At 41.4% G+C, this 57,671-nt stretch carries 56 protein-coding genes, 1 tRNA gene and 2 pseudogenes (1 of these 59 running past the window's edge); 11 read left to right on the top strand and 48 right to left on the bottom strand.

What is annotated here, in order from left to right; all coding sequences use genetic code 11:
* The 10 genes from HMPREF2904_RS02170 to rsmH all read right to left on the bottom strand — a co-directional run.
* Nucleotides 1-188 carry the 5' end (the start) of a nicotinate phosphoribosyltransferase gene (locus HMPREF2904_RS02170; protein ID WP_009732324.1) on the bottom strand. It extends 1,273 nt beyond the left edge of the window, so only the first 188 of its 1,461 coding nucleotides appear in the window; it begins with the start codon at nucleotides 186-188; its stop codon lies beyond the left edge, outside the window.
* 138 nt (nucleotides 189-326) lie between these two features.
* Complete coding sequence (gene trxB, locus HMPREF2904_RS02165; RefSeq protein ID WP_049474369.1) at nucleotides 327-1,238, bottom strand: thioredoxin-disulfide reductase; 912 nt, start codon at nucleotides 1,236-1,238, stop codon at nucleotides 327-329.
* Nucleotides 1,239-1,296: 58 nt separating this feature from the next.
* On the bottom strand, nucleotides 1,297-1,524 hold the full coding sequence (locus HMPREF2904_RS02160; protein WP_003003995.1) for a DUF4059 family protein: 228 nt from the start codon (nucleotides 1,522-1,524) through the stop codon (nucleotides 1,297-1,299).
* 81 nt (nucleotides 1,525-1,605) lie between these two features.
* Nucleotides 1,606-2,349, bottom strand: a complete 744-nt coding sequence (locus HMPREF2904_RS02155; RefSeq protein ID WP_003003991.1) for an amino acid ABC transporter ATP-binding protein — start codon at nucleotides 2,347-2,349, stop codon at nucleotides 1,606-1,608.
* Nucleotides 2,349-3,149: an amino acid ABC transporter permease gene (locus HMPREF2904_RS02150; RefSeq protein ID WP_070506166.1), complete on the bottom strand. Its 801-nt coding sequence runs from the start codon at nucleotides 3,147-3,149 to the stop codon at nucleotides 2,349-2,351. The genes HMPREF2904_RS02155 and HMPREF2904_RS02150 overlap by 1 nt, the downstream gene beginning before the upstream one ends.
* Nucleotides 3,150-3,345: 196 nt before the next feature.
* Complete coding sequence (locus tag HMPREF2904_RS02145) at nucleotides 3,346-4,689, bottom strand: DEAD/DEAH box helicase (protein WP_070659694.1); 1,344 nt, start codon at nucleotides 4,687-4,689, stop codon at nucleotides 3,346-3,348.
* A gap of 134 nt (nucleotides 4,690-4,823) precedes the next feature.
* Nucleotides 4,824-5,816 (bottom strand): phospho-N-acetylmuramoyl-pentapeptide-transferase, encoded by a 993-nt coding sequence (gene mraY / locus HMPREF2904_RS02140; RefSeq protein ID WP_070659662.1) that lies wholly within the window; start codon nucleotides 5,814-5,816, stop codon nucleotides 4,824-4,826.
* 1 nt (nucleotide 5,817) lies between these two features.
* The gene (gene pbp2X / locus HMPREF2904_RS02135) at nucleotides 5,818-8,100 is read right to left on the bottom strand and encodes a penicillin-binding protein PBP2X (protein WP_070659660.1); all 2,283 of its coding nucleotides are present in this window, start codon (nucleotides 8,098-8,100) and stop codon (nucleotides 5,818-5,820) included.
* Nucleotides 8,093-8,428: a cell division protein FtsL gene (ftsL, locus tag HMPREF2904_RS02130; RefSeq protein ID WP_003003929.1), complete on the bottom strand. Its 336-nt coding sequence runs from the start codon at nucleotides 8,426-8,428 to the stop codon at nucleotides 8,093-8,095. The genes pbp2X and ftsL overlap by 8 nt, the downstream gene beginning before the upstream one ends.
* An 11-nt stretch (nucleotides 8,429-8,439) precedes the next feature.
* Nucleotides 8,440-9,390 (bottom strand): 16S rRNA (cytosine(1402)-N(4))-methyltransferase RsmH, encoded by a 951-nt coding sequence (rsmH, locus tag HMPREF2904_RS02125; protein WP_024054758.1) that lies wholly within the window; start codon nucleotides 9,388-9,390, stop codon nucleotides 8,440-8,442.
* Nucleotides 9,391-9,540: 150 nt separating this feature from the next.
* Between rsmH and HMPREF2904_RS02120 the strand changes: the two genes are divergently transcribed.
* Entirely contained in the window at nucleotides 9,541-9,720 is a 180-nt protein-coding gene (locus tag HMPREF2904_RS02120) for a hypothetical protein (RefSeq protein WP_070659659.1), read from the top strand.
* A gap of 257 nt (nucleotides 9,721-9,977) precedes the next feature.
* On the opposite strand, the gene HMPREF2904_RS02115 is transcribed toward HMPREF2904_RS02120, so the two are convergent.
* From HMPREF2904_RS02115 to HMPREF2904_RS02025, 20 genes and pseudogenes are all read right to left on the bottom strand, one after another.
* Nucleotides 9,978-11,360, bottom strand: coding sequence for an amino acid permease (locus tag HMPREF2904_RS02115; RefSeq protein ID WP_070659657.1), 1,383 nt, complete (start codon nucleotides 11,358-11,360; stop codon nucleotides 9,978-9,980).
* 163 nt (nucleotides 11,361-11,523) lie between these two features.
* A complete protein-coding gene (locus HMPREF2904_RS02110; protein ID WP_003012632.1) occupies nucleotides 11,524-11,781 on the bottom strand; it encodes a DUF896 family protein in 258 nt (85 codons plus the stop codon).
* A 33-nt stretch (nucleotides 11,782-11,814) separates the two neighbouring features.
* Complete coding sequence (gene glyS, locus HMPREF2904_RS02105) at nucleotides 11,815-13,851, bottom strand: glycine--tRNA ligase subunit beta (RefSeq protein ID WP_070659655.1); 2,037 nt, start codon at nucleotides 13,849-13,851, stop codon at nucleotides 11,815-11,817.
* A 281-nt stretch (nucleotides 13,852-14,132) separates the two neighbouring features.
* Entirely contained in the window at nucleotides 14,133-15,050 is a 918-nt protein-coding gene (gene glyQ, locus HMPREF2904_RS02100) for a glycine--tRNA ligase subunit alpha (RefSeq protein ID WP_002886077.1), read from the bottom strand.
* 508 nt (nucleotides 15,051-15,558) lie between these two features.
* A complete protein-coding gene (locus tag HMPREF2904_RS02095) occupies nucleotides 15,559-19,977 on the bottom strand; it encodes a S8 family serine peptidase (RefSeq protein WP_070659653.1) in 4,419 nt (1,472 codons plus the stop codon).
* A 269-nt stretch (nucleotides 19,978-20,246) separates the two neighbouring features.
* Nucleotides 20,247-21,089, bottom strand: a complete 843-nt coding sequence (locus tag HMPREF2904_RS02090; RefSeq protein WP_070659651.1) for an aldo/keto reductase — start codon at nucleotides 21,087-21,089, stop codon at nucleotides 20,247-20,249.
* A complete protein-coding gene (locus HMPREF2904_RS02085) occupies nucleotides 21,086-21,304 on the bottom strand; it encodes a hypothetical protein (protein WP_003018530.1) in 219 nt (72 codons plus the stop codon). Before HMPREF2904_RS02085 ends, HMPREF2904_RS02090 begins: the two co-directional genes overlap by 4 nt.
* 131 nt (nucleotides 21,305-21,435) lie before the next feature.
* The gene (gene nagA, locus HMPREF2904_RS02080) at nucleotides 21,436-22,593 is read right to left on the bottom strand and encodes an N-acetylglucosamine-6-phosphate deacetylase (protein ID WP_070659692.1); all 1,158 of its coding nucleotides are present in this window, start codon (nucleotides 22,591-22,593) and stop codon (nucleotides 21,436-21,438) included.
* Between the two features lie 153 nt (nucleotides 22,594-22,746).
* Nucleotides 22,747-24,378, bottom strand: coding sequence for a Na/Pi cotransporter family protein (locus tag HMPREF2904_RS02075; protein WP_070659649.1), 1,632 nt, complete (start codon nucleotides 24,376-24,378; stop codon nucleotides 22,747-22,749).
* 185 nt (nucleotides 24,379-24,563) lie between these two features.
* Nucleotides 24,564-24,914, bottom strand: coding sequence for a 30S ribosome-binding factor RbfA (gene rbfA, locus HMPREF2904_RS02070; RefSeq protein WP_003003976.1), 351 nt, complete (start codon nucleotides 24,912-24,914; stop codon nucleotides 24,564-24,566).
* Nucleotides 24,915-24,988: 74 nt separating this feature from the next.
* A pseudogene (infB, locus tag HMPREF2904_RS02065) lies at nucleotides 24,989-27,484 on the bottom strand (translation initiation factor IF-2); the annotation flags it as partial.
* Nucleotides 27,485-27,579: 95 nt separating this feature from the next.
* Nucleotides 27,580-27,703 (bottom strand): annotated as a pseudogene (locus HMPREF2904_RS12120) (translation initiation factor IF-2 N-terminal domain-containing protein); the annotation flags it as partial.
* A gap of 16 nt (nucleotides 27,704-27,719) precedes the next feature.
* On the bottom strand, nucleotides 27,720-28,019 hold the full coding sequence (locus HMPREF2904_RS02060) for a YlxQ-related RNA-binding protein (protein WP_070659646.1): 300 nt from the start codon (nucleotides 28,017-28,019) through the stop codon (nucleotides 27,720-27,722).
* Complete coding sequence (gene rnpM, locus HMPREF2904_RS02055; RefSeq protein ID WP_003010401.1) at nucleotides 28,012-28,308, bottom strand: RNase P modulator RnpM; 297 nt, start codon at nucleotides 28,306-28,308, stop codon at nucleotides 28,012-28,014. Before rnpM ends, HMPREF2904_RS02060 begins: the two co-directional genes overlap by 8 nt.
* Nucleotides 28,309-28,322: 14 nt before the next feature.
* Complete coding sequence (nusA, locus tag HMPREF2904_RS02050) at nucleotides 28,323-29,465, bottom strand: transcription termination factor NusA (protein WP_003010402.1); 1,143 nt, start codon at nucleotides 29,463-29,465, stop codon at nucleotides 28,323-28,325.
* A gap of 44 nt (nucleotides 29,466-29,509) precedes the next feature.
* Complete coding sequence (gene rimP, locus HMPREF2904_RS02045; protein WP_021154518.1) at nucleotides 29,510-29,989, bottom strand: ribosome maturation factor RimP; 480 nt, start codon at nucleotides 29,987-29,989, stop codon at nucleotides 29,510-29,512.
* A 97-nt stretch (nucleotides 29,990-30,086) separates the two neighbouring features.
* Nucleotides 30,087-30,722, bottom strand: a complete 636-nt coding sequence (gene trmB, locus HMPREF2904_RS02040; protein WP_024056398.1) for a tRNA (guanosine(46)-N7)-methyltransferase TrmB — start codon at nucleotides 30,720-30,722, stop codon at nucleotides 30,087-30,089.
* Nucleotides 30,719-31,513 (bottom strand): cell cycle regulator CcrZ, encoded by a 795-nt coding sequence (gene ccrZ / locus HMPREF2904_RS02035; protein ID WP_003003852.1) that lies wholly within the window; start codon nucleotides 31,511-31,513, stop codon nucleotides 30,719-30,721. Before ccrZ ends, trmB begins: the two co-directional genes overlap by 4 nt.
* 40 nt (nucleotides 31,514-31,553) lie before the next feature.
* On the bottom strand, nucleotides 31,554-32,609 hold the full coding sequence (locus HMPREF2904_RS02030; protein ID WP_070659643.1) for an ABC transporter permease: 1,056 nt from the start codon (nucleotides 32,607-32,609) through the stop codon (nucleotides 31,554-31,556).
* On the bottom strand, nucleotides 32,606-33,337 hold the full coding sequence (locus HMPREF2904_RS02025; RefSeq protein ID WP_021154515.1) for an ABC transporter ATP-binding protein: 732 nt from the start codon (nucleotides 33,335-33,337) through the stop codon (nucleotides 32,606-32,608). Before HMPREF2904_RS02025 ends, HMPREF2904_RS02030 begins: the two co-directional genes overlap by 4 nt.
* A 67-nt stretch (nucleotides 33,338-33,404) precedes the next feature.
* Here HMPREF2904_RS02025 and HMPREF2904_RS02020 point away from each other — a divergent pair, with 67 nt between their 5' ends.
* Together HMPREF2904_RS02020 and HMPREF2904_RS02015 are read left to right on the top strand one after the other, a co-directional pair.
* The gene (locus HMPREF2904_RS02020; RefSeq protein WP_070659641.1) at nucleotides 33,405-33,818 is read left to right on the top strand and encodes an HIT family protein; all 414 of its coding nucleotides are present in this window, start codon (nucleotides 33,405-33,407) and stop codon (nucleotides 33,816-33,818) included.
* 12 nt (nucleotides 33,819-33,830) lie between these two features.
* The gene (locus tag HMPREF2904_RS02015; protein WP_070659639.1) at nucleotides 33,831-34,121 is read left to right on the top strand and encodes a hypothetical protein; all 291 of its coding nucleotides are present in this window, start codon (nucleotides 33,831-33,833) and stop codon (nucleotides 34,119-34,121) included.
* Between the two features lie 21 nt (nucleotides 34,122-34,142).
* Here the strand turns inward: HMPREF2904_RS02015 and HMPREF2904_RS02010 are convergent, their stop codons facing one another.
* The 4 genes from HMPREF2904_RS02010 to HMPREF2904_RS01995 form a co-directional block, all read right to left on the bottom strand.
* On the bottom strand, nucleotides 34,143-35,336 hold the full coding sequence (locus HMPREF2904_RS02010) for a glycopolymer--peptidoglycan transferase LytR (protein ID WP_070659637.1): 1,194 nt from the start codon (nucleotides 35,334-35,336) through the stop codon (nucleotides 34,143-34,145).
* Between the two features lie 13 nt (nucleotides 35,337-35,349).
* Nucleotides 35,350-35,880 (bottom strand): GNAT family N-acetyltransferase, encoded by a 531-nt coding sequence (locus tag HMPREF2904_RS02005; protein WP_070659635.1) that lies wholly within the window; start codon nucleotides 35,878-35,880, stop codon nucleotides 35,350-35,352.
* Nucleotides 35,873-36,328 carry a tRNA (adenosine(37)-N6)-threonylcarbamoyltransferase complex ATPase subunit type 1 TsaE gene (gene tsaE / locus HMPREF2904_RS02000; protein WP_070659633.1) on the bottom strand — a complete coding sequence of 152 codons (456 nt, stop codon included), beginning with the start codon at nucleotides 36,326-36,328 and terminating at the stop codon, nucleotides 35,873-35,875. The genes HMPREF2904_RS02005 and tsaE overlap by 8 nt, the downstream gene beginning before the upstream one ends.
* 176 nt (nucleotides 36,329-36,504) lie before the next feature.
* Nucleotides 36,505-37,926, bottom strand: coding sequence for an NCS2 family permease (locus HMPREF2904_RS01995; RefSeq protein ID WP_070659631.1), 1,422 nt, complete (start codon nucleotides 37,924-37,926; stop codon nucleotides 36,505-36,507).
* Between the two features lie 175 nt (nucleotides 37,927-38,101).
* Between HMPREF2904_RS01995 and HMPREF2904_RS01990 the strand changes: the two genes are divergently transcribed.
* From HMPREF2904_RS01990 to serS, 7 genes are all read left to right on the top strand, one after another.
* Complete coding sequence (locus HMPREF2904_RS01990; RefSeq protein ID WP_070659629.1) at nucleotides 38,102-38,914, top strand: Cof-type HAD-IIB family hydrolase; 813 nt, start codon at nucleotides 38,102-38,104, stop codon at nucleotides 38,912-38,914.
* A 190-nt stretch (nucleotides 38,915-39,104) separates the two neighbouring features.
* The gene (gene adhP, locus HMPREF2904_RS01985) at nucleotides 39,105-40,127 is read left to right on the top strand and encodes an alcohol dehydrogenase AdhP (RefSeq protein WP_070659627.1); all 1,023 of its coding nucleotides are present in this window, start codon (nucleotides 39,105-39,107) and stop codon (nucleotides 40,125-40,127) included.
* A gap of 374 nt (nucleotides 40,128-40,501) precedes the next feature.
* Nucleotides 40,502-41,491: a PTS sugar transporter subunit IIB gene (locus HMPREF2904_RS01980; RefSeq protein WP_003010431.1), complete on the top strand. Its 990-nt coding sequence runs from the start codon at nucleotides 40,502-40,504 to the stop codon at nucleotides 41,489-41,491.
* Between the two features lie 27 nt (nucleotides 41,492-41,518).
* Complete coding sequence (locus HMPREF2904_RS01975) at nucleotides 41,519-42,322, top strand: PTS mannose/fructose/sorbose transporter subunit IIC (RefSeq protein WP_048789380.1); 804 nt, start codon at nucleotides 41,519-41,521, stop codon at nucleotides 42,320-42,322.
* An 18-nt stretch (nucleotides 42,323-42,340) separates the two neighbouring features.
* Nucleotides 42,341-43,252 carry a PTS system mannose/fructose/sorbose family transporter subunit IID gene (locus HMPREF2904_RS01970; protein ID WP_061604608.1) on the top strand — a complete coding sequence of 304 codons (912 nt, stop codon included), beginning with the start codon at nucleotides 42,341-42,343 and terminating at the stop codon, nucleotides 43,250-43,252.
* An 80-nt stretch (nucleotides 43,253-43,332) separates the two neighbouring features.
* Entirely contained in the window at nucleotides 43,333-43,701 is a 369-nt protein-coding gene (locus tag HMPREF2904_RS01965; RefSeq protein ID WP_003012627.1) for a DUF956 family protein, read from the top strand.
* A gap of 217 nt (nucleotides 43,702-43,918) precedes the next feature.
* Nucleotides 43,919-45,196: a serine--tRNA ligase gene (serS, locus tag HMPREF2904_RS01960; RefSeq protein ID WP_003018473.1), complete on the top strand. Its 1,278-nt coding sequence runs from the start codon at nucleotides 43,919-43,921 to the stop codon at nucleotides 45,194-45,196.
* A 42-nt stretch (nucleotides 45,197-45,238) separates the two neighbouring features.
* Here serS and HMPREF2904_RS01955 read toward each other — a convergent pair whose 3' ends face one another.
* From HMPREF2904_RS01955 to HMPREF2904_RS01895, 13 genes are all read right to left on the bottom strand, one after another.
* Nucleotides 45,239-46,009, bottom strand: a complete 771-nt coding sequence (locus HMPREF2904_RS01955) for an acetyl-CoA carboxylase carboxyl transferase subunit alpha (RefSeq protein WP_070659625.1) — start codon at nucleotides 46,007-46,009, stop codon at nucleotides 45,239-45,241.
* A complete protein-coding gene (accD, locus tag HMPREF2904_RS01950) occupies nucleotides 46,002-46,868 on the bottom strand; it encodes an acetyl-CoA carboxylase, carboxyltransferase subunit beta (RefSeq protein WP_070659622.1) in 867 nt (288 codons plus the stop codon). Before accD ends, HMPREF2904_RS01955 begins: the two co-directional genes overlap by 8 nt.
* A 103-nt stretch (nucleotides 46,869-46,971) precedes the next feature.
* The gene (locus tag HMPREF2904_RS01945) at nucleotides 46,972-48,336 is read right to left on the bottom strand and encodes an acetyl-CoA carboxylase biotin carboxylase subunit (protein ID WP_045760281.1); all 1,365 of its coding nucleotides are present in this window, start codon (nucleotides 48,334-48,336) and stop codon (nucleotides 46,972-46,974) included.
* A 13-nt stretch (nucleotides 48,337-48,349) separates the two neighbouring features.
* Nucleotides 48,350-48,775 (bottom strand): 3-hydroxyacyl-ACP dehydratase FabZ, encoded by a 426-nt coding sequence (gene fabZ, locus HMPREF2904_RS01940; protein WP_003004019.1) that lies wholly within the window; start codon nucleotides 48,773-48,775, stop codon nucleotides 48,350-48,352.
* Nucleotides 48,772-49,260 (bottom strand): acetyl-CoA carboxylase biotin carboxyl carrier protein, encoded by a 489-nt coding sequence (gene accB / locus HMPREF2904_RS01935; RefSeq protein ID WP_070659621.1) that lies wholly within the window; start codon nucleotides 49,258-49,260, stop codon nucleotides 48,772-48,774. Before accB ends, fabZ begins: the two co-directional genes overlap by 4 nt.
* 3 nt (nucleotides 49,261-49,263) lie before the next feature.
* Nucleotides 49,264-50,496, bottom strand: a complete 1,233-nt coding sequence (fabF, locus tag HMPREF2904_RS01930) for a beta-ketoacyl-ACP synthase II (RefSeq protein ID WP_003010454.1) — start codon at nucleotides 50,494-50,496, stop codon at nucleotides 49,264-49,266.
* Between the two features lie 61 nt (nucleotides 50,497-50,557).
* Nucleotides 50,558-51,292, bottom strand: coding sequence for a 3-oxoacyl-[acyl-carrier-protein] reductase (gene fabG / locus HMPREF2904_RS01925; RefSeq protein WP_003010456.1), 735 nt, complete (start codon nucleotides 51,290-51,292; stop codon nucleotides 50,558-50,560).
* Nucleotides 51,293-51,304: 12 nt separating this feature from the next.
* Nucleotides 51,305-52,225, bottom strand: a complete 921-nt coding sequence (fabD, locus tag HMPREF2904_RS01920; RefSeq protein ID WP_070659619.1) for an ACP S-malonyltransferase — start codon at nucleotides 52,223-52,225, stop codon at nucleotides 51,305-51,307.
* A 22-nt stretch (nucleotides 52,226-52,247) separates the two neighbouring features.
* Nucleotides 52,248-53,213: an enoyl-[acyl-carrier-protein] reductase FabK gene (fabK, locus tag HMPREF2904_RS01915; protein ID WP_070659617.1), complete on the bottom strand. Its 966-nt coding sequence runs from the start codon at nucleotides 53,211-53,213 to the stop codon at nucleotides 52,248-52,250.
* A 114-nt stretch (nucleotides 53,214-53,327) separates the two neighbouring features.
* Nucleotides 53,328-53,552 carry an acyl carrier protein gene (locus HMPREF2904_RS01910; protein WP_003003892.1) on the bottom strand — a complete coding sequence of 75 codons (225 nt, stop codon included), beginning with the start codon at nucleotides 53,550-53,552 and terminating at the stop codon, nucleotides 53,328-53,330.
* A 57-nt stretch (nucleotides 53,553-53,609) separates the two neighbouring features.
* Nucleotides 53,610-54,584 (bottom strand): beta-ketoacyl-ACP synthase III, encoded by a 975-nt coding sequence (locus HMPREF2904_RS01905; RefSeq protein WP_070659615.1) that lies wholly within the window; start codon nucleotides 54,582-54,584, stop codon nucleotides 53,610-53,612.
* Nucleotides 54,584-55,018, bottom strand: coding sequence for a fatty acid biosynthesis transcriptional regulator FabT (locus tag HMPREF2904_RS01900; protein ID WP_009732277.1), 435 nt, complete (start codon nucleotides 55,016-55,018; stop codon nucleotides 54,584-54,586). The genes HMPREF2904_RS01905 and HMPREF2904_RS01900 overlap by 1 nt, the downstream gene beginning before the upstream one ends.
* A gap of 96 nt (nucleotides 55,019-55,114) precedes the next feature.
* Nucleotides 55,115-55,906, bottom strand: a complete 792-nt coding sequence (locus HMPREF2904_RS01895) for an enoyl-CoA hydratase (protein WP_070659612.1) — start codon at nucleotides 55,904-55,906, stop codon at nucleotides 55,115-55,117.
* 239 nt (nucleotides 55,907-56,145) lie between these two features.
* Here HMPREF2904_RS01895 and HMPREF2904_RS01890 point away from each other — a divergent pair, with 239 nt between their 5' ends.
* Nucleotides 56,146-57,501 (top strand): aspartate kinase, encoded by a 1,356-nt coding sequence (locus HMPREF2904_RS01890; protein ID WP_070659610.1) that lies wholly within the window; start codon nucleotides 56,146-56,148, stop codon nucleotides 57,499-57,501.
* A 94-nt stretch (nucleotides 57,502-57,595) separates the two neighbouring features.
* Here HMPREF2904_RS01890 and HMPREF2904_RS01885 read toward each other — a convergent pair.
* Nucleotides 57,596-57,669, bottom strand: a tRNA-Asn gene (locus HMPREF2904_RS01885).
* Nucleotides 57,670-57,671 lie beyond the last annotated feature (2 nt).

Genomic DNA, 57,671 nt, shown 5'->3' with positions numbered 1-57,671 from the left:
AAGTTTTCCAAGTATTTCACAATTCTCTCTAAGCCAGCAAATACTGCGTAGCCGTTTTTAAAAGGCTGTTGACGAAAATAGACTTCAAATACGGCATGTTTATTGTGGATACCTTGATTAAAATAGACCTGCATCATATTGATTTGGTATAAATCAGTATGCAAGGTTAAACTGTCATCTGGATACATATGTATACCTCTTTTTTATAGATTTGTTCTATGAATTCCTACCATAAAATTAGTACCATTATAGCACATTTCAGTCCTATTGAATACTGAAAGGAAAGAATGAAAAAAATCTGAGACAGGAAGCTCAGATTTTTTGGATTAAAAGTTTTCTGTGATATATTTATAAACTTCTTGGCCAGCAATCGCACCGTCTCCGACTGCTGTCGTCACTTGACGCAAATCTTTTTGACGAACATCGCCAACCGCAAAAATACCTGGGACTGTGGTTCTCATATGATCATCCGTGACCACCCAGCCATTTTCATCTAAAATACCAAGTTCTGTCGCAAAATCACTGACAGGATCTAAACCGACATAGATAAAGACACCACCGAAGGCTTGCTCTCTAACCTCTCCTGTCTTCACATCTTTTAAAAGGACAGACGTTACTTTTTGTTCACCCTTAATTTCTTCAACAACCGTATTCCAAGCAAAGTGAATTTTATCATTGGCAAAGGCACGATCTTGAAGAACTTTTTGAGCACGCAATTGATCACGACGATGGGCAATGGTCACTGTTTTTGCAAACTGAGTCAAAAAGACAGCTTCTTCTACCGCAGAATCACCACCACCAACGACCAAGAGATCCTCATCTCTAAAGAAAGCTCCATCACAAACAGCACAGTAGGAAACCCCTCTACTATTTAGCTCCTCTTCACCAGGGACATTCAATGAACGGTGGTTAGACCCTGTTGCAATCACCACGGTTTTAGCTTCAAATTCCCCATCATCTGTGACAATCTTTTTGGTTGCTCCGTGGTCTTCGATGCGCTCTACCTGTCCAAACAAATGTTCCACACCAAGATTCTCTAAAGGCTCGAACATTTTTTCAGCCAAGTCTGGGCCACTAATATTCGCATAGCCAGGATAGTTTTCAATGTCAGACGTATTGTTCATTTGACCGCCTGGAATCCCTCTCTCAATTAATGCGACTTTTAAATTGCTTCGTGCTGCATAAAGGGCAGCAGTCATCCCTGCAGGACCTGCTCCAATAATCACTGTATCAAACATACACAACCTCTTTCTGTTTTGTTGTAACCATTATAATTCTAACACGGTCTTTTTGCAATTATCGTGCTTGAAAGATAAACAAAATCCCTATGACCGCAAAGGTTAAAATAGGAATCGTCATGATATCAATTAAGAGGATATCATACAAATGGGCTTGTCGTTGCTTGGCTGTTTTATCTTTCTTCTTAAGGGCACGGTAGCCAATCCAAATACAAGAAGCGATCCCAACTAAAATCGTTGTCGTCACTAAACTTTGTAAATATAAGGACAATAATTTATTTAACATCACGACTCCAAATATTTTTACATTTTCAGAAAACAAACCCAGCTAGCATCGCCAGCTGAGTCTTACCTCTCCTCTATTATATCAAACATAGGTCCGTTTGTAACTAGCAAAGAATTCTTTTGTCCGTTCTTCTTTTGGATGTTGCATGATTTCCTCTGGTGTTCCAGATTCAATAATCCGTCCTTTATCCAAAAATAATACCTTATCTGCTACTTGCGCTACAAAAGACATATCATGGCTGACCAGTACCATGGTTTGTCCTGATTTTGCCGCATTGGCAATGGATTTTTCAACTTCTCCAACCAATTCTGGATCCAAGGCTGAAGTCGGTTCATCCAACAAAAGAACCTCTGGTTTCATGGCCAAGGCACGGGCCAAAGCCACCCGTTGTTTTTGTCCACCTGAGAGGTGACGAGGATAGTGATTTTCACGATCCGATAAACCGACTTTTGCCAGTTCTTCTCGAGCAATTTTCGTTGCTTCTTGATCGGATAACCCCTTCACAACAATGAGCCCTTCTTTCACATTTTCAAGGGCTGTTTTTCTACCAAACAAATTAAACTGTTGGAACACCATGGCCAATTTTCTTCTTAAGGTTAAGATTTGATCTTGAGTAATGTGCTCAAAATCAACTTCGAAATCATCAATCTTAATTCTACCACTATCTGGTGCTTCCAAATAGTTTAAACTGCGTAAGAAGGTTGATTTACCAGCTCCCGAAGACCCGATTAGGGCCACGACTTCCCCTTTTTGAATTTCCAAACTTAGATTATTTAAAACCTTTTGACCTGAAAATGTCTTTGATAATTCTGAAATATAAATCATTAGATCCGGACCTCCTGATCTGGTAAATCAATTGCTACGGGAGTCTCAATATCCAGTCGACGTTCAATGTGACGGCCTAGTATTTCAATGAGAATGTTCACAATCCAGTAAACAATCGATACCGTGATAAAGCGTTCAAAGTACTTCAAATCGCTCCCCCCAATAATCCGTGCTTGAGCAAAAATTTCAACCACACTGGCACTAAAGGCGAGCGAGGTCCCCTTGGTCAAGCCAATGAGAGAGTTGATTAAAGTAGGAGTTGCAACGACTGCTGCATTGGGAATAATAATCCGGCGATAAACTTGACGGTTGGTCATCCCAAGACTACGCGCTGCCTCAATTTCACCAGGATCCACTGATAAAATGGCTGCCCGGATGGTTTCACTCGCATAAGCTGCCTCATTAAAGGCAAGAGCCACAATTGCAAATAACTCAGCTGGAATAGCATTAATATTAAAAGCTGTTCCATAAGACTGATTGATTGCTTTTAAAATAAGAGGAATCCCATAATAGGTCAACATCAACTGAACCAACAAAGGAGTCCCCCGTAAAAAACTGACAAAAACAGCTTGAATCGGGTATAGAATTCGTACACGATTAATTTTGACCAGAGCAAAAATCATGGCAAAAATAATCCCAAAAAATGCGCCTCCTAGGGCTAGTAAAATCGTCACAGGCAATTTTCCTATGACAGACGGAAATGCATCCAATACGGCTCTCAAACTAAACAGCTTGCTATCTGGAACGTGTTTTAAAAAGTCAGCATACCAGTTGGCAGCTAAAAGATTAGTTGTAAACATTTTTGTTACTTCCTTTCTCGAACATAAACATTCTATCACATTCACTATCGGAATTCCAAAAATTGCTACAGAAATAGAAAAATGATAGACTACTCAAATTTAGTCTATCATAATTTTAGACAAGTTCCTAATAGTTTTTCTTTATGGAGTTCATAAAGAAAATCTATGTTTTCTTCTGAACATTTGAAAGAAGGGGTTAGAAAGTTTGGCGTTTGGCCTTACGTTCCGCCCGACCACGCGCACGGTTTTCAGCTCGCTTAGCTTTTCTCCGCTTTTCATCAACTGCCCATTTGATTTTTTTCTTGTAGCCTGGTTTGATTTTTTTCTTTTTCTTCTTCACCAGACCAATCATTTCGATGTCGAGTTTCTCTTGCTTTTTCTCACGATTCGCCCGTCTGTCCCGATCATAAGTATCTTCAATAACCCCATTTTTCAACACTTTCGGTACGAAACGAATGCCCATTTTTTCTAGTTCACGGATATCTGAATCATCACTCGGTTGATAAAGAGTAATAGCGACACCTGGTAGACCATTGCGTCCTGTCCGACCGACACGGTGGACAAAGAAAGAAAGATCTTGTGGAATAGCATCGTTGATGACATGACTCACCCCTTCGATATCAATTCCACGAGCCGCTAAATCTGTGGCCACAATATACTCAAAATCAAGATTTTTAACCTGATTCATGATCCGTTTCCGTTCACGTGGTGGGATATCTCCGTGAATCTTTGCCACTTTCAATCCCTGAGCCACCAAATAGGCATGGAGATCATCTGCTCTCGTTTTGGTATTAACGAAAATCATGGCCAAATAAGGTTGCAAGGTCTTGGTCAATTGGTAAATTTGCTCATTTTTATCCCGACCCTTGGTGGAAACCAGCCAATTATCGATGGTATCTGAAATCACCGTCTTAGTCTTAATTTGCTCCATGACTGGGTTTGAGAGATATTTTTTCAAGAAAGGCTGCAATTTTTGCGGAATGGTGGCTGAAAAAACTAAAAATTGCAGTTGTTGCGGAAGCCTTGAAGCAATCTTATCCACAGTAGACAAGAATCCCATGTCCAGTGTCATATCTGCCTCATCTACCACAAAAGTATGGGCCTTATGAATAGCCAGATCACCCGATGCAACCAGATCATAGATCCGGCCTGGAGTTCCAATAACGATATGTGGTTGTTTGACCTGCAATTTTTCAATCTGACGGCTTTTATCCGTTCCTCCAACATAATTCACAATCCGAATCTCTTTGTCAGAATGACTAGCGATTTGACGAGCAGCTTGGTAAATTTGCGTCGCCAACTCCCGACTAGGAGCCGTGATGACCGCTTCAACTTGCTCACTATCTTCATTTAAGGTTTGAAAAATCGGCAAGAGGAAAGTATGGGTCTTCCCAGAACCTGTCTTTGACTCTCCAACCAAATCATTTCCAGCTAGGACAATCGGAATTAGTTTTTCCTGTACTTCGGTTGCTTCTCTAAAATTGATTTCTTTCAGTGCCTCTTGAATATAGGGCTTAAAATTAAACTCTGTAAATTTCATTTTCTCAGTTCCTTTCATGATCTCTATTATTATATCAGAAAAGCTGTCTTCTTGCCTCTCTTATGGGTCATTTTTCCTAACCAGCGAAGTCTCTCTGAGTCAGCAAAAAAACGATGGGCAAGCCCACCGTCGTTTTATAGGTAGAGAAGGACTAGAGTCACGACACTTGTCACTAAGGCAATGCTCCACATAAAGGCATCCACTTTCCATTCTGACCAGTTTCGGCCAATGCCAGAAAGGCCACCCAATTCTAAATGATGGTGGAAAGGAGTCATTCGGAAAATCCGACGTCCTTCCCCGTAACGTTTCTTGGTCCATTTGAAATAGGTCACTTGTAGCATTACTGAACCCGTTTCAATGACATAGACCAGACCAATTAAGAGCAACGTCCACTCGACATGCAAAGCCATTGACAAAGCTGCAAGCATCCCTCCAAGAGCTAGACTACCGACATCTCCCATAAAGATTTTAGCCGGCTTGTGGTTGAAGACAAAGAATCCTAGCAAGGCCCCAATCATACTCAAGGTGACAAAGAGAATGTCCCATTTCCCTTGCATATAGGCAATAAAGGAATAGGCACTCAGGCTAATGGCAACGGAGATGCTGGCTAATCCATCAATCCCATCTGTCAAATTGACCGCATTTGAAAAACCAACCAACCAAAATAAAGCAAAGAGAATGTAGAAATAGCCCAAGTAAAGTTCATATCCGAAAACATTCAAAAGGCTTCCTGCACCGTGGCGTTCAGAAAAAATATAGAAGATGATTCCACCAACAAGTTGAAGGGCCAATTTTTGTTTTGGGTTAAGACCTTCATTAATCTTACGAAAAACTTTTAAAAAGTCATCCAAAAATCCAACAATTCCATAAAGAATCAAGATAAATAGAATCAGTTGAACAGGGCGCGTGAAATTTCCAGTCAATACGGTAACGACAAAACTAACTAGAACGGCTGTAATGAGAAATACAACTCCCCCCATTGTCGGAGTGCCAGCTTTCGCTTTGTGTTGTTTCACATCTTCGTGCATTTGTTGCCCGGAAATATGAGCACGATGGTAAAATCGAATAAAGGCTGGAATAGCAGCCACTGTTAATAGAAACGATACAAGGATCGTAGCAATATACATCTTAGTCTCCTAATGTTAAGGTAATCTTTTTAGTTTTATTGAGTGAGGTGTTCATTTTGACACTTTGTTTGGTTACTTTCTTTCCACTACCTTTATAGGTAATCTCAATTCCAGTCCATTCTCCAAAGATATCAGCATTTTTCTTTGTCCAACCATACATATCTGGAACCGCATCAAAGTCTTCTGTTAATAACAATACTTGCTGATTGGCTTTGACTTTAGAGCCTACATCCACAGACATTTTGCGGATATTTTCCCCGGTTCCTAGGACAATTGGCTGCACCAAATTGCGACGCAATTCCTCTGAATAAGCACCTGGGCTCAGATTTTGTTTCAGATTCAACTCCTTAGAGAGAGTTTCTACTGAAGGGATTTTGTAGGTCGTTTCTTTGGTCACACCATCCAAAGTTGGTGCCTCTGATGTCAAATGCAATTCGTCTTTTAAAGCAACTGCATCTTCCAAAATAGGATTGACCAACTCTTCCCAGCTGGTGGCTGAGAATTTCACTTCTGGTTGTTGGACCGTCACATACATAATGAATTCAGGATCTTCTGCAGGTGTCATGGCTACAACCGAGTTGATATAATCATTTTCTCCTTGCAAGTATCCTTGATCTGTCGCCATTTGGGCAGTCCCTGATTTCACCGCAACGTTTTGACCGGGTACCTGAATGATGGGTCCATCACTGTACAAGGTTCCATACTCTGGATCTGTTCCGACGGTGATCATATAGTTCCGTGTCTGTTGCGCAGCTGATCCTGAAACTGGTTTTCCAACAACTTCTTTTTTTGATTTGCGGGCTGTGTCTGATTTTTTATCGTAAATAGCACTAATAAACTTCGGCTCCAACATTTGTCCATCATTAGCGATGGCACTAAAGGCCCGTAACATTTGGGTTTGACTGACGGAAATCCCTTGACCAAAGGCAGATTGTGCCTGACTGACATAGTTATCCCCTGGAAGACCCCCGTAAGCTTCATTTCCCATTCCAAAACGGGTCGGAAGACCGAATTTAAAGCGGGTTAGATAGTCCATCCAGACAGCATTTCCCATTTTTTGCTCTAAGCGGGTCATCCCCACGTTACTTGAGTAAGCAAATCCCTGTGCGATATTCATATAGCGACCTTCAGACAGCCCCATATTGACATCCCAGTCACGGATGGTCGCATCTTTTACTTGTAGTTCGTTATTGTAGTATCCCTCATTATAAGCTGGGAAGGTTCCATGATCAATCGCCGAAGCTAATAACATGACCTTCATCGTTGAACCCGGTTCATATTGATCTTGATAAAGGATGGTATTCCAGGTTTTCAAGTTTTTCAGATCCAACCCTTGTTTGGTATCCGCATTATAGGATGGACGTTGCGTTGTCGCTAGGATCTCTCCAGTTTTTGCACTCACAAGAGTCGCACTAACATACTTTCCTTTTACTTTTTCTTGGAAAACATCCATTCGCGTCTCAAGGTAGGTCTGCAACTCTGCTGAAATAGTCGTATAGACATCTTTTCCATCTTCTGTTTTGACAGAAACCTTATCTGAACCAGGAACGATATTGCCGTTTCGGTCTTTGTCATAGGTGATAACCCCATTTTGACCAGCGAGAATACGATCGAGGGATTTCTCCATCCCTGATTGCCCCTTCAGGGTTTTATTCCCCTCTTTATCTTCTTGAAGAGAGGCCTGACCTATAAATTGAGAGGCAAAAACTCCATTTTTATAGCTCCGATTTGGACTAGTTGTAAAGGCAACTCCTTCAATTTTCGCCGCTTCCATGGCCTCACGGATGGCCGTCATATTGCTATAAGTTATGCCGTTTCCGTTCGAGCCAAAAGAAACTTGTTTCAATTTCTTTTGCGACAACTGTTGAATGACGTAATCCTCATCCATCCCTAAGTACTGCTTAAAGATTTCTGCTACTTTTTTAAATTGGCTCTCTTCTACATAGAGGACTTTCCCAGTTGCTGATTTGTACTTTTTATCAATAACCGCATAAACGTTATAGGTCGTCGCATCTTCAGCAATTACTGCTCCATTTCGGTCGTAGATCGTTCCACGTTTTGCAGGAACAATGACCGTCTGCTCATGGACTTTTTTGGCTTGATCCGATAAGGTCACACCAAATTTTTTGTCAGTCCCAATGATCATTGCAAAATTAATCAGAAAGAGAAAAAAGAGGAAAATCGCCAGTACACTGAGATTTTTCCCAACTTGTTTTCGATTCTGATCCGGCAAGCGACGTTTCTTTATCGAATACCCGATCAAAAATTTTTTGAATTTATTCATCACTACTTGCACTCACTGTTTTTCGATTTTCTTTTTGCAGCTTCATTCCTTGGGAGCTAGCCAACTGTGATAAGCGGTCATAACGTGTTAATTCATTGACCTCTTGACGAACATCTGCCAACTCTGTCTTTTTGGCTTCTAGTTCCGTATTCAAATCAGTCAATTCACTTTGAACTTGTAAAATCCGTGTCTGCATAAAGACGATACTAATGGCTAAAATAACAGCTGTTAGGACAATCGACCCATAAAAAGCCTTTTCTACTCTTGAGAAACGGCGAAAGCGGTCTTGAAGTACCTGTGTTCTTGTTCTCTCATCTCTTGCTGCCATATCAATTCCTCTTACTTGTGTATTTTTCGAGCAACCCGTAGTTTTGCTGAATGGGATCGATTATTATCCTCAAGCTCTTCATCACTTGGCAAAATAGGTTTCCGGTTGACCAACTCCATCTTTGGTTTCAAATCATCTGGAATAAAGGGAAGTCCCTTTGGAACCTCAACCGTCGAAGCTTCTTTAAACAATTGTTTGGTCAATCGATCCTCTAACGAATGAAAGGTAATCACAGAAATACGACCATCGAGGGCCAACAAATCCATGGCTTGCTGAATCGATTCATCTGCAGCTCCCAGTTCATCATTGACTTCGATACGAATGGCTTGGAAAATCTGTTTAGCAGGATGGCCCTTTTTCTTGAGCTCCTTAGCTGGTTTAGCAGATTTAATAATCTCTGCTAATTCAGTCGTTGTTTCAATCGGTTTAATTGCTCGTGCTTGCTCAATTTTCCGCGCAATTTGCTTGGAAAATTTGTCCTCTCCATATTTGAAAAAAATACGGACTAGATCATGGTAATCGTAGCTATTAACGACCTCATAGGCTGTCAAGGAAGCTTCTTGATTCATCCGCATGTCCAGTGGCGCATCTTTCTTGTAAGAAAATCCGCGTTCCCGTTCATCTAACTGAGGACTAGACACACCTAGGTCATAACAGATTCCATCAATTTCAGTCACACCCAATTCGTTTAGACGTTCCTTCAAATGACGAAAGTTATCCTTAATGAAGGTCACCATACCTTTCTCGATGAATGGAGCCAAACGAATCTTTGCATTCTCAATTGCATGCTGATCTTGGTCAAAGGCATAAAGATGGCCCGATTCATTTAATTTTGTTAACAAATATTCGCTGTGGCCTGCCCCACCCAATGTGGCGTCTACATAGATCCCATCTGGCTTAACATCCAGCATATCGATCGTTTCATGAAGCAAAACCGTTACATGATGAAATTCTTTACTCATATCTTTACTATTTTACCACAAATGGGACCAAGATGCACTCCTGAAAGAAAATTCACTAACTAATCTTATCGGACCTTTTCGGATCCTACAAAATACCTAGAAAGGCTTGATTTCACTTGTTTCCTCTAGGATTTATGATACAATATTCTTATGAAAATAAGAAAACAGATTCTCATCCCACTTTTATTGGTCGATGCTATCGCTCTCTACTTTTTTCTAACCACTATTGAGGCTTGGATTTTTTGGCTTGCTGCCCTGATCCTAGTCGGCTCACTTTGGTGGCTCAAAAAAGCTATTCAAGGACAAAAAACAGAGATGGAAGAAAACTAATTTCCTCCGTCCCTGTTTTTTTCTAATCCCCCAAGAAATTTCTTACAAAAAGGAAACTAGCTCTGAAATAATAAAGAGGCTGGGACAAAAGTCCTAGCCTCTCAATTATTTTTGGATTGTCGAGCAAGACGCAGTGGTTGAGTGGGCTCTACTACGCTGATTTCATCAGCTTTTACAGTCCTACTCAACTGTGCGGAGGTGGGACGACGAAATCGAATTCTAACGAATTACCGATTTCTGTCCCACTCTCTTGCGGTTTATTGATTATGTTTCCAATTGCTGTAAATCCCAAAAAGAATGATCCAGATGGTTGCTCCAATCGCTCCAATGTATGTTGATTCTTGCAAGAAGAGACAAACGAATACAAAGAGGAAGAAAACAATGGTTAATGGATTCAACACTTTATAGGCTGGCATGACAAACCCATCTGGCATAAATTCTTTCGATTTACGGTACTTAAGATGGGCAAGCATAGTCAAAATGTAAATAGCAATGTAGACACCAGAAGAAGATGCCGTAATCAAGGCAAAGGCATCTGAGACACCTGGCAAGACATTGATAAAGGCTGAAACAGCAACCACAATCGCAGAAAAAATAATCGCCCGACTTGGAATCCCCATACGAGATAAGCTATTCAGTTTCAAACGATTCATCACTTTACTGTTTGGTGTTTCTTTTGCAATCTGGTACAAGTGACGCCCTGTTGAATAGAGGGTGGAATTCAAGGAAGATGCCGCAGCTGTCAGTACAACAAAATTAATCAATCCTGCTGCCCACTTGATTCCTACCATCTGAAAGACCGTTACAAACGGTGACTTATTGACAGGAAGCTGTTGCCAAGGGAAAATAGCCATAATCGCCAACAAAGCTCCTACATAAAAGATTACAATCCGGATTGGAATTTCTTTAATAGCTTTTGGCAATACTTGTCGGGGATTAGCTGTTTCAGAAGTAGTAATTCCAACAAATTCGATTGCTTGGTAAGCAAAGAAGACCATTTGGAAGGCCATGACGAACTTGACCCAACCATTTGGAAACATTTGAAAACCATTGGTAATGTTACTTAAGCTAGCGTGTCCAGCTGGTGTTTCAAAATTCGTCGTCACCATAAAGATTCCTGTTGCGATCAAGGCTAAAATAGTGACAATCTTGATCATTCCAAACCAGAATTCAACCTCTCCAAAAACCTTCACAGCGATCAAGTTTACACAACTTAAGAGCGCTAAAAAGATAATTTGAATCTGCCAGGCTGGCCAATTTGGAAACCAAAGCTGGACATAGTTGGAAACAGCGGTGATCTCTGCCATTCCCAAAAATACCAAGGAGACCCAATAGGACCATCCTGAAAAATAACCCCAACCTTTTCCTATATACTTGGTGATAAAGTTGATAAAGGTGTGTTGATCAGGGTCCATATATAGCATTTCTCCGATTGCCCGCATCATCAAGTACATGAAGGCGCCAGTCAGCATATAGACTAAAATAATAGAGGGCCCTGTCAAAGAAAGGGAACGACCGGCTCCAAGAAAGAGTCCTGTCCCGATGGTTCCTGCAATAGCGATCAGCTGAACATGCCGATTTTGCAGACCACGAACCATCCCATTTTCGGTTTCTTCACCAGGATGATGTTTTTTTGACATATAATTACTCCAATTCTTTTTCTGTATATTTTCAGAAAAGTATACTTCAAATTTTCATACAATCTACTATACCATGTTTTTAAAAATTGGTCAATCCAGTCCAGAATATTCTGAATTTTATAGATTAAAAAGAGTGCTGAAATCTCTTCCAGCACTCTTTTGCTTATGAATTAGGGTCATCGAGACTACGGCCATGCAAACCTTTTTCCCGTTGCACTTGGCGTAGTTTCTCAGGTGTTACATCGTTACCTTCTTCATCCACAATTTTGATCCCTTCGATGTGGTGACGAACCGAACGACGATAACCTTCAATGTATTCTTCACGAAGTTTTGCTTGTTCCACTGCTTCTTCAGGAGTCAAACCTTCTGTTTTTTTCTTTTTAGCAAGCTCATTGATACGAGCGATTTTTTCAGGTGTCATAATAAAACCTACTTTCTACCTGTCATCAGGTACTTATTTTGTGTTCAATTGGTTGAAGGCTGCAACAGCGTTAGCTTTCGCTACAAGGCCTGCAAGAAGGGCCAAACGGTTGTTTTTAACCGCCTCATCTTCTGCCATTACCATAGTATTGTCAAAGAAAGCATCAATGACTGGGCTAAGAGCAAAGAGTTGAGCCAATTTGTCACTAGCTGAACCAGTCAATTCAAGCTCTTCAATCGCTTTAGAAAGGGCTTTTTCTTGATCGTTTTCAAAGAGACTAGCGTCGACTGCTACTGAAGCATCTGCTTTTTCTGCCAAGTTAAAGGCACGAGAGAGGGACTCAACAGCCGCCTTATAACCATCGGTCTTCGCAGCTTCTGAAAGAGCTTCAGCTGCTTCCAGCATATCAGCCACGACAAAGTTTGAACCAGCAAGAACAGCATCTTTGATGTCTTTTGGTGTGCGTCCCATCATCTTGTCCACACGCGCCTTGATGAAGTTGAGCACTTCTGCTTGATTGTCATAAGAAAGGCTATCAAATGAAAGGGCGTAAAGGCTGTCGATCAACTCATCCATAGGGATATGCCAACCAAAGGCATCCAAGATACGAACAATCCCTTGTGTTGCACGACGAAGCGCATAAGGGTCATTGGAACCTGATGGAATCAAGCCTACTGAGAAGAAGGAAAGGAGGGTATCCAATTTATCTGCAAGGGCAAGAATGGCACCAACCTTAGTCTCTGGAAGAGCTCCGTCTGCTGAATCAGGAAGGTAGTGCTCACGGATAGCTGTCGCAACCGCAGCATCTTCACCAGCGAGGAGGGCGTATTTTTCACCCATGATTCCTTGCAATTCATCGAACTCTCCGACCATACCCGTCAAGAGGTCAAATTTGTAGATTTCAGCTGCACGAGCAACAGCTGCCGTTTCTTCAGCAGTCAAACCAGCTTGCTCAGCTAGTGACGCTGCAATGACACCCGCACGCGCCATGTGTTCAGAAAGAGAACCAATTTTTTCATGGAAGGTTACGTTAGCCAATTTAGCAACGAGGTCTTCAATCTTAAGTTTTTGGTCTTCACGCCAGAAGAATTCACCATCTTCAAGACGTGCCACCAATACTTTTTCATTTCCTCGGATAACATTTTCCAAGTGCTCAGCATTCCCATTACGGACGGAGATGAAGTTTGGTTTAAGCTGGCCATCAAGGTCACGTACAACAAAGTAACGTTGGTGCGTTTCCATTGAGGTCACCAAGACTTCTTCTGGAACGTCCAAATATTTAGTGTCAAAACTTCCCATAAAGGCAGTTGGGTATTCGACCAAGTTCAAGACTTCATTCAAAAGTCCTTCTTCGATTTGGACTTGAACACCTTGTTCTGCTTCGATGGCTTTGATTTGCTCACGAATCATGTTTTCACGTTCTTTGCTATCCGCAATCACGTAAACAGTACGAAGGTCTTCTTCATAAGAATCCGCATTAGTAATTTCTACTTCATGTCCAAGAAAACGGTGTCCACGGCTCACACGACCTGATTGGATATCCAAGAAATCAAGGTCGAGCGCTTCGTCGCCCAAAAGAACGATCAAGGTGTGAACTGGGCGAATGTATTCAAATGTGTTGTTAGCCCAGTGCATGCTTACAGGGAAGGTCAATGAAGCAAGCACTTCTGGAAGGCCAGCCAAGACTTCTTTGGCAGGTTTACCAGCTTCGTGTTTCGTGACATAAACGTACTCTTCACCTTTGACTTCACGGAATTCGATATCATCAACCGTCAAGCCTTTCCCACGGACGAATCCTTGAGCCGCTTTTGAGAAGTTTCCATCTGCATCCAAGGCGATTTTCTTAGAAGGTCCTTTAAAATCTTCAGTTAAATCAGATTGTTGATCCGCTAAACCAATCACACGGACGGCCAAACGACGTGGTGTTGAGAAGGTTTGAATGCTTTCGTATGAAAGTCGGTTTTCATCCAAGAAGGCTGCCATTTTCTCACCGAGTTGTTTTTCACTTGGTGTGACAACGTAGGCTGGCAACTCTTCAAGTCCAAGTTCTACTAATAAGTTTTTTGTCATGTTTCTTCCTTTACAAAATTCTTTTTCTGATAGGCACCTTAGGTACTGGGGACGTTGCTAACTAACTTTGTGAGGCTGTGAGGAAATCTTCTGTTTTCTTGACATCGATTTCCAACAGTCTCATCAAAGTGGATTTAGCCAACTGATTTTTGAACCTCACGTTTCAAAAATCCCCATATACCAGTACAGCGGTGCCTATCCCTTTAGCAAGTCTTCGACTTGCCTCTGGGTAGCCATGTGGGCTCACTTTGTTTGCCCACTTTCCATTCTTGTAACTCTTTTTATTCTTCCTCTTCTGCTAGGAGTTTGGCGCGTGTGGCTTCGTCGAGAAGTGGGTAACCAAGTTTTTTACGTTCTGCGACGAAAGTTTTGGCTACGACACGAGCCAAGTTACGGATGCGGGCAATGTAGCCGGCACGTTCTGTAACGGATACTGCTCCACGAGCATCTAGCAAATTGAAGGTATGTGAACATTTCAAAACGTAGTCATAGGCTGGGTGAACAAGGCCCAATTCCAAAGCACGTCCTGCTTCTTTTTCAAATTTTTCGAAGTTTTCAAGAAGCATATCTTGGTCAGAAACTTCAAAGCTGTATTTTGAGTGTTCATATTCTGGTTGAAGGAAGATTTCTCCGTATTTAACGCCTGGAGCCCACTCAATATCGTAAACAGAATCGACTTCTTGGATGTAAGAAGCCAAACGTTCCAATCCGTAAGTGACCTCAGAAGTTACCGGACCAGTTGCCAATCCACCAACTTGTTGGAAGTAGGTGAACTGAGTGATTTCCATACCGTCAAGCCAAACTTCCCAACCTAGACCAGCTGAACCTGTTGATGGGTTTTCCCAGTTATCTTCAACGAAACGGATATCGTGTTCCAAAGGATTGATCCCCAATTTTTCCAATGATTCAAGGTAGAGCTCTTGGATGTTTGATGGTGATGGTTTCATCACCACTTGGAATTGGTGGTGTTGGTAAAGACGGTTTGGGTTTTCCCCGTAACGACCGTCCGCTGGACGACGAGATGGCTCTACATAAGCTGCATTCCACGGTTCAGGACCAATGGCACGGAGGAAAGTATACGGACTCATGGTTCCCGCACCTTTTTCATTATCATAAGCCTGCATGAGCATACAACCCTGGTCATTCCAGTATTGTTGCAAAGTCAAAATAATTTCTTGGAAGGTTAGTTTTTTTGACATCTTCTTCTCCTTTTTATAAATTCTTGCTACACGAGTCTGTCTCGTTGATCATACGAGGCAAGACGAGTTAGTACTGCGTCTAGCTCAGGCACCCTAGTGCTGAGCGTGTGGCAGTCCGACTGTAAGGAGATCTCTGCCACTAACGCAGTGAAAGGTTAGTTTTTTTGACATTGAATACTCCTTATTCATAAAGTTTCTTGTGACTTAGGATACAAAAAGAACCGTGTCTCTGCTCCTAAGTCCTTTGACCTAGGGGCGTCAGAAACGCGGTTCCACCCTAATTTATTACTTCATTTTATTTTACTTTACTCAGCTTTTTACTGAGAGAAAGCGCCACTTGCTTACTTTGCTCTACTTGGCTCTCACTATCCCAAGCTCGCTAGAAAAACGCCGTAAGCCCTTCTTTCTTGACTAGTATTATAGCAGATTTTTAGTGACTTGTAAATTAAAATCCGCATGAAACAATCGTTTCATACGGATTTTAGGCTAACAAACAATGTTGTTTTTCTTATGGACGTCTTGCAGCTTTTGGTTTTTTACCATGAAGTTTTTTCTTGGCATTCTTCAAGGCTGTCAAAGCATCTTTCACATCTTGTTGGCTTGCTCCTGGATTTGAAAGGATAGTTTGTGCATCCTTGAAGGCTGCTAGGTAAGCTTCTTTTTCTTCATTTCCAGCATAGATAAATTTAGCATTCTTTTCTTGGAACTTCAATTCTTCCTTGATGTATTTTTCAAGGCTTGAAAAATCTGTTGCTTTCCCGTTTAATTTTCCTTCCGCACGGCTAAGCTCAGCAAGTGCTTGATTGATTTGTTCTTGTTTCACAGTTGGATCAACTGCAAGCAAGGCAACTGTTTGGAAAGCACGATCGTAGTCGCGACGTACTTTTTCTTTGGCATTGGCATAACGACCAGTTTTAGTCGTAGCATCGTAAGCCTGCATCGCTTCTTTCAAGGCCGCAACGTTTGAATCTTTCCCATCCAAAGCTTGGCTGGCAGCTTCAAGACTAGCTAAAGCTTGGTTGACTTGCTCTTGACTAACCTTGTTGGTCAAGGCTGCTTGGGCAGCTTGTAAGGCTTGATCATAGGCTTCCTTCTTATCCGCACTGGCATTGAAGTATTGCGCTGTCTTTGTAACATCTGCTTGGTTGTTCAAAGCAGCTAAGAGATCCACTTTTGAGATCACTCCAATACGATAATTGTTGTTACGCCCTGCGACAACTGAGATCACTGGTGCTTCCTCAGCTAGTTCATAGCCTGTAGGAAGAGTTGCAACCAAAGTATATTGACCAGTTGCTACAGATTTACCAAAGCCATTTTTACCATATTTTTCAGCAGGCAAGACAAAGTTTTCACCATCTGCCCCTTTTAATACGATCGTAGCTGCTTTTGAAACCGGTTGATCAAAGCTGATGCTAACTGGTGCATATTCTAAAGTATTGGCAAGAAAAGCAATCGTTTGGAAACTATTATCCTCTGTCAAATCAAATTCTTGCGTCAAGCTGCTGACAAATTTCACTTCTGTACGATCATACGTAAAGATTTCAGCAGTATAATGACCAAAGTTCAAGAAGTTAATATCTTTTGTCTTATCAACTGACACGTATTGGCCGTTGCTATCTTTGATTCGGTAAACATACATAGTATCCAAATCTTTGTTCGTTTTAGCGTCACGAACTGCAATTTGAACCCGACCACTATTTTGATCCCGAACTAAATCTGCTAGTGAAACATAGTCTACGTTCCCCGCAAAGTCTTCTACATAGTAGTAGATATTCTTCTTATCGATGTTTTCAGGAAGATCGAAGCTACCATCTGCATTGGCCTTGATCACATGGTAATTTTCAAGCGCACGTGTACCATTCTTATCTTCACTGGTTTGGACCATTGTCCCCTGATCATCGAATGGAGTCACGTAGACGAGTTTTTCAGTTAAGATACCACCATCGCCAACATCTTTTGCTTTACGTGCTACAAACTGTTGAGCCCCATCTTTGAAACGGATATATCCAGATGTGATCACTGGTTTTTGAGTATCGACTTGAACCTTGAAGGTTGTTGATTGCTCCTCAGCTCCAGGAACCATTGGTGTGTAACGAATGACATAATCATATACACCATCTGCTACTGCTTTCCCATTTGCATCGGTACCATTCCAAGCAGTATTATCTAGTGTGTAGCTGCGTGGGTTCTTTTGGTCTCCGTTGAAGAAGTTCTTACGATGGTCAGATGGAGTTCCTTCCCACAATGGATTTTTATGTTCCGTATCACTTGCTGCATAAACAGTTGCACGAAGGTTTTCAATGTTTCTAAGGGCAACTGTCTTGTATTCAACGAGGTCTTTATTCCCATCTTCATTTGGCGAAATAGCGATGCGAACATTTCCTTTTTCATCTAGTTGAAGAGAGTGAGTTCCTTCCGCATTTTCTTCAATACCAAGAAATGTAATCCGACGACCATCTCGTTTTCCTTGTGTGAGGAGAAGGTCATTTTGAAGAGTAACAAGCGCAGAAACATTGGCACTAGAGGAGATATTCAAATCTTTTGGAACATGATAGTAGAAGCCATCTTTTCCTTCACGAACCAAATCATAGATTGGTTTTTCAACAGCTGGAAGGTTTTGGAATTCTCCCTTGAATCCCATAAATGGCAGGCTAACTACATCCCCATCATCTGCCGGATCAACAAAACGAACAAATCCTTCAAGGAAATAGCCATTTGGCATTTCTTTGCTCAATTCTTCTGTGAATTTACTTGTATCAACTTTAACCGTAACCGTTTCAGAGCTATGAGCTTTCACAGTTACTTCAGGCCAAGCAGTTTCTGTTAATTTGCGTGGACGGAGGGTAAATTTACCATCTTTTACTTCATCTGTATCAGTATTCACCAACATTTTCAAGGTACGATCGGTATCTGAAATATTGTGAACCGTCACATCAAATGTAAAGCTATCTCCAACATTACCAAGAGTGACACTTGGATAGTTGTTTTCACCAGTCACATACAAGTCTGTTGAAACCGCTGCTGCTGTATCGACAACCCCTGCACCTTGTTGACGTGGAGAAGTATAGACACCAGTTTCTTTGTCAACATGTGGTTTAGCTGTAGACATAATCAAGGCTTTCACAGTTGCAGAAACTTGTTCTGGAGTCAATTCTGGATGGTTCTTCACAAGGTATTCTTTGACCAAAGCTGCCACACCTGCTACGTGAGGAGAGGCCATACTTGTACCACTCATATCCCCGTAGGTATTGTCATTTAAAGAAGAAAAGATATTCCCACCAGGTGCTGTGACATCTGGTTTCAACTGACCATCGGTTGTCACTCCCCAGCTTGAGAAATCAGACAATTGGTCTGCTTCTGGAGATGGACGGTTAGCCATGGTATTGTTAAAGACAACTTTGTAAGATCCAGCTTTAAGAGCTTCCCCATAGCGTTTTGAAATGAAGACAGATGGAATTTTCTTAGCATCTCCATCAATTGCCATTCCAAGATTAGATCCTTCCACATTATTGTAGACCAAAGCTCCTGCTGCACCATGATGGAAGGCATTGGCAATCTTTTCTGAGAATGGAATTTCCCCACGTTGGATTAAGGCCAATTTACCGGTAAGGTCTAGATCTTTAAAATCATCTTCTTTCCCAAGACCAACTGATACATATTCGTACTCTTTGCCTTTTTCAAAATCAGCATCTGCAGCAGATTTACTGTAATCAAATTTTCCGTTATCCGCTTCTGCATTGCCTTCCAAACCTTTGACTTCAAAAACTTCTGTTGTAATGATGTTGTTATTGATAGAAGCAACAGAGATAGAGTCCTCTACCGTTGATGGATTTCCAACCAAACCGTAATCTGGATTTTCTGCTGCTGGTCTAGAATAACCATTCCCAAAAGTATTGCTATTTCCTGCAGAGATTAGGACAGATACCCCTTTAGCACGCGCTCGTTTAATGGCATCCACAATATCTGAATCAGCATTGACCATAGAACCAGTAGTAGATCCAAGACTCATATTGATGGTATCTGCACCAAGGGCTACAGCATCATCAATTGCTTTTACATAAAGGGCAGAACCCGTTGTTTTTTGACGATCTGAAAAGACACGCATAAACATAACTTGCGCTTCTGGTGCTACACCATAGATCTTTTCACCGTTTCCTGCTTCTTTATCAGGATTCCCTGTTGCAATCCCTGTAACGTGCATCCCATGGGAATCTCTTTCAGCCTCTTTGATATTGTCGGTCCCATCAAAGTAGTCATAAGCGTAGACAACCTTGTCGTTGTACCATTTACCATAATCAATTCCTGCCGCTTTCTTAGCAGCTTCGATTTCTTCTTGGTTTTTAAACTTAGCTTTTGAAGGATCGGTAATCCGAAGAACCTCGTGGTTCACATCCAAGCCAGAGTCGATGACGGCGACAACCATCCCTTCCCCTTTATAACCTTGCTTCCAGGTTTGGGGAACAGTAATAATTTCGTCACTTTCGATGCTTTGAGGTTTTTCAGCTGCCTCATGGCGATTCGTTGTTTCTGAACTTGTCGCAGTAGCCACTGCTGTTGCTTTTTCTACAGGTTTTTCCGCTACTTCCGGTTTTGTTTCTGGAACAGTAGCTGCCTCTTTCGGAGCTTCTGTTTTTTCAACAAGAGCTGCTTCTGTTGCATTCGTTGTCTTTTCAGCAACTGTTGCTTCTTTTGCAACTTCTACTTTCTCACTAGTAACTGCTGTATTTGCTTCTGTTGCTTGTGAATGCTCTTCTTCAGCAGGTGCCTGTTGAGTAGTGGCTACAAGCTGTGTTCCAGCACTTGTTTGGCTGGCTGCTTGTTCTTCAGCACTCGCTTGTGCAGATCCAAATACCAAAACAGCCCCTAATAAAACTGAGGCTACACCAAATTTGTATTTTCTTAATGAAAAACGTTCTTGTCTATTCATAGAAACTCCCCTTATATTTTAATAGTAACTATTATAACGCAAAATTGTCTGAAAATTCATTCAAAAAACAAAATGTAACACAAATGTAACATTCACGAATATTACTAACTATTAATTTATTTTCGTTCGGAAAAATGTAAATTAGTATGGGAAGGTATTATAGAACATCTGTTTTTATTGGAGTTTTAAAATTATTTAATCATTGAAAGGATTTTAAAAACCGAGAACGAAACTGTCCTCGGTTTTCATTAATGAATAGAAATTCTCTCTTAAAAATCTTTGGTGTCTGGATCTGGTGCACCTGCTTCAACCGGAAGATGGCGAAGGAGTTCCATATCATCTGCCGTCAATTCAAAATCAAAGCAATTTAGATTACTTGCAATCCGCTCAGGTGTAACCGATTTTGGCAGTGGAAGGAAACCTTCTTGTAAACTCCAAGCCAGGGCTAGTTGAGCGACGGTCTTTCCATATTTAGTAGCCATTTCTTTTACTTGTTCATTTTGGAACAATTCTCCTTGGCCAAAAGGTCCCCAAGCTTCTAGTAAAATGCCATGCTTGCGACTCGCTGCGATGGCTTCGCTTTGGTACACCCCAGGTGCTAGACGAATTTGGTTCACAGCCGGAATGACCCGAGCTGTTTCAAGGAGGGCTTCCAAATGATGAGGCAGAAAATTGCTAATACCAATAGCCCGAACCTTGCCAGCAGCTAACATATCTTCCATTGCCCGCCAAACCTCAGCATTTCGTTTTTTCCAAGCATCATTTTCTCGAAGGGGTTTTGGATTTGGCCAATGAATCAAGTAAAGATCCACATAGTCCAAGCCTAGTTTTTCAAGAGACTCTTCCAAAGCAGCTTGAGCATCTTCATAGGTGTGATGAGTATTCCAAAGTTTGGTGGTAATAAACAGGTCTTCGCGCGCAAGACCACTGTCTTTAATGGCCCGACCCACACTCTCTTCATTCTGGTAGATCGCAGCTGTATCGATATGGCGATAACCTGCTTTTAAAGCAGCTAAGACAGCTTGATAGGCTTCTTCTCCATCCGCTGCTTTCCACGTCCCAAATCCCAATACAGGAATCTCCACCCCATTATTTAAACGATAATGATTCATTTCTTCTTTCCTTTCTTCGATTTCGGTTTCTTAGGCCCTCGAAGCTTGAGCTCTGGCTTAAAAATATTCTTCTTGGTTGGCTCCATCTTCTTGCTATAAAAACTATAGAGTAAAAATGCCCCACCAACGATCACAATAAAGATATTTTTTCTTACAATCCCATAGAGCAAGAAAAAAATCCCCATCAATAAAAAACGTATATCAATTGCCTTCATAAGCTACCTCACATTTCAATTCCCATTATAGCATGAAAAGACAGCATTCACAAAATTGCACTACCATCGGTAAACAAAAACCTCTCTAGGTATGACCTAGAGAGGAAGTATTCTATCTTCGTTTCTTGAATCTAGTTAGTCGCCTGGTAACGTTTGACCCCATCGAGATAGGTCGCAACCAGATCCAAATTTTGATCAAGCACGATGAAGTCCGCATCATACCCTTCTCGAATTTGACCACAAACATCATCAATATGGACTGATTTTGCCGGATTGAGGCTGGCCATCATCACTGCTTCGTGAGGGTTAGCAATCCCCCACTCTACAACATTTTTTAATCCATCTTTCAATTTCAAGATTGAGCCAGCTAGATTACCAGTTGATTTCAAGCGAGCTGTCCCTTCAGCGACCACAACTGGGAATTCCCCAAGCATGTAGTCCCCGTCTTCTAAGCCCCCAGCTGTCATACAGTCCGTAATCAAGGCAACATTTTCTTTCCCTTTTTGTTTCATCAGGATATCACAAGCTAGCGGATCAACGTGATGGCCATCACAGATCAACTCTGCTGTAGTATGAGGCAACTCATACATGGCACCAACCATACCGAGTTCACGGTGCGTCAAACCACGCATACCATTGTAGGCATGCACCCAGACACTTGCACCTGCATCAACCGCTTTTTTAGCTTCTTCAAAAGTAGCATTGGAGTGTCCCAAAGCGACAGTCACCCCTTCTCCTGTAATAGTCCGAACAAATTCTTCTACCCCTTCACGCTCGGGAGCAAGGGCAATCTTATTCAACAGACCATTGGCAGCTTTTTGCCAAGCCCTGAATTCTTCCATACTTGGATCCTTCATATAAGCTGGGTTTTGTGCTCCCTTGTATTTTTCTGTAAAATAAGGTCCTTCAAAATAAATCCCGCGAATCTTGGCTCCTGTTGCTTCTTTGTATCGTGCACCGATATTTTCAGTTACTGCCAAAAGTTGTTCATAAGAGGAAGTCAAGGTCGTAGGCAAAAAGCTCGTAACCCCTGTACTCAAGAGCCCATCACTCATGGTATGGAGAGTGCCTTCGATATTGTTATCCATCACATCTACCCCACCAAATCCGTGAATATGGGTATCTACGAGGCCAGGCGCAATACTGTACCCTGAATAATCCAACACATCCGCACCTTCTGGTAAGCTTTCCACATGTTTTCCAAACTTGCCATCAACAAGCTCCAAATAGCCTCCGCGGCGAACCCCATGTGGATAATAAAATTGATCTGCTTTAATATATGTAGACATAAAATCGTCCTTTCCATTGTAGGAACTGTGTTCCATTTATATTCATACATATTATAACGCTTTCACTTCCATTTGTAAATGGTCTAGACCTATTTTTGAATAGAATCCAACAAAAAACAGAGTAAGCTTTCTACTTACTCTGTTTGGTGTTCATTAAATTTGCTCGATTTGTACTTTTTCAGCGAGATTCATAGCATGGTCTGCAACACGTGTATAGTGAGAAATGATATCAATAAAGTTCACTCCGGCTTGAGGTGTACATTCACCGTGGTTCAAACGACGAATATGGGTTTTCCGAAGTTTTTTCTCCAACTTTTCAATTGCCTCGTGACGTGCTACCAATTGGTTTGCAAGACTCACATCATTGTTCTCAACGGCTTTCAAAGCATCCTCTACAAATTGATGGGTTTGGTTGTAAATATCTTCCAATTCAGCCAAGGCCGCTTCTGAAAAGACCACTTTCTTACGAATTAAATAATCGGTCAGATTGATCAAGGCTTCCGCGTGATCCCCAATCCGCTCCAAATCCCGCGAGGAGTCTAAGATATTGGTGAGAACTTCACTTTCTCTAGGACTCAAGGCTTCACTAGACAAACGAATCAAGTATCGAGTCAAATCATCATCAATGGTATTAATGGCTTCTTCTGTCTTATGACCTTTTTCAGCTGTTTTTTCATTTTGGTGAACAATATAATCATAAGAAAGATTAAAAGCTTTGTCTGCATATCCACCTAAATGAAGCAACTCTTTTTTCGCATTTCCAAGAGCAATCGAAGGCGCTTGAGTGATCAAGTTTTCATCCAAGTAGAGCGGTTCATATTTGACAACCTCATCCTCACCAGGAATCAGTTTGGTTACAAAGTATGCCAAAGCTCCAATGAATGGGAATTGAATGATGGTGTTGGTCACGTTGAAAGCTCCATGAGAAAAAGCAATGGTCATTTCTGGTGACAAGTGCAAGAGCCCTTGGAAGTATTCAATCATGGCTGTAAAAGGTGTTAACAAGATCAAACAAAGGATTGTACCGATCAAGTTAAAGAGCACGTGGGTTGCTGCAACACGCTTAGCAGAAACATTGGCCCCCATCGCTGCAATAATAACTGTCAAGGTTGTTCCGATGTTGTCCCCAAAAAGAATAGGTAAAGAACCGCGAAGATCTAGGAAACCACCTGAATACAAACCTTGTAAAATCCCAATGGTAGCTGAAGAAGCTTGAATCAAAACGGTGATGATGGCTCCTGCTAACACGCCCAGAATTGGATTTTTTCCAAGGGTGATCATGTACTGACTAAATTCTGGCAATTCTTTCAAAGGACTCATTCCCGCACTAATCAGGTTTAAAGCGTAGAAAATTCCTCCAACCCCAAAGAGAATCCGACCAATATTATTGGCCATTCGATTCTTGGTAAAGAAAAGTAAGACCGTTCCAAGAAACATAATTGGAAGGGCATAAGTCCCCAATTTAAACCCAATAATGAATGAGGTGACCGTGGTCCCAATATTAGCCCCCATGATGATCCCAATGGCTTGACGCAGGGTCAAGAGACCCGCACTGACCAGACCAACGGTAATCACCGTTACCCCAGTACTAGACTGAATAAGGGCTGTCACAACAATCCCTACTAAAACTCCAAGGAAGGGATTGCTGGTATATTTATCAATATAGTAGCGAAGACGGTCCCCTGCAGCTTGTTGCAGTCCTTCTCCCATAGTTTTAATACTATAGAGAAAAAGACCCAACCCTCCCAAAAAGTTAAATAAAATTTCCTGCCAGTTAATGGACATGATCATTCCTCCAAATATGAGATCAGAAATAAAACTCCTCTCCTATTGTAAAGGATAATTTCCAATCACACAAGAGATTTCTATAAATTTCTATTATTTTTTGAAACCGTTTTTTTTTCTTTCTGTTTTATTTTCCTCATTTTATGAGCCAAAAAAGAGATTGGACACTATTGGTCCCAACCTCTCTAGTCTTTGTTCAAATTGCGCAACATCTCATCGATCTTGTTACCGTATTCGATGGATTCGTCTTTCACAAAAGTAAGATCCGGAATCTTGTATAATTTCAGATTCCGACCTAATTCACGCTTGATGGTTCCTGTTGCTTTTTCAAGGCCTGTCTGAGCCTTTTGATTGTCTGAAGCCAAATCACTCATAATTGAATAATACACTTTGGCCATCGACAAATCACCTAGCATTTGAACATCCGTAATGGTAACTCCTTGAACACGCGGGTCACGGACTTTCTTTTGTAAAATCTCGTTGACTTCACGCTTGATTTCCATCCCTACTCGGTCTGTCCGAAAATGACTTGCCATAGGAACTCCTTTCTGCTCTGTGTTTAAAAACTAGGAAATCAGAGGGGAACCCTCTTTTTTCCTAGTCAGCTTGCTTATTTTTTAATTTCTTCCATGATGTAGGCTTCGATAGTATCATCTGTCTTGATATCATTGTAGCCTTCAATCATCAATCCACCTTCACGACCATTTGTGATCTCTTTGACATCATCTTTGAAGTGTTTCAAACTTGCAAGAGCTCCGTCATAGATCACGACACCGTCACGAATGACACGTACTTTGGAATCACGTGTAACCTTACCGCTAAGGACCATAAATCCACCGATGGTACCCACTTTAGAGACCTTAAAGGTTTCACGAATAACTGCTTCCCCGATGACTTTCTCTTCGAACTCAGGATCCAACATACCCTTCATGGCATCTTCCATTTCTTCAATCACTTTGTAGATAATTGAGTGAAGACGGATTTCCACCTCGTCAGCTTCAGCTTGTTGACGTGCTTGTGGAGTAGGACGGACGTTAAATCCGATGATGAAGGCATTTGAAGCTTCTGCAAGGGTCACGTCTGATTCGTTGATGGCACCAACTGCTGAGTGAACGATGGTCACTTTCACACCTTCCACTTCAATCTTTTGAAGGGAAGCAGCAAGAGCTTCAACCGAACCTTGTACATCGGCCTTGATGATGACATTAACGGATTTCACTTCTCCAGCCTTCAAGGTATCAAAGAGATTTTCAAGGCTGACACGGTTGGTTGCTTGACGTTGTTTCATCAGAGCACGTTTGGCACGTTCTTCACCAGCTGCACGCGCAGATTTTTCATCTTCGTAAACCGCGAAGTGGTCACCCGCCATTGGCGCTTCGTTCAAACCAGTGATAGAAACCGGAGTAGATGGTCCTGCCACCTTCACACGACGTCCAAGGTCATTGGTCATGGCACGGACACGTCCAAAGGTATTCCCGACAACGATTGGGTCTTGGACATTCAAGGTACCTTGTTGAACAAGGAGGGTTGCCACCGCACCTTTTCCTTTATCCAAACGCGCTTCGATAACGGTACCGATGGCACGAACAGTTGGATCTGCCTTGAGTTCTTGGATTTCAGCCACAAGAAGGACCGTTTCCAAGAGTTCATCGATATTTTGGTTGAACTTGGCTGAGATTTCTACAAACTCAGAATCTCCACCCCAGGCAGTTGACATAACCCCATGTTCCGCCAATTCACCGATGACACGTTCTGGGTTGGCACCTGGTTTATCAATCTTGTTAATAGCCACAATGATTGGGACATTGGCAGCTTTTGAGTGGTTAATAGCTTCGATAGTCTGAGGCATCACCCCGTCATCTGCCGCTACGACCAAGATGGTAATATCCGTAACAGATGCACCACGCGCCCGCATAGATGTAAAGGCCGCGTGTCCAGGTGTATCCAAGAAGGTAATCTTCTTGCCATTTTCCACGATTTGGTAGGCACCAATGTGCTGAGTGATTCCTCCTGCTTCACCTGTTGCTACACGTGAATTACGAAGGGTATCCAAAAGGGTTGTTTTACCATGGTCAACGTGTCCCATGATGGTGACAACTGGTGGACGCTCTACCAACTCATCTGGATTCAAATAACCATCTTCAACGAAGAAGCGTTCGATATCGGCATTGTCCACTTCAACCTTTTTCTTGGCTTCAATTCCATAATCCACCATCAAGAGTTCAATCGTATCTCCATCCAGCGATTGGTTTTGAGTCGCCATGACTCCCATCATAAAGAGTTTCTTGACGATTTCAGCCGGTTCACGCTTGATGCGTTTTGCGATTTCTGCAACCGTCATTCCATCCGTATACTCAAATTCACTTGGTAATTCATGGAATTTACGCTCTGTTACTGGTTTTGGAGCATCATTACGGTTGTTCTTTCCTTTTTTATTTTTCTTATTGTTATTCCAGTTACTATTTCTCTGATTTCTCACTTGATTTTGACTATTTCGATTCCTTTGTTGTTTTCTTGGACCATCTTCTTCACGATCAAAATCATCGCGTTTCTTATCTGGTCGCGCTTGTTTCTTCCGACGTGTATCGACTTGAGCTGGAGCAGCAGCAACAGCTGGTTTTGTATGGTTCTCAACAGCTGGCTCCTGTACCGGTGCTTTCACTTCTGGCGCTTCTACCCGTTTCCGGCGCTGTTGACGTTCTTGTTCTGCTTTTGCAGCTTGTTGTTTGTAGCGATCTTCACTTCCACGTGCGTACTCAGCATTTTGTTCAGCTTTCAGTGCTGCTGCACGCGCTTTGAAATCAACTTTTGGTGCCACTTGGGGTTGTTCACCACGTCTTTGATCTGGTCGGTTATTGCGACGATCAGAACCTTGGTTTCGTTGTTCATTTCTCTCTTGTGGTCGTTGATTTCGGTTGTCACCATGACGCTGATTGTCCTTGCGATCGCGTTTTGGACGATTGTCTTGTTGTTTCCTACGTTCAGCCTGCTCTTTTGCACGCGCTTCTCGTTCCGCTTTAAAGTTACGACTCTTTGGTTTAGCAGCTGGCGTTACTGATTTTGTCTCAGTTGCTCCTTCTTTTTTGACGGGCGCTGCTTCTTTTTTCTCTGCGACAGCCGTTGTCTTGGCAGCCACTTCTGCTACTTTCTTTTCGACTGTTTCTTTTTTCGCTGCAAAGCTCTTGATCAACTTTTCAGCAACATCAGTATCGACACTAGATGCATGACTCTTGACGTCAAAACCTAATTCTTTCGCACGAGTGACGACTTCCTTACTTTCCTTGCCCAATTCTTTGGCAATTTCGTATAATCTTTTCTTAGACAATTGCTGTCCTCCTCTTCTATTCCATAAGAGACCTCATTTTCTTTGAAAATCCAGCATCTACAACAGCAACGACCTTACGGGCACGTCCAATTGCAGTGCTTAATTCTAGTGTTGAAAACACGGTAGATACTTGAACCTCATAATAGTGACCCTTATCCGTCACCTTTTTTGTCAGGTTACTAGCTGCATCATTTGCCAGAAAAACTAATTTTGCTTTTTCTTCCTGGATGGCTTTGATCACGAGTTCTTCTCCAGAAATGAGTTTTCCCGCTCTTTGCGCCAAGCCCAACAAATTACCTATCTTTTGCTTATTCAAGGCCTAACTCTCTTCTCTTCACCTTATGATCTACATAAGCGATCAATTCATCATAGAAAGCTTCTTCCACTTCCATATTAAAGCTACGATTAAAAACTTTCTTTTTCTTAGCCAGTGCCGCTTCTTCATTGTCTAGCTTGATGTAAGCACCTCGACCATTGGCTTTGCCAGTTGGATCGATAAAGACTTGTCCTTCTTTATTTTTGACAATGCGGAGCAAATCGCGCTTATCAATAATTTCATTTGAAACGACAGATTTTCTTAAAGGGATTTTTCTTGTTTTTACCATGTTCCCTCCCTCTCTTAATCGACTTGCTCTTCGCCACTTTCTACTTGGTCTTCAAAAGTTTCTTGAGCTGCTTCCATTTCTTCGAACTCACTAGCAGATTTGATATCGATGCGGTAACCAGTCAAATGAGCTGCCAAACGAACGTTTTGACCACGACGACCAATGGCAAGAGATAATTTGTTGTCTGGAACCACAACGAGAGCATGTTTGCTATCTTCATCATCAAAAATAACTTGGTCCACTTCTGCAGGAGCGATCGCATTGTAGATAAATTCAGCTGGATCTGGAACCCACTCGATGACATCGATATTTTCTTCTGTCGGAACCATACGGTCTAATTTTTGATCGTATCGAGCTGGGTGGAACTTGCTGGTAATCTTTTTAATATTCGATCCACCACGACCAACGATAGTCCCAATCGCATCTACGTTTGGATTATGGCTACGAACCGCAACTTTTGTACGATCTCCAGCTTCACGCGCTACACTCATAATCTCAACAGTTCCATCATAGACTTCAGGAATTTCTTGTTCCATCAAACGTTTGATCATTTCAGGATGGCTTCGGCTAACAAAGACATTGACACCACGTGGATTATCTTCTACCTTGTAGACAAATACTTCAATTCGATCATGAGATTGGAACACTTCTCCTGGAATTTGGTCTTGCTTAGACAATTGTGCTTCGATCGAACCAAGATTGACATAGATAAATCGATTGTCAAAGCGTTCCACCGTTCCACTCATGATTTCATTTTCATGTTCTTTATAAGTGTTATAGGTGATGGTGCGCGTTTGCTTACGCATTTTTTCCATGATCGTTTGTTTAGCAGATTGAGCTGCTACACGACCAAATTCAGCTGGTGCTTCTTCAAACTTGATCTTGTCCCCCAACTCATAAGCAGAGCTAATGGCTAAGGCATCCTTCAAGCTGATTTCTAAACGACTATCAAAGACTTCATCCACCACTTCACGAACCGTATAAACACGGAAATCTCCAGTTTTTTCATTGAATTCAATCGCTGCACTTTCTGATTGTCCATAACGACGGCGATAAGCTGAACGCAATGATTCTGTGACGGCTTCGATGATATCTTCTTTTTTGATCCCTTTGTCTTCTTCCAAAATGCGGAAGGCTTCTAGCATTTCTTTACTCATGTTTTTCTTGCCTCTACTATAAAGGCATCCTTTCTTTCATTCTGTTACAATTTTACAGCCAACCTTGCTTTGGACACAAGGTTATAAGGAATTTCTACAGTTTTCTTTCGTGTTTTATCCATATACTCAATGGTCAAAACATCCTCTTCAAAACCTACCAAGTTTCCCTCAAAGACCTTTTGCTTTTCAACAGCCTTATACAAGCTGATATTGACATACTTGCCAACAGCTCCCTCGAGTGCTTCCTTGGTTTTCAAAGGTCTCTCCAAGCCAGGACTGGTAACTTCTAAAAAGTACTGTTCTGGAAATGGATCTGGTTTGATTTGATCCAATAGCGGGCTAATGATTTCTGTCAAATCCGCTGTATCATTCAGTGTGATCCCTTCTGGTTTGTCTACGAAAATGCTTAAGACGTAGTCACCACCCATTTTGCCATATTCAACATCGACCAATTCAAATGGTTCTTTTATAGCTGGCTGAATCACTTCTGTTACTAAGTCAACAATCGTTGCGATGGTTGCCACCTCCTCATAGATAAGAGGCGAAGATATTTCCCCGCCTCTCCTTTTCTATTCATTTAAGGTATTATAACACGATTCCCCAATGATTGCAAGGAATATGCTAAAACTGTGCTTCTACACGGTAAATGACCTGGCCTTTACTGGAGAACTTCTTCTCATATTCCGTCATGACATTCCCCTCAAAATCACTAGCATGAAGGTCTAGCCAGACTCCCTTCAAAGTCATACCATACTGTGAAAAGCTCACCAAACTGTATTCAAACAGACCTCGATTATCTGTTTTAAAGTGAATCTCCCCATGTTCTGGAAGAATTTGCTTGAAGGTATCCAAGAAAGTCTTGTAAGTCAAGCGACGCTTCTCATGACGTTTCTTAGGCCAAGGATCTGAAAAATTCAGATAGAGTTGATCAATTTCCCCATCTTCAAAATAGTTGGTCAAGCTATCTCCGTCTACCCAAAGCAATTTAATGTTAGGAACATCAGCTTCTAAGACCTTATCTAAAGCATAACTCAAGACCGATTTTTGAATATCAATTCCGATGTAGTTGATCTCTGGATTGGCCTTGGCCATCCCCGTAATAAAAGCCCCTTTTCCGCTACCCACTTCGATATGAATAGGATGGTCATTTCCGAAAATCTCATGCCACTTTCCCTTGGCATCTTCTGGATTTAGGACCACATATTGCGGGTTCGCTTCTAATAATTCAGTCGCTCCCTTGCGATTTCTAACTCTCATATTTCCTTTCCATATTTCAACCGGAAATTGCGCAGAGCATAGATCTCGCGATTGACATTTTCTAAATCATTATTTTCATAGTATTTAGCAATTTGACACAAGAAAGAGTATTGACCAAACCAATAAAGTTTATCAAATACTTTTTGATTGTACTTGTAGCCATAATAGCCTAACCAATCGCGCCAATTAGAATCTGGGATATAGTGACTCAAGATATGCGCCACATCCAACATCCGGTCTGTCAAACGAACAGAGTCCCAATCGACTAGATAAATCAAGCCGCTCTCTGTCTCAATCCAGTTACTATGACGAACATCCCCGTGAACGATCGTCGCATAATCCTCCCGAAAGGCAGGCACTGTCTTACGTAAATTCTTTACGACTGATTGGATATAGTGGTTCTGACGTAAAGCAATTGGCAACCGATTGCTCCAAGAATTGAGCAATTCTAATGGAGATTCCACAGGATAGCCAAGTTTTTTCAATTGGGTCATCAAAGGTCTAGAACGGTGTAATCTCGTTAAAATATTGACGACTTGTTTTTTCGACATCCCATTAGGCGTGAGAATTTCCCCATTCAACCATTCTTGGGCACTCATCACATTTCCATCTGGCAAGCGTCGACTCCATAACAATTGAGGAGCAATCTGTTCTTTTGCTAGACCCGCAAGGATTGGGGTCGTATTCATTTTTACAAAAACGCGCCCACCATCTGGGTAGGTCCCCATGTAGGCCTTCCCACTCTTCCCAGGAATTGGGGTGAGGCTTAGCTCTTTTTCATTCGAGTCCATCTTTTCCTCCGTAAAAAGTTTCCAATCTATTTTACTAATTTTAACGACTTTCGTCAACCAAGCGCGTCATCTTAAATGGAAGATAAAGCAGGGTTAAAGCAACTGTATAAGCCAATAAGCCCAACAACAGGACTTTATCTGAAATAAAGACCAGGCCAATCCCCCCTTCTATCACCGTTATCATGCTCATGACCAGCTGAATCGTTTTGTTCAACCCTGCCTTTTTACTACCCTTTTTCATCGGGAAAAGGAGAGTCAAGGGTTGGTAATCAAAAGCACTGTAAAGCCCCAGCAATTGAAAAATAACCAAGTAATTGAGCAAGGCTACAAGGGCAATCACTACGAGGGGGTGGGGAATAAAGATGATAGCGAGAATGGAAAGAGCCAAGAGTCGAAGAGTCATAGAGAAAAGATCTCCATTCCGTAGGAAGGAGCGCATATATAAGTGAAGCCACGTATTGCCATGTGTTTTGGGAAGAAGCCCTAAGAAACCATCCAAGTAAGCTCTTCTTTTGACACTGTTAGTAATACCTTTCACCGTTGTAAACAAGGCAAAGAAGCGAAGAATCAATTGTTTCCTTGCATTCTCACGAGCAATGGCCAAGGTCCAATTCAAATTTCCATCCTGGTAAAAGCGCGCTTCCTTCCAGCTAAAAACAGCCCCTTTAGCCACTCCTAAGACAAGGATATAAGCTACAATAGCAAGTTTATCCAGCCCCGTTGCCAGAAGAAGAGGCACAAATAATAGAAGGACAAAACTTTGAATCAAAAACCAAAACACAAAAGACTTCTTGGCCTGCCCTTTGATATAACGTTTCACTTCCTCTTCCTTTACTAAAAGGAATAAAGCATCGGGCTTCTCTAAGTAAGTCGCAATAGAGCCTATCGGAACCAAGAGGAGCAAACCAATCATGAGACTCCAGCGGATCAAGCTTGTATCTTTGGGTAGATCTTGTAAGAATTGGCTGTATTGAACCGCCAAAAATCCTATGAAAATCAGCATAAAGAGGACGAAATGATCATTGAGAACATAGCGGCTATATTTTACACATTGAGTTCGAAACGTTTGTTGCCGTTTTTTCATCAACTCTTTCATGCTGTTTCCTCTTCTGTCAAGGTCATGTAGATATCATTTAGACTTGCTTTCTCATCCCCAAAAGTTGAACGCAGCTCGTCCAAGGTCCCTTTTGCTCGGATCTGACCCTTATGGAGGATCACAAAACCATCACACATCTTTTCAGCCGAATCCAGAACGTGGGTACTCATCAAAATCGATTTTCCTTTTGCTTTCTCATCGGCCAATAACTGAATCAAATCTGCAATCGCAACAGGATCCAATCCCAAAAAGGGTTCATCGACAATATAAAGACTTGGATCCACTGCATAGGCGCAAATAATCATGACCTTTTGCTTCATCCCTTTTGAAAACTGGGTCGGGAACCAATCTAATTTTTCAGCCAAACGGAATCGTTCCAACAAAGGCTGGACGCGCACCATGACCTGATCCATGTCTAAATCATAGGCCATAGCAACGGTCTCGATATGCTCTCTCAAGGTTAATTCTTCATATAGACTAGGAGTTTCTGGAATATAGCCGATCTTTTTACGATAGTCTGTTGGAGCTTCTGGCAGACTCAAGCCGTCAATCCGTACTTCCCCAGCATAAGGATGCAGGAGACCAATAATTTCATTAATCGTGGTTGACTTCCCAGCTCCATTTAGTCCAATCAAACCAATCAGTTGGCCATCCGGAACTGAAAAACTCACCTCTTTCAGGACAGGGATGTTGACATAGCCCCCTGTCAACTTGTTGATTTCTAACATATTTTCTCCGATTTCTGGTATAATGTTCTTATATTATAACAAAATTTAGTCTAAATGAGGTGTATTTATGGTTGACGATTGTATTTTTTGTAAGATTATAGCTGGCGACATCCCTTCCTCCAAAGTCTATGAGGACGAGGAAGTCCTCGCATTTTTGGACATCTCTCAGGTTACACCAGGTCATACGTTAGTAGTTCCAAAAAAACACGCTCGCAACCTCTTAGAGATGGACGAAACCGCCACAGCTCAACTATTTGCACGTGTTTCTAAAGTTGCTAAAAAAGTAGAAGCTGCTACCCAAGCCAAGGGAATGAATATCATCAGCAACATGGAAAAAGTTTCTGGACAAACTGTTTTTCACACACATGTCCACATTATCCCTCGCTATTCCGATCAAGATGAGCTTGCCATTTCTTTTACTGAACACGAGCCTAATTTTGAACAACTAGCAGTTCTCGCAGAAACCATCAAAAACAGTTAAAAAGGAGGCCATATGAAACTCAAAAATCTCTTTTGGTTTGCAACAGGAGCTAGCATTAGCTACCACCTAGTAAAAAACCGCAAAGAAATCAAAACAGAGGTGACTGAATCCAGCCAATTGATCAAGGGAATTCAAGATAACCTAGCAAAAATCCAACGCAATCTGGATATTATCCAAGACCAAAAGACCAATCTTCAAGAATTGGTAACGGATTTCCAATACAAGACCAAACTATTTAGTCAACAAGCAACAGCCTCTCTAAAAGAAATTCAAGACATCTGGCAACCAAGTAAAAACGATTGAGAAAACTCAATCGTTTTTTTCTTATTCTGAAGGTACTGTAGGTGTCACACTGCTCGACTCTGTAGCTGCAGGAGCAACTGGTGTCACTGGTGCAACAGAACTTTGAGGCGTCACCACTCCCGTATCCTGGGTCGATGGTACAACTGGTAGTTGGTTAAACTCTTGGTAAACAGGTGCTTCCTCAGATGAGGCCGCTGGCGTATCATTTTGAGAAGAAGTATTCTTCAACTCTTCATCTCCATCTAATAGGTAAGCATTGGTTTTCAATGTTTTAATTTCTTTCAGACCCAAAGCTTTGCGGATGATATTTTGAATTTTCAAGAGATGTTTTGAAGTAACAATCTGATAACTTCCGCCATCTGCTAAGGTGGCATCTTCTCCTTTCAGCTGGTACTGATGAATCGTTGAAAGGGCATCTTTATATCCTAACAATTGAAGAAGACTGTTGCTATCAAGTGAAATGTTGGTTTGCATATTATCACTAACAGACTCAATGATTCCTTTGTAGTGACTCAAACTATTGAGGCTTAAAACTTTCTCAACAATCTTTTTGATCACTTCACGTTGGCGTTTTTGACGTCCGTAGTCTCCTTCTGGGTCTTGGTAGCGCATCCGTGAATATACGAGAGCTTGGTCCCCATTAATCTCCTGACGACCCGGTGCAATCTTAGCCGTATATTCTGGCTCATTTTCCTCGATCGAGATATCGAAGTCAAATGGATTGTTAACCGTGATGCCACCAACCTTATCCACTAATTGAACCAATCCCTTCATATTGATCATGACATAGCGGTCAATATGGATATTCAAAAGATTTTGAATGGTCTTAATGGCTAACTTGGCACCACCTTGAGCATAAGCCGAATTCAATTTTGCTTGGACCGTTTCGCCATCTGAAGTAATATTGGTTAGGATATCTCTTTCCAAGCTCGTCATGGTTGTTTCTTTTGTTTGAGGATTAACAGTCACCAAAATCATGGTATCACTATTTCCGGCCCAAGGATCTTCCCGAGAACCACTACCTGTATCAACCCCCATCAAAAGGATGGTCATTGGCTTGTTTTCTGCAATGACATTGGTCTCATTTCCAAAACCCTTATAAGTCTTACTGAGGGTCCCTGTTGTTTGATTGAGGATAGTGAGGCCATAGGCCCCGATCCCAATCACTGTTACCGTCAATAAGCTCAAAAACATCAAAATAATTTTTTTTACCATGTAGACTCTCTCTCTAATCTATCAGTTTCCCCATAAGGTAAACATCTAAGAATTCTCCTTCAGCTGAACAAGCTCCACGAGCTTGACAACCTTCGATCTCAAAACCTAATTTTTTATACAGGTGAACCGCCCGTTCATTGCGTACTTGGACATTCAAGACTAGTTTGCGAAGAACACCGGTCGAGTGCGCCCACTCAATTCCTTCTTCCAACAAGACCTGTCCAAGCCCTTGATTCCAATAAGCTTTTTGAACCACAATAAAGACACCACCAATATGCCGAATGGACCGTTGAGAAGCTGCAGTGATATTTAACAAAGCTGCCAGTTCCTGATCTAGAAATAGCAAGAGGCAAATCCGGTTTTCCGCCATCTCTTGCACCATCAGAAATTGCTCCATGTCTGCTGGTGACATGCCAATCCCAGCTTCATCTAGCGTCATGTAATCTGACTCTTTCCCAACTTGATTTAAGAAATCAACGACAAGAGCCGCGTCTGCACTGTCAGCTTGCCGAATTTCTACTGTCACTTCCTTTTCCTTAGTCATCGGTTTTTTCCACCTGCTCAAAGGATGCTAGTAAAGCTTCTGCACGCGCTCCATGAGCTTCAAAAGCTAACTCTCGCCCATCTTCTAATTTTCGGATAAAAATTTTTAGATAAGCATCTGAGAGACTCGGCTCAATCAGCTCTCCCCATTCAATAATGGTAGCACCATCTCCAAATAGAAAATCATCTAAATCAATAGAATCTGGATCATTCCCAATCCGGTAAACATCCAAATGGTATAAAGGCAAGCGACCTTCGTATTCACGAACAATGGTATAGGTCGGGCTTTTAATCATCTGATCAATCCCTAACCCCTTTGCAATTCCCTTGGTAAAGGTCGTTTTCCCTGCTCCTAGATCACCTGATAAGATAATCACGTCTTGCTTTTCTAAGAGTTTTCCTAGCTGTTTTCCTAGAGCAATCAGCTCCGTTTCATTGTGCCTAATCATTTCTCTATTATACCAAACTTTTTAAAAATCTGCTCTTTCTTTTACAAATTGTTCGACTCCGGTTTTTTTTTGAGAAAAAATCAGGAAATACAGGAAACTCTCCCATTAATTCCCTCGATCCATCCAAAAAAGGAATGGGAGACAACTCCCATTCCTTTTTGACACTTTCCTGATGCTTAATTCAAGGCCATGCTAACGTAGTTTAAAATAAAGAGAACATCTAGGATCCAAATCATGCTGTGCACTTCTTTGGCTTGTCCTTTAACCACTTTCACCAAGCTATAGGTGATAAATCCAGCAGCGATCCCTTGTGTAATCGAGTAGCTGAAGCCCATAAAGATAGAGGTGAAGAAAGCAGGAACTGCTTCTGACATATCTTCCCAATGGATATTTTTCAAGCCACTCAACATCATGATCCCAACAACAATCAAAATTGGTGCTGTAGCAGCGGTCGGTACAATCGCCAACAAAGGACTAAAGAGACTTGAAATAGCAAAACAGATTGCCACAACCAAGGCTGTCAAACCAGTGCGTCCACCAGCTCCAATACCAGCTGCAGATTCAACATAAGTCGTTACGTTTGAAGTTCCTGCAATGGCTCCGACTGAAGTCGCTACAAGGTCTGAATAGAGGGCCTTATCTAATTTCGCTGATTGATGGTTTTCCCCATTTGTCGCAACAATCCCAACTTTTTCACCCGTACCGATTAAAGTTCCAATTGTATCAAAAATATCAGTCAAGGAGAAGGCTAAAATTGCCATTAAGGTCTCAGGCAAACGAGACGTATTGGAAATCAAAGAACCCAATCCTTTTGATCCCAAAGCTTGACCAAAGATCGTGCCTAAATCATTAAAGGCAGCTCCTAGATGGTTACTTGCAAAGTCAATTTTAGTGATATCAACCACATGGATGAGAATTCCAAGCACAGTCGTTGCTAAGATAGAAAGGATAATCCCTCCCTTAATCCCTTTGACAACAAAGAAAATAGTAATCGCAAGACCAACAAGAGCCAAGAGGACCGCCGGATTGTTAAAATCAACCAATCCAGGAACAGCAGATGCATTGGCTGAGATCGTTGCATTCGCCTTATCTGCTCCTTCCCCGACCACTGTATAGGTATGAGGGTCAATCGTGAATTTCAAAAATCCTGCATTCTTAATCCCAACATAGGCCAAGAAAATCCCGATCCCCGCTGAAATAGCAGACCGAAGAGCTGTCGGAATTGATTCGATGATCATTTTCCGTACTTTTGTTAGTGTGATAATTAATGAAATCACACCACAAATGAAGACCATTCCCAAAGCTTCCTGCCATGAGTAGCCCATACCAAATACAACTGTAAAGGTAAAGAAGGCATTCAAGCCCATCCCAGGTGCTTGTGCATAAGGCAAATTGGCATAAAAAGCCATCATCAAGGTTCCGACAACCGATCCAATAATCGTTGCAAGGAAGACCCCTTGAGCTGGCATCCCTGTTTGTGACAACATTTGAGGGTTTACGAAGAGGATATAACTCATCGCAAAAAAGGTTGTCAAACCAGCAAGAACCTCTGTCCGAACAGTGGTTCCATGTTCTGAAAGTTTAAAAAACTTATCCATTTCAGAATAAACTCCTTTTTCATCATTCTCGCTCCCAATCAATTTGCGAACGTTATATCTATTCTATCAAAAGATCTTTCGCCTTTCAAGAAATCCCGCTTCTCTTCTCGATTTTTGAGCGCTTTTCCGATTTTTCTGATATAATGGTCTCATTCTTCTCGAAAGGAACCGAATTATGCATAAAAAGATGATCGCTCTAGATTTAGACGGCACCCTCTTAAATTCCGAAAGCAAATTGAACGACTTTACCATTGAGACGATTAAAAAAATTAGTGCTCTTGGCCATAAAGTTATTATTACAACAGGCCGCCCCTACCGTATGGCACATACCTACTACAAACAACTAGAGCTAGATACTCCGATGATCAATTTTAACGGCTCCCTTACGCATCTACCTGAGAAAAAATGGGCGGATGAACAATGCTTGACTTTAGATAAAAAATACCTGCTAGATATGGTCGCTAACCGAGACACCATCCAAGCGGACTTTATCGCTGGCGAATACCGCAATAAATTCTTTATTACCGATCCAAATGAGCACGTTGCAGACCCTAAATTATTCGGTATTGAATCTTTCCAACCAGAAAATCAATTCAACCCCGAACGGGTAACGAGCGACCCAAACTGTATCCTCTTTCAAACGAAAGCGGAAGACAAATATGCTCTGGCAGATGAAATGAATCGGCATTATGACTACAATCTGTCTATCAATACTTGGGGTGGTCCCTTAAATATTCTGGAATGCAATCCAAAAAATGTGACCAAAGCTTCTGCTCTATCCTACCTTCTAGATAAACTCAATATGGACCAGAAGGATTTGATTGCCTTTGGAGACGAGCACAACGATACCGACATGCTTGCTCTAGCCGGTCATGGATACGCCATGAAAAATGCTAGCTCCGTCCTTCTCCCTTATGCAGACTCCGTCACAGATTTCACCAATAACGAAGACGGTGTCGCGCGTCAACTCATTCAATTATTCTTATAATAGGAACAGACATGAGCTATCCCCTCATGTCTTTTTGTCCCCTAAATCCTTAATCGGTTAATCAATCCCCCTCTTTTTTTCCATTTTTTTTATTGTTTAATAGATAAGTTTGTGATATTATTAACATAGTTATTAAAGAAGCGCTTTCAAAAATGCTAAATCGCTTCTCGTTCACTTAAGGAGGAACAAAATGAAAGCTGTTGTTGTTAATCCAGAAGGTACTGGTGTTGAAATCGTTGCAAACAAAGACATGCGACCACTTGAAACAGGGGAAGCTCTTGTTCAAATCGAATACTGTGGTGTCTGCCACACTGACTTGCACGTCGCACATGGAGACTTCGGTAAAGTTCCAGGCCGTGTTCTTGGACACGAAGGAATCGGTATTGTTAAAGAAGTTGCTCCAGATGTTAAGAGCCTTAAAGTTGGTGACCGTGTCAGTGTTGCGTGGTTCTTCGAAGGATGTGGAACTTGTGAATACTGTACAACTGGTCGCGAGACTCTTTGTCGGACTGTTAAAAATGCAGGATACTCTGTTGATGGAGGAATGGCTGAACAATGTATCGTTACTGCAGATTACGCAGTGAAAGTACCGGAAGGATTAGATCCAGCTCAAGCTTCTTCTATTACGTGTGCAGGTGTTACAACATACAAAGCCATCAAAGAAGCCAAAGCTGAACCAGGACAATGGATCGTTATCTATGGAGCTGGTGGACTAGGAAACTTGGGTGTTCAATATGCTAAGAAAGTCTTCAACGCACATGTCATCGCTGTCGATATCAACAATGATAAACTAGAATTGGCAAAAGAAGTTGGTGCAGATTTTGTCATCAACGGTCGCGAAGTCGAAGATGTCCCAGGATTGATCAAAGAAAAAACAAACGGTGGAGCTCACTCCACTGTCGTAACAGCTGTTTCTAAAGTAGCTTTCAACCAAGCAGTAGATTCTGTTCGTGCAGGTGGCCGCGTGGTCGCAGTTGGTCTTCCTTCTGAAATGATGGACCTCAGCATTGTGAAAACTGTATTAGATGGTATCCAAGTCATTGGTTCTCTTGTAGGAACTCGTAAAGACTTGGAAGAAGCTTTCCAATTTGGGGCAGAAGGCTTGGTCGTTCCTGTCGTTCAAAAACGTCCAGTGGAAGATGCTGTCAAAGTCTTTGACGAAATGGAAGCTGGAACCATTCAAGGACGTATGGTACTTGACTTTACAAACTAAATAACTGAACCTACAGGACTAGCCCAACTGGGCTAGTCTTTTTTGAGTGCTCTCAATCACTCTATTTTACAATTTATTATATATTTATTTTTGTTTTCGAGAATATCGTTTGATTGTCGGAGTCTTTTCATTGAGAACAAAATCCTATAAAACATATCTATTATTGATTTTTTAAGCATCAACAAGTAATAAACAAAATTCATTCAAGAGCATTCTTTTTCTATCTAGCGATAATTTAATATAATAAATCAATGTTTTTACATCGAGATTTTGATAGAAAAATTGACTTAAATGTGAAAACGATTTATAATAAAGTAGCTTAAAGTTTTCTTAAACTGAAAGTCAAACAAATTTTATAAGGAGGAATGTCAATAATGAGTATTGGTATCATTATTGCTAGCCACGGTGAATTTGCAGCTGGAATCCACCAATCCGGCTCGATGATCTTTGGGGATCAAGAGAAAGTTCAAGTGGTTACGTTCATGCCAAGTGAAGGCCCGGATGATCTCTATGCTAAATTTAATGCAGCTGTTGCCGCATTTGATGCAGAAGATGAAGTCTTGGTTTTGGCTGACCTTTGGAGTGGTTCTCCATTTAACCAAGCAAGTCGCGTCATGGGAGAAAATCCAGATCGTAAATTTGCGATCATCACAGGATTGAACCTTCCGATGTTGATTCAAGCTTATACAGAACGTTTGATGGATGCAAATGCCGGCGTTGATCAAGTCGCTGCAAACATCATCAAGGAAGCAAAAGACGGTGTCAAAGCCCTTCCAGAAGAATTGAATCCTGTTGAAGAAGCTAGTACAGCCGCTGCTGCTCCTGTAGCCCAAGCTGCTATTCCAGAAGGAACGGTTATCGGAGATGGAAAACTCAAGATTAACCTTGCCCGCTTAGATACACGTCTTCTTCATGGACAAGTCGCAACTGCTTGGACACCTGATTCAAAAGCCGATCGGATCATTGTTGCTTCAGATTCTGTTGCCAAAGATGAACTCCGTAAGGAATTGATCAAACAAGCGGCACCAAATGGTGTGAAAGCAAACGTTGTCCCAATTCAAAAATTGATCGACGTTGCAAAAGATCCACGTTTTGGAAATACCCATGCTTTGATCTTATTTGAAACACCTCAAGATGCTCTTCGCGCCATCGAAGGTGGTGTTCCGATTAAAACCTTGAACGTTGGTTCAATGGCCCACTCAACTGGTAAAACCATGGTGAACAATGTGTTGTCAATGGATAAAGATGACGTGGCTACATTTGAAAAAATGCGTGATCTTGGAGTTGAATTTGACGTCCGTAAAGTGCCAAATGACTCTAAGAAAGATTTGTTTGACTTAATTAACAAAGCTAACGTTCAATAATCGATTACTTACGAAAGGATTTTAAACATGTCTATTATTTCTATGGTATTAGTGGTCGTTGTTGCCTTCTTAGCAGGTCTTGAAGGTATCCTTGACCAATTCCAATTCCACCAACCCCTTGTTGCTTGTACCTTAATCGGTTTGGTAACAGGTAACTTGACTGCTGGCATTATGCTTGGTGGTTCACTTCAATTTATTGCACTTGGCTGGGCAAACATTGGTGCCGCAGTTGCACCCGATGCTGCCCTTGCATCTGTCGCTGCTGCCATCATCATGGTACTTGGGGGAGACTTCAGTACAAAAGGAATCGCTGTCGCTCAAGGTGTCGCTATTCCACTTGCAGTTGCTGGTCTTTTCTTGACCATGATCGTCCGTACCCTTTCCGTTGGTTTGGTTCACACTGCCGACGCTGCTGCTAGAAAAGGGGATATCAAAGGTGTAGAACGCGCTCACTTTGTGGCCCTTCTTCTTCAAGGTCTTCGTATCGCCATTCCTGCAGCCCTCTTGTTGATGATTCCTGCTGAAACTGTCAAAACTGCTCTTGAACAAATGCCAAAATGGCTCTCTGATGGAATGCAAATCGGTGGTGGTATGGTTGTAGCCGTTGGTTATGCCATGGTTATCAACATGATGGCGAGCCGTGAAGTATGGCCATTCTTTGCCATCGGTTTTGCTCTTGCAGCCGTTAGCCAATTAACTTTGATCGCTCTTGGAGCAATTGGTGTTGCCCTTGCCTTGATCTACCTTACTCTTTCTAAGAAAGGTGGCAATGGAGGTGGCGGTGCCGCTACTTCTAACGATCCAATTGGCGACATTCTCGAAGACTATTAAGAAAGGTGTGACACTATCATGACTGAAAAATTACAATTATCTAAATCAGATCGTCAAAAAGTTTGGTGGCGTTCAACCTTCTTGCAAGGTTCTTGGAACTATGAACGGATGCAAAACTTGGGTTGGGCATACTCATTGATCCCAGCTATCAAAAAACTCTACACAAAGAAAGAAGACCAAGCGGCTGCTCTTGAGCGTCACATGGAATTCTTTAACACTCACCCATACGTTGCCGCTCCTATCATCGGGGTAACGCTTGCTCTTGAAGAAGAAAGAGCAAACGGTGCTGCTATTGACGATGCTGCTATCCAAGGGGTTAAAATTGGTATGATGGGTCCTTTGGCGGGTATCGGAGATCCAGTCTTCTGGTTTACAGTACGTCCAATTCTTGGGGCTCTTGGTGCATCACTTGCTGCGTCTGGTAACATCCTTGGCCCACTCATCTTCTTTATCGCATGGAATGCGATTCGTATGGCCTTCTTGTGGTACACGCAAGAACTTGGCTACAAAGCAGGTTCTGAAATTACCAAAGATATGTCTGGTGGGATCTTGCAAGACATCACTAAAGGGGCTTCTATCCTTGGGATGTTCATCCTCGCTGTCTTGGTAGAACGTTGGGTATCTATTAAATTCGTCTTCAATGTTTCTTCTGTCAAATTAGACGACAAAGCTTATATCCACTGGGATAAACTTCCTGAAGGATACAAGGGTATCCAAGAAGCCTTCGCTCAAGTTGGTTCAGGTCTATCTCAAACACCTGAAAAAGTTACAACTTTCCAACAAAACTTGGATTCATTGATTCCTGGTTTGATGGGATTGCTTCTTACTTTCGCTTGTATGTGGTTGCTTAAGAAGAAAGTATCTCCAATCACTATCATCATCGCCCTCTTTGTAATCGGTGTCTTGGCACACGTTGCTGGCTTGATGTAAGCAAAGATCAACAAAAAAGAAGGTTTCGACCTTCTTTTTATTATGATATAATGGAATGAATAGCAATACAGGAGGATCTCATGGCTCAATCATTGAATAAAACCGTTGAATTCCATACTACAGGGGTTTCTTACCTTGGAGTGGGGGGAAAGGTTGGAAAAATCCTAGTCGGGAATGCCGCTTTTGAATTTTATGCGGATGCTAATGTTGAAGACTACATCCAAATTCCCTGGCAAGAAATCGATCAAATCGGAGCCAATGTATCCGGACGTAAAATTAGCCGCCATTTTGAAATCTATACCAGAGAATCAAAATTTCTCTTTGCTTCAAAAGACTCTGGAAAAATTTTAAAGATTGCTCGGGAACATCTAGGAAATGATAAAATTGTCAAACTTCCTACGTTGATCCAAATCATCACGGCTAAAATTAAAAATCTATTTGCAAAATAGGATCTTTTCTTGTATAATAGACGCAAACGGATAAGTAAGTTAAGAGGTTCTTTCAGAAAGTCTGCGGTTGCTGCGAGCAGATAGAAATCTTAATTGAAATTCTACCGTTTCTTTAAAATACAATATCGAATCAAGTGCACACCTGTGAAGTTGGATGGAACCGTGGCTCTGCCACTCCAACACTCTAACAGGTGTGTTTTTTGTTAAAGGAGAAGCTATGTTAGATATTAAACGGATTCGTACAGACTTTGATGCGGTTGCTAAAAAATTGGCAACACGTGGCGTAGATGCAGCTATTTTGAATGAAATGAAAGAAATCGATGCTAAACGTCGAGATATCTTAGTCAAAGTAGAAAATCTCAAAGCAGAGCGTAACACTGTATCTGCTGAAATCGCACAAGCTAAACGCAACAAGGAAAATGCAGATGATAAGATTGCTGCCATGCAAACCCTCTCTGCAGAGGTCAAAGCATTGGATACAGAATTAGCTGAAATCGATGCAAAATTAACTGAATTCACTACTACCCTTCCAAACATCCCTGCTGATAGTGTCCCTGTTGGAGCGGATGAGGATGACAACGTTGAGGTTCGCCGTTGGGGAACACCGCGCGAATTTGGCTTTGAACCAAAAGCTCACTGGGATTTAGGTGAAGACCTTGATATCCTTGACTGGGAACGCGGAGCTAAAGTCACTGGTGCTCGTTTCCTCTTCTACAAAGGACTTGGAGCTCGCTTAGAACGCGCTATCTACAACTTTATGTTGGACGAACATGGCAAAGAAGGCTACACTGAAGTCATCCCTCCTTACATGGTCAACCATGATTCTATGTTTGGTACTGGTCAGTATCCAAAATTCAAGGAAGATACTTTTGAACTTAGCGATACCAATTATGTCCTCATTCCAACAGCCGAAGTTCCTTTGACAAACTACTACCGCGATGAAATTCTTGATGGGAAAGATCTTCCAATCTACTTCACCGCTATGAGTCCATCTTTCCGTTCAGAAGCTGGTTCAGCTGGTCGTGATACTCGTGGATTGATCCGTTTGCACCAATTCCATAAGGTTGAAATGGTGAAATTTGCTAAACCAGAAGAATCATATGATGAATTGGAAAAAATGGTTGTCAATGCTGAAAATATCCTTCAAAAACTGAACCTTCCATACCGTGTAGTAGCTCTCTCAACAGGAGACATGGGCTTCTCAGCTGCCAAGACTTATGACTTGGAAGTATGGATTCCAGCGCAAAATACCTACCGTGAAATCTCAAGCTGTTCCAATACAGAAGATTTCCAAGCTCGCCGTGCGCAAATCCGCTACCGTGATGAAGCAGATGGCAAGGTAAAACTCCTTCACACTTTGAACGGTTCTGGATTGGCTGTTGGACGTACCGTCGCTGCTATTCTTGAAAACTACCAAAACGAAGACGGTTCTGTGACCATTCCAGAAGTCCTTCGCCCATACATGGGTGGCGCAGAAGTCATCGCACCAAAATAAAGTTTAAAAAAACTGAGTCTTGCAAATTGCAAGCTCAGTTTTTTAATATTTACGAAAACGTTGGTAGCGTTGCTCCAGAAGCTCTTCGAGAGGTAAAGCTTGTAAAACCTTTAACTCTTCCTGTAATTCCTTCTTCACTTGAGCCAGTAGTTCTCCATTTGAAAATCCATGCTCGGGAATCACCTTATCGACAATTTCCATATTTAACAATTCGTGAGAAGTAATCTTCATCAACTCTGCTGCTTCCATGGCACGACTTCCATCTTTCCAAAGAATAGAGGCAAAACCTTCTGGACTCAAGACCGCATAGATGGAGTTCTCAAGCATCCAGACCTTATCTGCCACAGCAAGAGCCAAGGCACCACCAGAGCCACCTTCTCCGATGATAATCGCGATAATCGGAACTTTTAAATCACTCATTTCCATGAGGTTACGGGCAATGGCTTCACCTTGTCCTCGTTCTTCAGCACCAACACCAGGATAAGCACCCGCTGTATTGATAAAGGTCACAACTGGACGACCAAATTTCTCCGCTTGCTTCATGAGGCGCAAAGCTTTTCGATAGCCTTCTGGATGTGGTTGTCCAAAATTACGTTTTAGATTATCCTGAAGATTTTTTCCTTTTTGGATTCCAACGACTGTAACCGTTTGATCGCCTATGCGTCCAATCCCACCAATCACCGCACCATCATCACGGAAGTTTCGATCTCCATGTAATTCGATAAAATCATCAAAGATTCCTTGAGCAAAATCAAGCGCAGTCAATCTTCCTTGGTCACGTGCCTCTTTAATAATCTGTGTTATTTTACTCATGTTTACCTCCATGAAGGGCCAATAATTGTCCAACTGTTGCTCGGATTTGGCTTCTCTCCACGATCAAGTCTACAAATCCATGTTCTTGTAGAAATTCTGCTTTTTGGAAATCATCTGGCAATTTTTCACGCACAGTTGATTCGATCACGCGCCGACCGGCAAAACCAACCAAGGCCTGACTCTCTGCCATGATAATATCACCTTCCATAGCAAATGAGGCTGTCACCCCACCAGTTGTCGGATCTGTCAATACCGTCAAATAGAATAATTTTTCTTTGGAATGGCGTTGAACAGCTGCAGAAATTTTTGCCATTTGCATCAAACTCACGATTCCTTCTTGCATCCGAGCGCCACCGGAAGCGGTAAAGATAACAACTGGCAATTTTTCTTTTGTCGCAAATTCAAATAAACGAGTAATTTTTTCGCCTACCACAGAACCCATTGAAGCCATGATAAAGTTGGAATCCATGATCCCAAGCGCAACTTTTTGCCCTTTAATCAAGGCAGTTCCAGTTAGGACAGCTTCATCCAGTCCTGTCATTTCCCGCACTGCTGCTAGTTTCTTCTTATAATTTGGGAAATTCAAAGGATCTGTTGTTTCGATTCCTGTAAACATTTCTTCAAAGCTAGCTGGATCCACTGTCAGCGCCAAGCGTTCTTTAGCAGAAATACGGAAGGTATAGCCACAATTCGGGCAGACACGTTCACTACCTAAATCCTTTTGGTAAATGGTATGTTTACAACCTGGGCATTGTGAAAATAGTTCATCAGGAACTTCAGGTTTTGGCTGAGGCTCCTTCCAGGCTGACCTATTCGGATTGATCCGAATATATTTATCTTTTTTAGAAAATAATGCCATTACTTACTCCTTATAATATGCTACAGTATCTGCAGCATTACTATAAAAGCCTGAAACTGTGAAGATGATGTTCATACTTCCCTCACAAGTCCAGGCTTTTTCATCATTCCTTATTATAATTTGGAAGGAATTGTTCCATCAAAAATGCAGTGTCATAATCACCAGCGATCACATGTGAATCTGAAATCAAATCCAACTGGAAACTGCTATTGGTTGTGACACCATCGATTTCCAACTCATAAAGAGCACGCTGCATTTTCATCAGTGCATCAAAGCGATTTTCCCCATGGACAATGATCTTGGCAATCATACTATCATAGTATGGTGGAATCGTATAACCAGGATACACAGCAGAATCCACACGCAAGCCAACCCCACCACTTGGAAGATAGAGATTAGTGATCTTACCTGGGCTTGGTGCAAAGTTAAAGGAAGGATTTTCCGCATTGATCCGGCATTCAATCGCATGGCCTTTAATGACAATATCCTCTTGAGTAACGGATAATTCTTGGCCAGCTGCGATTTTAATCTGTTCCTTAACAATATCCACTCCCGTTACAAATTCCGTGACAGGATGCTCTACTTGCACACGGGTATTCATTTCCATAAAGTAGAACTCACCCTTGCCTTCATCATACAAGAATTCAATCGTTCCAGCATTCTCGTACCCAACTGATTCAGCTGCACGAACAGCTGCAGAACCAATCCGATCACGAAGAGTTTTTCCAATAGCAATCGAAGGGGATTCTTCTAGAACTTTTTGATTGTTCCGTTGAAGAGAGCAATCGCGTTCACCTAAGTGAATGACATGTCCATGCTGATCAGCTAAAATCTGTACTTCAATGTGGCGTGCCGGATAAATCACCCGCTCCATATACATGGCACCATTCCCAAAAGCAGCTTGAGCTTCTGAGGAAGCAGATTCAAAAGCAGCAACCAAATCTTCTGGTTTTTCAACCTTCCGAATTCCTTTACCACCACCTCCTGCAGATGCTTTCAACATCACAGGGTAACCAATACGCTCTGCAATCTCGAGGGCTTCTTCAGCAGTATACACTTCACCATCTGATCCAGGAATAACAGGCACTCCTGCTTTGATCATCTGTTTACGAGCATTAATCTTATCCCCCATCAAATCCATGACTTTAGCAGAAGGACCAATAAACTTAATGCCCACTTCCTCACACATGGTCGCAAATTTTGAGTTTTCACTTAAAAATCCAAAACCAGGGTGAATAGCTTCTGCACCTGTTAAAACAGCTGCGGATAAGACAGCACTCATATTCAAATAAGATTCTGTTGATTTAGCAGGTCCAATACAGACTGCCTCATCCGCTAGTAAGGTATGCAAGGCTTCTTTATCAGCAGTAGAATACACCGCAACCGTCTCGATGCCAAGTTCACGAGCCGCACGAATAATGCGCACTGCAATCTCACCACGATTGGCGATTAAGATCTTACGAAACATAGATAGGCCTTTCTTAATTTCCAATTGCAAAAGTAAGCGTTCCTGAAGCTGCAAGCTTACCGTCTACCTCTGCTTTCGCTTCAACAACAGCAATGGTTCCACGACGTTTGACAAAAGTAGCTGTCATCACCAGTTGATCTCCTGGAACGACTTGTTTTTTAAACTTCACCTTGTCCATCCCTGCATAAAAGACTAATTTCCCTTTATTTTCAGGTTTTGACAACTCTAGTACACCTGCTGTTTGTGCCAAAGCTTCCATGATGAGAACACCTGGCATAACAGGATATTGTGGAAAATGTCCATTAAAAAATGGTTCATTAATTGTCACGTTTTTAATGGCAACAATCGTATCTTCGCTTGTTTCTAAAACGCGATCCACCAAAAGCATTGGGTAACGATGCGGCAAAGCCTCACGAATAGCATTAATATCAATTGTCATTTGATTCGAACCAATCCTTTTCCAAATTCAACCATTTCTTCATTCGTTACTAAAATTTCAGTGACTACCCCATCTTTTGGTGCTGGGACTTCATTCATCACTTTCATGGCTTCGATAATCAAGAGTGTTTGACCCTTAGTGACCTTATCTCCTACAGATACAAAGGCTGGTTTATCCGGAGCTGGCGACAAGTAAGCCACCCCAACCAATGGACTTTCAACCACATCACCTTCTGCAGCCTGAGCTGGAGCAGCAACTGGTTCAGCCACTACAGCTGGAGTTGCTGGTGCTTCAACAACAGGGGCTACTACAGGAGTTTGAGGAGCTGCTACCACTTCAAGTGCAGGAGCAACCGGTGTAGCCGCAACTGAACTCGTTTGGTTTTTACTCAAATTCAATTCTTCGCCATTATTTTTATATGAGAATTCACGCAAAGTTGACGCATCAAATTGAGCCAACAAATCTTTGACTTCAGAAATATTCATGAATTAACCCTCCCAACGTTTAAAGGCCAGAACAGCATTGTGTCCTCCAAAACCAAAGGTATTTGAGATAGCGTACTGAATATCCGCTTCTTGACCTTCACCATAAACAACGTTTGCTTCGATATAGTCAGACAATTCTTTAGTACCAGCAGTTTTTGGTACAAAGCTATGACGAATCGCTTCGATGGTAGCAATCGCTTCAACCGCACCAGCAGCACCTAACAAGTGTCCTGTAAATGATTTAGTAGATGATACAGGAACTTCTTTACCAAGTACAGAAACAATAGCTCCGCTTTCACCTTTTTCATTAGCAGGTGTAGAGGTACCATGTGCATTGACATAATCGACATCCTCAGGTTTGATACCCGCTTCATTGATCGCCAATTTAATCGCTTTAGCCGCACCTGAACCATCTGGTGTTGGTGTTGTCATATGATAAGCATCACAGTTTGATCCGTAACCAACAATCTCAGCCAAGATGTTAGCACCACGTTTTTGAGCATGTTCCAAGCTTTCAATAACGAGAACCCCTGCACCTTCACCCATCACAAAACCATTACGGTCTTTGTCAAATGGGATAGATGAACGTTCTGGGTCTTCCGTTGTTGAAAGGGCCGTAAGGGCATTGAAACCACCGATACCAATCTTAGTAATCGAAGCTTCAGCACCACCTGCCAAAACAACATCATGCATACCAAATTTAATTTCACGGAAAGCTTCACCAATGGCATCGTTGGCAGAAGCACAAGCTGTTGTCACGGATTTACATACCCCTTGAGCCCCAATCTTAAGTGCGATGTTTCCAGCCCCCATGTTTGAAAGAGCTTTTGGAATAAACATTGGTTGGATTCTCTTCATCCCACGTTCATGCATCCGGATGATTTGGTCTTCCAATTCTTGCAAACCACCGATACCAGATGATACAATCACACCTACACGATCGCGGTCTTCTTCTTCCATGTTCAAGCCTGAATTTTCAATAGCTTCCATTGCAGCATAGATTGCATACAATGAGTAAGTATCCATACGATTTTGATCTTTTTTTACAAAATATTTATCGAATGGGAAATCTTGAATTTCACCAGCATTAAAGACTGGAATTTCAGAAGCATCAAATTTCGTAATGGGTTTGATCCCAATTTTTCCTTCATGAAGGCTATTCCAAAATTCTTCTGGTGTATTTCCGATTGGTGAGGTTACACCATAACCTGTAACAACAACACGATTTGTAGACATATATATTCTCCTTTTGTCGGATGGATATTTAAGTAAGTGATTTTCGATCAGTGAGCATTCATTATTGCATAGTCATTCCGCCATCAATGGCAATTGTTTGACCAGTTAAATATTCTTGACCTGCCAAGAAAGCCGCAACTTCTGCCACTTCTTCAGCTTGACCAATTCGTTTCATTGGCACTTGAGCTAGCATGGCATCTTTCATTTTCTCTGGAATAGCGTCTGTCATATCTGATTCAATGAAACCAGGTGCAATGGCATTCACACGAACGCCACGAGCCGCAACTTCACGCGCTACTGATTTAGTGAAACCAATCAAACCAGCTTTTGAAGCCGCATAGTTAGCTTGACCGATATTCCCCATGAGACCTACAACAGATGACATATTGATGATGGCACCTTGACGCGCCTTAGACATTGGTTTCAAGACAGCTTGTGTCATATTGAAGGCACCAGTCAAGTTGATTTTCAAAACCCGTTCAAAATCTTCTTCAGTCATTTTCAACATCAACTTGTCGTTTGTGATCCCAGCGTTATTGACCAAAACATCAACACTTCCAAGCTTTTCAATTGCTTCAGCTACCATACGTTGAGCATCTTCGCCATTAGAAATATCCCCAGAAATACCAACAACAGTCACACCATAGTCAGCAAACTGTGCAAGCAAGTCCTCAGAAATTTCAGAACGTCCATTTAGGACAACATTGGCACCGAGACTCGCAAATTTATGAGCCACAGCCAATCCAATTCCGCGTGTTGAACCTGTTACAAAAACATTTTTATTCTTAAGTTCCATCTTTACCTCGTTTTAAGCATTCAGAAGTGCATCTAGACTAGCCTGATCTTCGACGTTATGAGTTGGAAGAGTTTTATCAATTTTTTTCAAGAAACCTGACAAGACTTTTCCAGGTCCGATCTCGATGACCTCATCTACACCAAATTCTTGAATCGTAGCAATTGAATCATAGAAACGAACTGGTTCTTTTACTTGACGGGCCAACAGTGCTTTCACATCTTCTGACTTCATGATCGTAGCTTCTGTATTCCCAACTAAAGGAAGATCAAAATCATTAAATGATACTTTTTCTAGTTCAGCCGCCAATTTTTGACTAGCAGATTCCAGTAAGGCTGTGTGGAATGGACCTGACACGTTCAAAGGGATCAAGCGTTTGGCACCTGCTTCCTGCAATAGTTCCACAGCATAGTCCACAGCCGCAACCTCACCACCAATCACAATTTGTGCTGGCGTATTGTAGTTAGCTGGTGTTACTACACCCTTTTCGGATGCTTGTTGGCAAATCTCTTCGATCAAACTTGGATCTGTATTCATAACAGCAACCATTTTCCCACTTCCAGCAGGAGCTGCTGTTTCCATGAATTCACCACGTTTCGCAACCAAAGCTACTGCATCTTCAAACGAAAGACCTCCAGCCGCAACCAGGGCAGAATATTCCCCCAAAGAGAGGCCGGCAACAATATCAGGAGTGATACCATTTTCTGCTAAGAGACGATAAATGGCTACTGACGTTGTCAAAATAGCTGGTTGAGTATAGCGTGTCTGATTCAGTTTTTCTTCGTTAGAATCAATCAATTCACGCAAATCATAACCTAGAATACGACTAGCCGTATCAAATGTCTCTTTAACAACGGGATAAGCCGCATACAAATCGCTCGCCATGCCCAATTTCTGAGCCCCTTGACCAGCAAATAAGAACGCACGTTTTGTCACTATCCTAATCCTTTCGACGTTTTTAGACGTTTACATCTGCCCAACGAGCAGCCTCTCTTTGAATCACCTTGGCTGCACCATAATAGATATCTTCTAGAATTTCAGCACAAGTTTCTTCCTTGCTCACAAGACCAGCAATTTGGCCTGCCATTACAGACCCATTGTCAACATCTCCATCAACAACGGCATTGCGAAGCGCACCTGCTCCTAATTCTTCAATTTCTTCTTGAGTCTTCTTACCTGCCAAGAAATCTTTTTCAGCTTGGTTATAGGCAGAAGCCAATTTATTCTTGATCGCACGAACAGGGTGTCCAACAACTGATGCTGAAACTACCGTATCAATATCTTTCGCTTTCAAGATTTTATTCTTAAAGTTTTGGTGAGCGTTAGATTCTTTAGCAACCACGAAACGAGTTCCCACCTGAACAGCTTCAGCGCCTAACATAAAGACAGCTGCAGCACCGGAACCATCAGCGACACCTCCAGCACCAATTACTGGAATAGAAACAGCTTCAACCACTTGACGAACCAAGGTCATGGTCGTCAATTTACCAATGTGACCTCCAGCTTCCATGCCTTCTGCAATCACCGCATCGGCACCCAAATTTTCCATCCGTTTTGCAAGGGCAACAGATGGAACAACTGGAATGACAGTGATCCCTGCTTCATGGAAACGATCCATGTATTTCCCAGGATTTCCAGCACCAGTTGTAACAACTTTTACACCTTCTTCAATCACCAGGTCAACAATGTCATCCGCGAATGGGGACAAAAGCATGATATTTACACCAAAAGGTTTATCTGTAATAGACTTCACTTTATCAATGTTAGCCTTTACAACTTCTTTTGGAGCGTTCCCGCCACCAATGATTCCAAGACCACCGGCGTTTGATACTGCTCCAGCCAAGTCACCATCAGCGACCCATGCCATCCCACCTTGGAAGATTGGATATTTAATATTCAATAGTTCAGTAATTCGTGTTTGCATTATACCTACCTCTTTTTTCGCTTAAGTAATAGTTTGAGTTTAAAAGATTGTTTCTTTGAGCCTCAAACTATTACCTAAACAAGAGAGAATATCTTTCGATACTCTCATCTATCATTATTTTGTTTTTTCTTCTACGTAAGCGACAAGATCACCAACTGTAGACAATCCTTCTTCAGTTTCGATTTGGATATCAAAAGCATCTTCGATTTCAGAGATCACTTGGAACAAATCCAATGAATCAGCTTCTAAATCTTCGAATGTAGATTCAAGAGTTACTTCTGATGGTTCTTTACCAAGTTCTTCAACGATAATTTCTTGTACTTTTTCAAATACTGCCATGACAGGCCTCCTTAAAAAAAATATATAAATTTTTAAAATGTGTTTCCACATGTTTAACTAGATTGTAACAAGAAGTGTGCCCCATGTCAAACCTCCACCGAATCCTGTAAGAAGAATTTTTTGACTTCCATCCATCTTGATTCGATGATTCTCGACACACTCCGATAATAGAATGGGGATACTAGCAGCACTAGTGTTCCCATATTCCATCATATTTGCTGGGATCTTCTCTCTAGAGACACCCAGTTTTTTTGACATCTTATCTAACATTCGGTCATTCGCCTGGTGTAACAGAAAATAGTCAATCTCTTCTGCTTCCATAGAGGCGTCTGCTATTATTTTTTGAATACTTTTCGTGACATCACGAATGGCAAAATCAAAAACTGCCCGCCCATCCATCGTCAGATATCTTCGATCGGTAACTTCCTCTGAATAAGGAGAAGACAGACCCAAATAGCAAGATTCAAGACTAGAACCACGGCTACCATCCGTAAAAAGACTTTCAGCTAAAAACGATTTTTGATCGCTCGCTTCAAGCAAGACACCGCCAGCTCCATCTCCAAAAAGTACTGAAGTAGAGCGATCTGACCAGTCTAATACTTTTGAAAGCGTCTCACTACCGATCACAATCCCTCGCTGGTACATCCCTGAAGAAATGTATTTTTCAGCAGTGGCTAATGCAAATACAAATCCGCTACATGCTGCAGTCAGATCAAACGCAAAAGCTCGAGAAGCTCCAATATTAGCTTGTACCCGGGCTGCGGTCGATGGCATTAAGCTGTCTGGAGTAATTGTAGCGACAACGATAAAATCAATTTCCTCAGCGTCTAAGTTTGCTTTTGCTAATAATCTTTGTGCGACAACTGTTGCAAGATCACTGGTCGTCTCATCTCTTGAAATGTGACGACGAAGAATGCCTGTCCGACTACTGATCCATTCATCACTTGTATCCATAATCTCAGCTAAATCATCATTCGATACGACTTGGTCAGGTACATAATGAGCGACTTGACTAATTTTAGCAAAGACCATTATTTAATTTCCTCCAAGAAACGATACAGATTTTGCAATCCTTTTTGCATCACTTTCTTCTCTTCAGGACTCATATCTCCAATAATTTGGTTGACCATCCGTTTATGGAATTGCTGATGAAGTCGATAAAGTAGACGACCATTCTTTGTTAAACTCAAGTGTACAACCCGGCGATCAACTTCAGATCTTCTTCTTTCGATATACCCTTTGCGCTCAAGATTATTCAAACTTGTCGTGACAGTCCCCAAAGTCACCATCAACTCCCGTGAAATATCACTCGGGGTTGCATTCGGTGTCGAACCAATCACGTCGATCGTATGCATTTCTTTAATAGAAACATCTTTAAATCGACTTGCTCTTAGGCTCGTCTCCTCGATAACCAAAACATTATTAAAGATGGATGTTAAATAGTCATTAACTAATTGGTAATTCAAAACTCCACCTCCTAATTTTACTTTGATAGTCAAATTTTATCAAAAATGAAAATAATTTGCAAGCTTTTTTTCACAAAACATGGAAAAGATACAAATTTATTTTCCTTTAAATTGTGGCCGACGTTTTTCAGAGTAGGCAATAACCCCCTCTTTAAAATCTTCTGTAAATGCTAGTTTCTTTTGCAAATTTAATTCAAGATTCGCATATTGGTCCCATTCTTTCAAGAAGGCTTCCCAAACCATTTCTTTCATAGCAGCATAAGAATTTGAAGATCCTCTTCTTAATTTTTTAAGCAATTGATCAACCGTTTTCTCAAGTTTTTCAGATTCACAAACGCGGTAAGCTAGGCCATACTCCAATGCTTTTTCTGCAGTCAAAGCTTCACCTGTCATTACTAAATGAGTAGCCCGAGACATACCAATAGCTTTTCCTAATAAGAATAACCCACCCGCATCTGGTGCTAAACCAACCCCAACAAAGGCTTGGATAAATTTTGTACGATCACTAATTATACAAAAATCAACAGCTACTGCTATGTTGGCCGCCGCTCCTGCGACCGCTCCATCAGCTACCATAATAACCGGCTTAGGTAATTGCTTAATTTTCTTAGAAATAGTATTAACTAATTCAGCAATTAAAACAAGAGACTCGATGTCATCTGCATCGACTGCGCGTTTCATTTCACTCAAATCTCCACCAACTGAAAAGATTTTCCCTTCTGCTGATAGAATAATGAATTTTACTTCCTCATTTTTTTCTGCATCTTCCAAGGCAGCCAAAATTTCCTGACACATTGGAATGTTAAAACCATTAGAAACTTCAGGACGATTTAAAGAAATTGACGCGAGATCGTTTTCGACAGAATACAAAATTGTTTCAAACATCACAGACTCCTTTTATTTAAATATAAAATATTTTGATCTTAAAACTTTTTAATTATAACATATCATACCATAAAAAATTAGAATAGTAAAATATATCTATAAGATGTAACAAAATTGTAAAATTTGAATCATGACAATTTATAGCCTCTTAGATCCACCAATTTTATGCCCTATTTATAAATACATTGTATCAATAACTGAACTTTGGTATAATGTACTAATGAAACTATTAAGGAGAAAATATGAAAGTAACTAAATTCGGTGGAAGTTCTCTAGCATCAGCTCCACAATTAAAAAAAGTACTTAATATCATTAAAGATGATCCAGAAAGAAGATTTGTAGTTGTATCAGCTCCTGGTAAGCGAAATGCAGAAGATACAAAAGTAACAGATGCACTGATCCGTTATTATAAAGAATTCACTTCAGATAAAGATGTTACGCAAACACAACAGTGGATTATTGAGCGTTATCGTGCCATTACAGAAGAATTGGGTCTCAAAGATTCTATCATTCAAGAAATTGCTGAAGATATCTATGATCTGACAAATTTGCCTAAAAAAGGAAATCCATTTACATACGATGCATTTTTGGCAGCCGGTGAAAATAACAACGCTAAACTCATAGCTGCCTATTTCAATCAAAATGGATTAGAAGCAAAATATATCCATCCAAAAGAAGCAGGAATCACAGTCACTGCGGAACCTTCCAACGCTCGTATTTTACCTTCTAGTTACGATAAAATTGAAGAACTAAAAGATGCAAGTGAAGTAATTGTCATTCCAGGTTTTTTTGGTGTTACCCAAGATGGGGACATTTGTACATTTTCTCGTGGTGGATCTGACATTACAGGATCTATCATTGCAGCTGGCGTGAAAGCAGACTTATACGAAAACTTTACAGACGTAAATGGTATCTTTGCAGCACATCCAGGTATTATTAAACACCCACATTCTATTCCTGAATTAACCTACAAAGAAATGCGTGAATTAGCCTATGCTGGTTTTTCAGTCTTACATGATGAAGCACTTGTTCCAGCATACAGAGGTAAAATTCCATTAGTCATTAAAAATACAAATAATCCAGACCACCCTGGAACCCGCATTGTTTTGGAACATTCAAATGATCATGTGACTGTTGTAGGGATTGCAGGTGATTCAGGATTCGTTAGTATTAACACTACAAAATACCTTATGAACCGCGAAGTCGGTTTTGGTCGAAAAGTCCTTCAAATTTTAGAAGATCTCAATATCAGTTGGGAACATATGCCAACAGGAATTGATGATTTATCCATCATTTTGCGTTCACGTGAACTGACACCGATCAAAGAACAAGAAATTCTGAAACAATTAACACAAAAGCTAGAAGTTGACACAGCCGAAATTGAACATGATCTTTCTATCATTATGATTGTTGGTGAGAAAATGAAGAGTCAGGTAGGGGTTACCGCCACTGCAGCCAAAGCACTATCAGAAAATGAAGTAAATATTCAAATGATCTCGCAAGGTTCTAGTGAAGTTTCCATTATGTTCGTTGTAAGTAAAGATCAAGAAGAAAAAGCAATTAAAGCCTTATATCAAGCATTTTTCCCAAATAACTAAATAGAGAAAAGCTCCGTTAACTAAACGGAGCTTTAATTAACATTAAAATGAAAAGTAAAAAAGAGATCAATTACTTGATCTCTTATATTCTATACTCCGCCAGTAGGACTCGAACCTACGACATCATGATTAACAGTCATGCGCTACTACCAACTGAGCTATGGCGGAAT

The organism is Streptococcus sp. HMSC072G04, from assembly GCF_001813295.1.
Classification (GTDB): Bacteria; Bacillota; Bacilli; order Lactobacillales; family Streptococcaceae; genus Streptococcus.
The sequence above is the reverse complement of the archived record's forward strand: the minus strand, read 5'-3'. Positions and strand labels throughout refer to the sequence as shown.

Bases quoted from the DNA above. Each gene is read 5' to 3' on its own strand.
- HMPREF2904_RS02085 (WP_003018530.1), bottom strand. From the start codon at position 21,304: ATGAAGGCAATTGATATACGTTTTTTATTGATGGGGATTTTTTTCTTG.
- rbfA (WP_003003976.1), bottom strand. From the start codon at position 24,914: ATGGCAAGTCATTTTCGGACAGACCGAGTAGGGATGGAAATCAAGCGT.
- serS (WP_003018473.1), top strand. From the start codon at position 43,919: ATGTTAGATATTAAACGGATTCGTACAGACTTTGATGCGGTTGCTAAA.
- fabF (WP_003010454.1), bottom strand. From the start codon at position 50,496: ATGTCTACAAATCGTGTTGTTGTTACAGGTTATGGTGTAACCTCACCA.
- tsaE (WP_070659633.1), bottom strand. From the start codon at position 36,328: ATGATTAGGCACAATGAAACGGAGCTGATTGCTCTAGGAAAACAGCTA.
- HMPREF2904_RS02120 (WP_070659659.1), top strand. From the start codon at position 9,541: ATGAAAATAAGAAAACAGATTCTCATCCCACTTTTATTGGTCGATGCT.
- HMPREF2904_RS02010 (WP_070659637.1), bottom strand. From the start codon at position 35,336: ATGGTAAAAAAAATTATTTTGATGTTTTTGAGCTTATTGACGGTAACA.
- HMPREF2904_RS01890 (WP_070659610.1), top strand. From the start codon at position 56,146: ATGAAAGTAACTAAATTCGGTGGAAGTTCTCTAGCATCAGCTCCACAA.
- HMPREF2904_RS01975 (WP_048789380.1), top strand. From the start codon at position 41,519: ATGTCTATTATTTCTATGGTATTAGTGGTCGTTGTTGCCTTCTTAGCA.
- trmB (WP_024056398.1), bottom strand. From the start codon at position 30,722: ATGAGAGTTAGAAATCGCAAGGGAGCGACTGAATTATTAGAAGCGAAC.
- glyS (WP_070659655.1), bottom strand. From the start codon at position 13,851: ATGACAAAAAACTTATTAGTAGAACTTGGACTTGAAGAGTTGCCAGCC.
- ccrZ (WP_003003852.1), bottom strand. From the start codon at position 31,513: ATGGACTCGAATGAAAAAGAGCTAAGCCTCACCCCAATTCCTGGGAAG.
- HMPREF2904_RS01990 (WP_070659629.1), top strand. From the start codon at position 38,102: ATGCATAAAAAGATGATCGCTCTAGATTTAGACGGCACCCTCTTAAAT.
- HMPREF2904_RS02005 (WP_070659635.1), bottom strand. From the start codon at position 35,880: ATGACTAAGGAAAAGGAAGTGACAGTAGAAATTCGGCAAGCTGACAGT.
- HMPREF2904_RS01955 (WP_070659625.1), bottom strand. From the start codon at position 46,009: ATGAGTAAAATAACACAGATTATTAAAGAGGCACGTGACCAAGGAAGA.
- HMPREF2904_RS01980 (WP_003010431.1), top strand. From the start codon at position 40,502: ATGAGTATTGGTATCATTATTGCTAGCCACGGTGAATTTGCAGCTGGA.
- HMPREF2904_RS02075 (WP_070659649.1), bottom strand. From the start codon at position 24,378: ATGTCCATTAACTGGCAGGAAATTTTATTTAACTTTTTGGGAGGGTTG.
- trxB (WP_049474369.1), bottom strand. From the start codon at position 1,238: ATGTTTGATACAGTGATTATTGGAGCAGGTCCTGCAGGGATGACTGCT.
- HMPREF2904_RS02145 (WP_070659694.1), bottom strand. From the start codon at position 4,689: ATGAAATTTACAGAGTTTAATTTTAAGCCCTATATTCAAGAGGCACTG.
- glyQ (WP_002886077.1), bottom strand. From the start codon at position 15,050: ATGTCAAAAAAACTAACCTTCCAAGAAATTATTTTGACTTTGCAACAA.
- HMPREF2904_RS02030 (WP_070659643.1), bottom strand. From the start codon at position 32,609: ATGAAAGAGTTGATGAAAAAACGGCAACAAACGTTTCGAACTCAATGT.
- HMPREF2904_RS01910 (WP_003003892.1), bottom strand. From the start codon at position 53,552: ATGGCAGTATTTGAAAAAGTACAAGAAATTATCGTTGAAGAACTTGGT.
- adhP (WP_070659627.1), top strand. From the start codon at position 39,105: ATGAAAGCTGTTGTTGTTAATCCAGAAGGTACTGGTGTTGAAATCGTT.
- nagA (WP_070659692.1), bottom strand. From the start codon at position 22,593: ATGTCTACATATATTAAAGCAGATCAATTTTATTATCCACATGGGGTT.
- rnpM (WP_003010401.1), bottom strand. From the start codon at position 28,308: ATGGTAAAAACAAGAAAAATCCCTTTAAGAAAATCTGTCGTTTCAAAT.
- HMPREF2904_RS01970 (WP_061604608.1), top strand. From the start codon at position 42,341: ATGACTGAAAAATTACAATTATCTAAATCAGATCGTCAAAAAGTTTGG.
- HMPREF2904_RS02115 (WP_070659657.1), bottom strand. From the start codon at position 11,360: ATGTCAAAAAAACATCATCCTGGTGAAGAAACCGAAAATGGGATGGTT.
- HMPREF2904_RS02110 (WP_003012632.1), bottom strand. From the start codon at position 11,781: ATGACACCTGAAAAAATCGCTCGTATCAATGAGCTTGCTAAAAAGAAA.
- fabZ (WP_003004019.1), bottom strand. From the start codon at position 48,775: ATGACAATTGATATTAATGCTATTCGTGAGGCTTTGCCGCATCGTTAC.
- HMPREF2904_RS02025 (WP_021154515.1), bottom strand. From the start codon at position 33,337: ATGTTAGAAATCAACAAGTTGACAGGGGGCTATGTCAACATCCCTGTC.
- HMPREF2904_RS01905 (WP_070659615.1), bottom strand. From the start codon at position 54,584: ATGGTCTTTGCTAAAATTAGTCAAGTCGCTCATTATGTACCTGACCAA.
- accB (WP_070659621.1), bottom strand. From the start codon at position 49,260: ATGAATATTTCTGAAGTCAAAGATTTGTTGGCTCAATTTGATGCGTCA.
- ftsL (WP_003003929.1), bottom strand. From the start codon at position 8,428: ATGGCAGCAAGAGATGAGAGAACAAGAACACAGGTACTTCAAGACCGC.
- HMPREF2904_RS02150 (WP_070506166.1), bottom strand. From the start codon at position 3,149: ATGTTTACAACTAATCTTTTAGCTGCCAACTGGTATGCTGACTTTTTA.
- HMPREF2904_RS02020 (WP_070659641.1), top strand. From the start codon at position 33,405: ATGGTTGACGATTGTATTTTTTGTAAGATTATAGCTGGCGACATCCCT.
- nusA (WP_003010402.1), bottom strand. From the start codon at position 29,465: ATGAGTAAAGAAATGCTAGAAGCCTTCCGCATTTTGGAAGAAGACAAA.
- HMPREF2904_RS01995 (WP_070659631.1), bottom strand. From the start codon at position 37,926: ATGGATAAGTTTTTTAAACTTTCAGAACATGGAACCACTGTTCGGACA.
- HMPREF2904_RS02160 (WP_003003995.1), bottom strand. From the start codon at position 1,524: ATGTTAAATAAATTATTGTCCTTATATTTACAAAGTTTAGTGACGACA.
- fabG (WP_003010456.1), bottom strand. From the start codon at position 51,292: ATGGAACTTAAGAATAAAAATGTTTTTGTAACAGGTTCAACACGCGGA.
- HMPREF2904_RS02015 (WP_070659639.1), top strand. From the start codon at position 33,831: ATGAAACTCAAAAATCTCTTTTGGTTTGCAACAGGAGCTAGCATTAGC.
- rsmH (WP_024054758.1), bottom strand. From the start codon at position 9,390: ATGAGTAAAGAATTTCATCATGTAACGGTTTTGCTTCATGAAACGATC.
- HMPREF2904_RS02095 (WP_070659653.1), bottom strand. From the start codon at position 19,977: ATGAATAGACAAGAACGTTTTTCATTAAGAAAATACAAATTTGGTGTA.
- pbp2X (WP_070659660.1), bottom strand. From the start codon at position 8,100: ATGAATAAATTCAAAAAATTTTTGATCGGGTATTCGATAAAGAAACGT.
- accD (WP_070659622.1), bottom strand. From the start codon at position 46,868: ATGGCATTATTTTCTAAAAAAGATAAATATATTCGGATCAATCCGAAT.
- mraY (WP_070659662.1), bottom strand. From the start codon at position 5,816: ATGTATATTGCTACGATCCTTGTATCGTTTCTATTAACAGTGGCTGCT.
- HMPREF2904_RS01945 (WP_045760281.1), bottom strand. From the start codon at position 48,336: ATGTTTCGTAAGATCTTAATCGCCAATCGTGGTGAGATTGCAGTGCGC.
- fabK (WP_070659617.1), bottom strand. From the start codon at position 53,213: ATGCAAACACGAATTACTGAACTATTGAATATTAAATATCCAATCTTC.
- HMPREF2904_RS02090 (WP_070659651.1), bottom strand. From the start codon at position 21,089: ATGAATCATTATCGTTTAAATAATGGGGTGGAGATTCCTGTATTGGGA.
- HMPREF2904_RS01965 (WP_003012627.1), top strand. From the start codon at position 43,333: ATGGCTCAATCATTGAATAAAACCGTTGAATTCCATACTACAGGGGTT.
- HMPREF2904_RS02155 (WP_003003991.1), bottom strand. From the start codon at position 2,349: ATGATTTATATTTCAGAATTATCAAAGACATTTTCAGGTCAAAAGGTT.